Below are 54,750 nucleotides of genomic sequence, written 5' to 3' on the forward strand. Positions count from 1 at the left end.
GGGGGAGGAGCTAGGGAGCAGTGACGGCGAACTGCAGGTCGTCCTCGGGCGGGTCGGGTCCGAGCAGGCTCGGCGAATCGTGGACGCCCAACTGCCGTGGGTGCTCGTGTACCCGACCGGACGCCGGCAGTACCCGCAGGGGCCGGTGCTCGCATCGGTCCTCGGGTACGTCGGAATTGCGGACCAGGAAGACATGCAGTTCTGGCCGAACCTCGCGCTCGGATCCCGGGTGGGCAAGGCCGGATTGGAGAAGCAGTACGACGCGTTGCTCCGCGGCACCGACGGCAGGCAGTGCGTGTACGTCGATCCGTCCGGGCGTCCGGTCGGCACGGGGGAGCGGGTGGATCCGGTGCGGGGCCACGACCTGCGGCTGCACCTCGATCTCGGGCTGCAGCAGGCCGCGACCGACGCGCTCACCCAGGCGGTGCGGACCAGCGGCGGTGACCTCGGCGCGGCGATCGTGATGGACGCCCGCACCGGGGCTGTGCTGGCGCTGGCCAGCGTGCCGGGCTACGACAACAACGTCTACGGCCCCCCGCCCGACCTGGCAGCGCTTGCCGCACAGACCGAGGGAACAGGGCCGGGACGGATGCTCAACCACGCCGTGCAGACGGCCGTGCCGCCCGGCTCGACGTTCAAGATCGTGGTCGCCTCGGCGAACGCGGCGTCCCACGTCTTGTCGCCGGACACCGTACTCGAGGGCGGCGCGGCCTACACCTACGGAGGGCACACGTTCGCGAACTGGCAACCGATGGCCGGGAACAGTTTGCTCGGTGCGATCCAGTGGTCGGACAATGTCTATTTCTACCAGCTCGCCGACCTCCTCGGCCCCCAGCGGATCGCGACGACAGCCACTGAACTGGGAGCGGGCGCGCGATCGGGAATCGATCTGCCGAGCGAGTCCGAGGGCTTCCTCGGCACCCCGGAGAATGTCGGAAGTATCGGCGGAACATGGTATCCGGGGTCGACGCTGTTGATGGGGATCGGTCAGGGCACCGTCAACGCGACCCCGATGCAGGTGGCGCGCTGGACGTCGGGCATCGCCACCGGCGCGATGGTGACACCTCAGCTCGCGGCGTCATACGGGCCGGCGGACGCTGTGCCCATTCCCACCGCGGAGCCTCGTCGGCTGTCCTTCGCGGACGAACTCGGTCCCGTGCGGGCGGGGATGCGGGCATCCGCCGCGGCCGGTACCGCCGGCCAGCTCGCAAGCCTGCCGGTGTCGGCCGTCCCCAAGACCGGTACGGCGGAGGATCCGTCGGCACCCGGGAAGGGCCTCAATGCCTGGTTCTCCGCGGTGGTACCCGCCGAGGCGCCCGAGGTCGTGGTGACTGCGTTGGTGCGGGGCGGCGGATTCGGTTCGGCCACATCCGGTCCGGTGGTCAAGAGTCTCCTCGAGCGCTACCTCGCGCAAACCCGGGCGCCGGCCCCGAACCGCTGAGGAGCCGAATCCGTGAATGATCAGGAGCTGTAGGCAGCGACCACCTCAGGGTGGTCCATGCACGCGGTCGCGCCTTCTGCGACGCAGGTGAGCGGGCGCTCGGCAGTCTTCACCGGGAGTCCGAAGGCTTCTTCGAGCAGCTGCGGCAGACCACGCAGCATCGACCCACCGCCGATCGCCAGTATGCCTTCGGCCATCACATCGGTGATCGCCCGCGGAGGAAGGTCGTCCAGGCACGCGGCCAGTGTCTGCACGATGCCGGTTGTGGCGGGCCGCACGGCATACATGATCTCCTCGGTTTCGAGTGTGACCAGTCGCGCCCGGCCGGTCGCGGCGTCGCGGCCCTCCACCACCAGTGACTGTTCGTCGGCAGTCGCGGTCGCGCCCACCTTTGCTCGCTCGGCGGTGAGCTCGCCGACAATGATCTTGTGTTCCGCACGCAGGTACCGGTGTATTGCCCTGGTCAGATCGTCCCCGGCAATTCGACAACTGCGGTGAGAAAGGACACCGCCGAAACAGATGGCGGTGACTTCCGAAGTGCCACCACCGATGTCGACGACGAGATGGGTGCGGGGTTCGAGCGGGTTGATCCCGCAGCCGAGGGCACCCGCGACCGGTTCCGGTATCAAGCCCACTTTCCGGAGGCCGGCCTCATGTCCGACCTCGAGCAGTGCGCGACGCTCGAGTGGGCTGGCGCCTGCGGGAACCGCGATGACGCCCGTCGGCCGTAGACCGTACCGCCGGCTCGGGGTGGCCTGCCTGATGACGGCCGTGACGAATGCCCGGGCCGATTCGAGGTCCACGATCACCCCATCACGTATCGGACGAACCGGCGTGATCCCGGCCGGAGTGCGGTCGACGAGGTCACTCGCATCCAGGCCGATCGCGAGCGCTCGGTGTGGATCCTTGGTTCGAACCATCATCAGCGATGGCTCGTTCAGGACTATGCCGTCTTCGGGGGTACCGACGACAGTGTTGGCAGTTCCGAGATCGATACCAAATCCACGCACGTCGGCCTCCGAGAGGATCCAGCGAGATTGTTCAGATGGTGTACAGCAGCGGCATTGGGAAGATGTCGCGTACCACCTCAGGTTACCGCTGTCGAATTCCGTTCAGCGCGTAGTTCGTCGGAATAACTGTCACGCCGTTTCTCCGACGGTCCACGGCCGAGCACTCGTCGTTGACGGCCGGATCACACGGGATCGAGTTGCAACACAACCTCGACGCGTCCGCGCTCGTCGCGCTTCGCGATGGCGTGGCCGCTCCGCTTCTCCTCGAGTTGGATGCTCATCGGTGCGCCCTCGCCGAGAAAGTTGCGCCACCATGACTTCTCATCGGGCATCCCGACACCGACCGTCACGGTATCGCCCGAGAGTCGGTAGCCGACCGGCAGCGTAATCGTCTTGCCGGATTTGCGGCCCGTGTACGTGATCGGTGCGATGTAGTTGCGGATACGGCTGCCAACGACAGGTAGTCCGGCGGCTGCCATGACGAAGGAGTTGAAGGGACCCGCAAAGCGCATGATCGAACCAATGAGTGTCATTTCTGCCTCCCGCAGCCAAGGTACTGGAAGGTGTACACCTCTGTCGGGGTAATGCGGTTGCGGATCTGTGTGGATTCGTCCCCGCCGAGCGAGGCCGACTCCACACGTTTCTACCGCGGTGTCGAAATCCCTGATGTTCAAGCCTCTTCGGAGGATGCGCTCGGAGGAGCGGGGATCACGGCGGTCGTCAGGTCGACGCGGGTGCGGTCGTCGCCGGCGTCGGTTTGGTAGGGCGCGAGTAGCTCGGCGAGCTTCGTCTGGATCTCCGCGAGGTCGTCGGTGGTGACGTAGAGCGGCGTCGTACCGAAGCCCAAGTAGTTCCGCAGGTTTCGATCCTCACTTTCGAGGAACTTGTCGAAGCTCTCGCTGAGCGTGCTCAGGAAGGTGAGGAAGGCGCTCCGGAGTTCGGCGTCGCTCATCGCGTCGAGGTCGTCGTGCCCGACGTGGGCCATGCGCTCGCCGAGCGCGAGGGTGCGTTCGATGGTTCCACGCACTCGACGTTCGTCGACGACGGTGACGATCTCCGCGTCGATCAATGCCGCGACGTGCCGGTAGAGCGTGGCCTGAGTGACGTGGGGAAGGGCCTTTCGGAGTTCGGCGGTCGTCAATTGTCGACCGCCGAGTTGCTGCACTATTCGCAGTCGAACCGGATGCAGGACGACATCGGCAATCGGCGACGTGTTCGTCATCGGCACCCTTCCCTCATTATTATCACTCTGATAATGTTCTCAACACTGCATCGAGCTTACCGTCGACAGGAGACCTAACGCCATGGCCGAACCGACGTACGACGAAGCAACTCTCCATCTGTCCTTCTCCTGGTGGGAAACCCTCCTGGTTGGCCGATCCGCCCTGGCGGTGCCGCTGTCCTCGATCACGAGCGTTGAAGTGCTACCCGGGTGGTCCTACGAAATCCTCGGCATCAGATTCGGACTGACCGTCTCGGGCTACCTGAAGGTCGGCATCTTCCTGCACCCGCGCGGCACCAAGCGGCTGGTGGCGATGAGGCGTGGCCAACCGGTGCTGCGCGTCGGACTTCGCAGGGGCAAGACCGCTGAGAAGTTCGACGAACTCCTCATCAGCGCTCCGAACGCATACGGCGTCGCCGAGGCTCTCCGTCTGGCGGGTGTGCAATGAAACCGGCCGGACACTGGAAAAGCGGGCACTGGCGACCCATGCCCCCTCGTGCTGGGTGCGATTACGGGGGATAGTGATCAAGTGACCGATGACTGCGAGGGCACCACACCGGTACCCCTTCCGCTGCGCGCGGCACTGCGACGAATCGCTCGTTGCGCGGTACAAACAGCGGTACTTCTCGCCCATCGGCGGCTGCATCAACCACCACGGCACGTCGGGCGCAGGATGACGTTCGCCGACGGCAGCACGGGCGTGGTGTATCGGGAAACTGTTGTAGACCTCGAGTCCGCCGCCGACCCCGCCGTTCTCGTGGTCACGTTTACGCTGCGTGGTATCCACGGCAGGTTGGGGCATGCACTTTTTCGGGCAGAGAGTCTGCTCAACACCCCACTGTTCGCGGGATTCCCGGGATTCATCTCGAAGCTGTGGCTGGCGGCGGACGAACAGGGACGCTACCGGGGGTTCTATCAGTGGGACGGCGCCCAAGCCGCTGACGACTACGTTCGTGCACTGTGGTGGCCGCTCGCGCTGGTGAGCCACCGAAAGTCCATCCGATATCGGGTGCTGCCCGGTCGGCGCCGCGACGACGTCCTGCGTGCCGCCGAATCGGACGAGACCACCCGGGTACCCGAGGCGGCGTGGTGGCGGCCGGTGCGGACAGCGGCAGATGCGCACCGACAATCCGGGCGGTGAGCGCTGCGACGTACTCGTCGCCGGCGCCGGTCCGACAGGGCTCGCCGTCGCCCTCGCCGCGCACGATCACGGTGCTTCCGTCCGGGTCGTCGACTGCAGGTCGCGTTCACCTCGTCCCTCGAGAGCCTTTCTCGTACACCCTCGTACCCTCGAGGTCCTCCGGCCCTACGGGGTAACAGGCGCACTCCTCGATCTCGGTCACCTCGGCCCCCGAATGCACGTTCATCTGAACGGACAGAGCGTGTCCGCCAGGTTGGGCGATTTCCGGCTTGCCGACACTGCCTATCCCCATTTCCTTCTCGCCCGGCAGGCCGATGTGGAAGCCGTGCTGGGTCGCGCACTCGGTGACCGCGGTGTCGCGGTGGAGTGGGATACACGGGTGCAAGGCTACGAAATCGACTCCACGCGTAATTCGGTCGTGACGCACTGTGGAGCGAAGAAATTCGAGAGTCGCTACCTCGTCGGATGTGACGGTCGCTCCAGTACGGTGCGGACTGCGGCCGGGATCGACTGGCGCGGAGGAAGATATCGCTACGAAGTCCTCCTTGCCGACGTCGACGTGACCGACGATGTCCAGGTAGAGGACGCCCACGTTTTCGTCGGTCGACGGGGGCTCGTCTTCCTGCTTCCGCTCGGGGAGCGGGCGCGCTGGCGGCTCGTCGCCACAGCGCCACCGCTCCGTTCGCGCGCATTGGCCGGCGACATGCTCCCGCAGACGATGCTCGACGATGCAGGAGCCTCGTGTCGCGTCGTCGATGTTGCATGGTCCGAACGGGTCTCGGTCGAACATCGCCTCGCGGCCCGGTTCCGAAATGGACCGGTATTTCTCGCGGGCGATGCCGCCCACGCGTACTCACCGGCCGGTGGGCAAGGGATGAATGCGGGCCTTCAAGATGCCGCCAACCTCGGCTGGAAGCTCGCTTTCGCAACTCGCGGGAGCCTTTCCGATGACAGCCCTCTGCTGCGGTCGTACGAGCAGGAACGGCGGTCGGTTGCCCGGCGCGTGTTGGCCCTGACGCGTCTGCTGCACTGGGTGGAAGCAGGACGAGACCCGCTGTCGTTTTTCGCTCGGGGCGCTGTCTCGTCGATGGGAGCGTCTCTGCTTCCGCTGGCGCTGCGGCAACGGCGGCTCGAAGCGCGGGCGGTTCGACTGCTGTCTCAACTGCGCTGGAACTACCGACGCAGCATTTTGTCGATCGACGGTGGGGCGGATGCTCCCGGGGTTGCATCGGCAGGTGAGCGGTTGCCCGATGAGCACATCCGGGTCGAAGGGGGCCGTTGCCGTTTGCACGAACTGACGGCGGTACCGGCAGTGCACGTGTTGCTCTGCCGGGACGCGCATTGGCCGACGACACCGCCCGTCGATGACGAACTGGTCAAGGTCCACCGAATACTCGGTTGGTCGGGGACCGGCGTTGTGATTGTCCGCCCCGACGGCTATGTGGGGTTCCGGGGCGCGGACAGCCACCGGGCCGGGGCTTGGCTCCGGATGGTCGGTGTGGGCAGCGCGTCCAGCTCGGAGTGACGGTGCGCCGGTCTATTGCAAGATGCATCGACGATGACCGACTCGGACGCAACTGATCTCCGATCCGGCCGTGCAGCGCGCGAAATCGGTTTATCGTGCGATACGAGGGTCGAACTTGCCCGGGATCTAGGGAGCCGCAGATGGCCGAACGCAAACCGTGGGCACGACGGTGACGACATGACCGGTGCCTTTCCGACGGATCTGCTCGATGTTCACCTGCCGGCCTACGACGTTGTCCTCACCGAACATCTGACGGTGGAGGCCGATGTGGCCACCGTTTTCCGGGCCGCACAAAACCTCGACTTCCTCACCGTACGCACTCCGTTGCTGGCCACTGCCTTCTTCATACGTGGGCTGCCGGCGCGCCTGTCCGGAAAACCGTCTCCCGAACTGCCCGCACTCCGATTGTTCGCCGATCCGTCGTCGGCGGGTCTGCCGGGATGGCTGGTTCTCGGTCAGGTTGCCGACCGAGAGATCGCCTTCGGGGCTGTGGGCAAATTCTGGCAGGCCGATATCGAATGGCGCGATGTACCTCTCGAGCGTTTCGCCGGCTTCGACGAACCGGGCTGGGGAAAGATCGGATGTCACTTCCTTGTTCGAGCCAACGGAGAAGGTCGCAGCGTGGTCAGTTACGAATGCCGCACCGCTACCACCGATCCGGGATCGCGGAAGAAGATGATGCGCTACTGGTGGATCATTCGGCCGTTCGTCGGCCACATCATGCGCGCCACGTTGCGCACCATCGCCGCCGACGCGCACTGAAGCGCGATGGCCGTCTCTCGATGATTTCGAGGGTGACCGCGGCTTATGGCCTCTACGAGGTAGGTTCGCCGACGCTCCGCTGATATGTCAGATCCCACGCCCGCGCTCCGCGGGCGACTTGGTGCCATCCATCGCTTTCGATGCGCTGTTGCAACTCGGTTAGGCTTTCACCCAGACCCGGAGCCCATTTTTCTTGCGGCAGTTCCGGTCCCCACAGGCGGGGAACGGGGAACGTTGGACCGCAGTAACGCGGTTTGCCGTCGACGATGCCCACGAACCGCATGTAGGCATTGCCCGACTGTGAGGACAACGTCGCGAGAAGCGCGGCCCACCAGTGCCGGGCGCCGACCTCCTCCAACTCCACTCGCAAGGTTTCGATGTCTTCGGGCATGCGGCTGTCCTTCTCCCTCCGGTTCACTTCGAGTCCCATGTCAGCAGAAGTGCGCGTCGGTGATCTCGGCGCGGAAGAATTCACCGCCCGAGCCGTCGCCGGTGTCCCATTCCGCCCGGATTCGGGAAGCGATGGTGATGCCGCCGAACGTGCGCTCGGCGTCGACGGTCACCGTGAACGGATAGCGGGCGAATGCACCTCCTCCGGGATTGCCCCACCGTTGCATCCACAGCCGGCGTAGCGCTCCGTTCTCGGCGATGTCCAGGTGCACGGTGTCCTCGCGGCCGCCCACCGTCCAGGTGGCCGAGGCAACGTTCTCGTCGCCGGTCCACCGTGCGAGAGGGAAGGCGGTGGGTACGAAGGTGCTCTCCCCGGCCAGCCGTCCGGCCGCACTGTCGCTGACATCACGACCGTGAGCAGACATCACCGGCACGATTCCGCCGACACGCCAGCGCATTTCGCCGCTTCCGGCGGTGAATCGGTCGTAACCCGACACCGGCACGGGTCCGATCTTTGCTGTCGCGGCCCAGATGAATCCGGTTGCCGGGACCAGAAGTTGGACGGCAGTAAACGGCCGCCACGATCCGAGCCGGATCTGCCCGGACATGTCGAGTCGTACCGATCGCGCCAGCGGGGTGTTTATTGCAACAGCATGAGTGATCCAGCGGCGCGCCGCGTGGGGGAGATTTTCGGTGAGGGCCGGGACGAACCGTTGTCCGCTGCCCTGCACCTCGGCCAGCGCATGCCAGTGCTCAGCGATGTGGCGAGCGGAGCGGGGAACAGACAGTGAAGAGGGCATTCGACGTGTACTCCCGTCGTTCTCGTCGTTTCCTGCAGCACCCCCGGATCCGGCACCTACGGCACCGGGTGCATCACTGGACTCCCCACCGATCCGTACCGGGTGGAGCTTTCACCCGTCGGTGTTCGCCACTTCCCGAAGGTTACGCCCGCGACGGCAGAAGACGAGGACGGAATGACAAGACCGAGCGCAACGAGTCCTGTCCGGCATGCGTAGTTCTCAGATTCGCCGGCAGTGGCGCATCGTGCTGTGCCACGCTCGGACGATGCATCCGGAGCGAGAGCAGCTGCTGTTCACGGTGCGCAACCTGGCACGGGTCCACCGCGAACACGAGAAGTTCTATTCCGAATCTCCGTTCCACGACGTGATCCGGTGGCAACGCAGCTCGCGTGCCTTGAAGGCACTCGCCGAACGCTGGTCGGTGGCCACACCGTCCGGCGAAACGTCGTTCAGTCCTTTCGCCGGCGCTCCCGACCTGAACGACGATCGCGCTACCGAGACGCTCGGGATCCTGTTCATGGAGGGTGGCGGCGAGCCCGGGGAGATCGCGAATCTGAAACGTGATCTCGGTGTGCTCGCTGAGGCGAACCGGACAACCGGGCAGTGGCTGGCGGCGGCGATGTCGGCGGCATGGGACATGTTGGAGGGGTTGCTGGGCTACGGGGAACTCGCGGATCTGCTCGCCGAGCGGCACCGGATCGTGAGCAACGACTGGCAGTGCGCGTCGATGACGGAACTCGTCGCCCGCAATCTCGACCGCGCGGCTGCGATCCTCGGGCGGGTCGATTTCACCCCGGCTGCCTTGCGGGCGGATCTCATCGCGAACCGTCTCGCCCCGCGGTATCTGTTCTCGGCCGCGGAAATGCTCGATCACGCCGCGGATCTGATGGCCTCCAGCGCGGTTCTCACGCACGAGAACGAGCGGCGGTGGCGGATCTTCTACGAGCGTGTCGACCAGATCCTCGCGGCCACCGAAAAGTAGAGCGGGAACGAACCGTAGGACTCGCAAGTGGAGACGAAACCGATTCACCCGCAGTCGCAGTCGCGGTGATCGCTCAACGGTCCGAGTGGCGGACCTCCTCGTTGGGGTCGGTGCTTCCGACGCTGTCGGGGTGCATCCGTTCGGAGGGCGTAGAGGCGGTGTGGCGACGCCACAGCGGTTGCGCGGCAGCGAGTTCGGCTGCGGTGGCGGTGCGGAACGGCGCGGCAGCGACCTGCGGGGCGTGGCGTGCTTGGCCACGGGTGGCACGAAGACTCGCGACGATGGAGACGCCGATGATGGTGGTGACCACGGCCAGCGAGATGGCGGTGGGGATGTAGAGCACATCGATCTTCAGGGCCATCTTGATTCCGACCCAGACCAGCACCAGGGCCAAACCCACTTTGAGGTAGACGAACCGGTGGATCAGGTCGGCGAGAAGGAAGTACATCGCCCGCAGGCCCAGGATGGCGAATGCGTTGGCGGTGAACACCAGGAACGGAATGTCGGTGACGGCGAAGATCGCGGGGATCGAGTCGACGGCGAAGACGATGTCGGTGACTTCGACCAGGACCAGCACCGCGAGCAGCGTGGTGGCCAAGACTGTCCCCGAGACGCGGACGATGAACTTCTGGCCGTAGAACGCCTCGGTCATCGGCACGTAGCGGCGGAACAGCCGCAGGGTGCGTGAGCGCTGCGGATCGAGGTGCTCGTTGCGTTGCCGCAGCATCCGGTAACCGGTGACGATCAAGAATGCGGCGAACAGGTACAGCACGGCGCTGAAGCCGGCGATCAACATCGACCCGGCCGCGATGAATATTCCGCGGAAGACCAGGGCTCCGAGCACGCCGAGGAACAACACCCGATGCTGCAGCTCTCGGGGAACGGCGAAGTACGTGAACAGGATCGCCCAGACGAAAACGTTGTCCACGGCGAGAGATTTCTCGATCAGGTACCCGGCGAAGTACTGCTGGCCGAATTCGGCGCCGGCCATCACCCAGATCAGGACGCCGAACCCGATGCCGAACCCGACCCAGACGCCGGACCAGATCGCTGCCTCTCGCACGCCGATCACGTGAGCACGGCGATGGGCGAACAAATCGACCGCGAGCATGAGCACGATGAACCCGAGCACCGCAGCCCAGGCCCAGAATGGAACATTCATGAAACACACCTCCGGTTCATTCGAGCAACCGGAGGTCTTTCCCGCCCGCAGAATGCGGGCCCGCCCGCCGGGTCCGGATGGCCGGACCGTAATGACGACGAAACGGTCGGGGGATACTCCCCTCCAATGCAGTAATTGGAGCTCATCTTGTCCCTTGGGTCAAGGGTCGGGCCCACTTCGACGACCTGCCGCTCGCGAGCCGCGCGCACGAGTGCGTTGCAGCGATCGAGGCGAGATCCGGCTCGGCGGTCGGCGTGCCGATCTGAGCGAGGAGGTCGACTCGGTCGGTTCAGTGCCGGGCGTCGGTGAATGCACTGCGGATGCCCAGTCCTGCCAGAACACCGAGACCGGCTCCGAAAGCTGCGCCCAGAGCGATGCCAGGGGCACCCGCGATAGCGATGCCGAGGACCATCCCGATGCCCGCGCCGTAGGCGATGCCGATGCCGACAGCGTTGTCGAGAACATTGTGCTGCGTGGTCATATATCGGACGATACGACAGGATCGGCTGTGGCCGTGCGGTATTCGTAGCTGAGCACGTCGTTGCCGGGTCCGATAGGAACATCTTCATGGTCCCTGTCGCAGGCCGCGCCTACGCGGCCAGTCGTTATCCGACAGGACTTGCTTTGTTCCTTGACGCATACCCATATAGGAATATGATGGTTGTCATGGCACGTGCAGCGACGACATCGGACGTTTTCAACGCGATCGCCGAACCACAGCGCCGGGAGATCCTGGTGCTGCTGCGAGCGGGTGAGCGTCCGGTGACCGAGCTGGCCCGGGAGCTGGGAATGACCCAGCCGGGGGCGTCCAAACACCTCCGAGTGCTCCGGGAGGTCGGACTGGTGCGAGACCGCAAGGAAGGCAAGCAGCGCCTGTACGGCATCGACGCCCGCGGGCTACGACCGGTCCACGAGTGGACCGGTGGGTTCGAGCGGTTCTGGAACGAAAGCTTCGACCGGTTGGACGCGTACGTGCAGGATCTCGAGCAGACAAGACAGGAGGAGTAGCTATGAGTGCAACGGGACGAGGAGCGCCGGCGCAGGCTGCGACGGCCGACCGCGAGGTCGCGATCTCCCGGGTCATCGACGCCCACGGGAGCTGGTGTTCGAGGCGTTCACCGAGGTGCGGCACCTGTCGCGGTGGTGGGGTCCGGAGGGGTTCACCACAACCACGCGGGCGTTCGAGTTCCGCGTCGGCGGAGTTTGGGACTTCGTGATGCACGGACCCGACGGGACGGACTACCAGGAGTGGATCTCCTGGACCGAAATCGCCCCGCCGGAGCGGATCGCGCTGCTCCACGGCGAATTTCGCGGCGACCCGAACGCTTTCGAGACAGTCCTGACATTCGAGCCCGACGGTGTGGCGACCCGAATCGAAATGCGCACGGTGTTCCCCACCAGAAAGCTGCGTGACGAAGCGGTCGAGCAGTACCACGCCATCGAGGGCGGCCGGCAGACGCTGAACAACCTGGCTGCCTACGTCACCGAGATCGTCCGGAAGGGAGCGCAGGACTGATGGCCGGGAAGGTGTTCTTCAGTGTGTCGATGTCGCTGGACGGCTACATCGCCCCCGAGTCCGTGCCCGTCGAGGACTTCTTCGCACCCGACAAGCAGGACGACCCGGGCGTGCAGCGCTGGAAGGCGCAGTGGATGGAACTGCAGCAGTGGATCTTCCCGCAGCGGTTCTTTCAGGAGAACCTGAAGCTCGGTGAGGGTGGTGAGGAGGGGCGCGACAACGACATCGCGCGGGAGACATTCGAACGCACCGGCGCGAGCGTGATGGGCAAGCGCATGTTCGAGGCCGGCGAGCAGGCGTGGCCGGACGATGCGCCGTTCCACACACCGGTATTCGTCGTGACGCATGAGAAGCGTGACCCGTGGGAGCGGCCCGGCGGCACGACCTTCCACTTCGTCAACGACGGCATCGAGGCCGCGCTCGATCAGGCCTGCGAGGCCGCCGGCGACCGGGACGTCCGCATCGCGGGCGGCGGCGCGACGATCCTGCAGTACGTGAACGCCGGCCTGATAGACGAGTTTTCGATCGCGCTCTCGCCCGTGCTGTTCGGCTCCGGGCTCGGCCTGTTCGAGGGCGTGGACGCGGGCCGCGTGGCCTTGGAACCGGTCCGCGCCGAGTCTTCGCCGAGGGTGACGCACCTGACCTACGCCGTGCGCCCGCGATAGCCGTGCCACCGCTTCACCCGGCGACTCGATCGCCCTGAGTAACGCTACCGGGCGAGACAGCTCGGGCCTCCTTGCTTCAGTTCAGGCGGAGATCGATGATCTTCTGTCTCAGTGAGTTTCGCTCGAGCTCGGCGTGATGCCCGTCCGGACCTGAAACGATGACGCTCACCCAGGTCGAGTGGGCGGCAAGCGGGACGCACACCACCGTCGTGATGAGGTCGCGGGCCCTGGCTCGCCCGATGATCTGGAAGTCACCGTCCTCACCTGCGTCGAAGATGTCGTATGGAAACGCACGGTCCTGCCTCATCAGCGCGTCGATGAATTTGAGGGCATTTCGATGCGGGGCGTTCAGTGTGAAGGTTCCCCAGTGCGCATGCATGATTCACTCCTCGCTCGGACCGAGGTCGAGAAAGTTGCCCTCTGACTTCGGCCGGTAGAATTCCGGTGGTAATCACCGATTCGATACAAGTGTGGTGCGACGAGAGGGCCGGCGCGCGAGTAGTGAAGTACTCGTATTCGGATACCCGAACGGCTGATTCCGTGCTCGCACGAGTAGTTCGCGCAACCGATCAGCGCGCGTGCTGCATCCGGAACATCCGCTTCGCGATCTTCATGTCGCGTTCGGGGCTGTCGACCGCGAACAGGTTCAGCGGAGGTCGGAACCTCTGGATGGTGATCGCGTGCGGCCGGCTGACTTCCCGCAGGCCGTCGCTCTTGCTGCGGGCGAAGACCGACGCGCCGAGACCGTAGTGCGTGTTGTTGGTGCGCTCGACCGCTTCGTCGACGTCACGGACCTGATCGACCACGACGGTCGGACCGAATGTCTCCTCCTGGACCGCGGAGGAGGTATCCGGCACGTCGCTGAGGACCACGGGATCGATGTACCGCTCGTGCACAGAATCGACGCCGCCGACAACGGCGGTCGCACCCTTCTCCAGTGCATCGCGTCCTTGCCACCGCACTCGGCGACCATCGGGGTCAGGCTCTCGGCGCAGACCGCCATCACCTTGCGGGCGGTGGCACCGGAACCGGTGAAGGCGATCTTGTCGACGCCGGAGCGGGCGAGTGCCGTGCCGGTCTCGCCGAACCCGGTGATCACCTGCAGCACCGGTTGAGTCGGAGCTACCGAGTTCCACTTGTCCTCGAGCCACTTACCGACACCCTGGGTCAGCTCGGACGGCTTGAACACCACCGTATTTCCACTGCCAGAGCGTACGAAATCGATCCCATCGGGGTGAAGGCAGGAAAGTTCCACGGTCCGATGACACCGACCACGCCGAGCGGCAGATACTCGAGGATCGCTTTCTGGTTCATCGATGGCATGCCCGCAGGTACGCGGCGCGGACGGAGCACCTTGTGAGCGTTCCGGGCTGCCCAGTCGAGGTGCCCGACCAGCAGCATGATTTCGACAAATGCGTCGTCGTGTGGTTTTCCGGTCTTGGCCGAGATCGTCGAGGCCAGTGAATCTGCTTCGGCGACAATCGCTTTCTTGAACTCCAGCAGGAGACTGCGACGCTAACGAAAATCCAGATCCGACCACCATCGCGCGGCCGTGCGGGCACGGTCGACTGCGGCAGCGACCTCGTCCGCGTCGGTGATGGGGTATCGGCCGAGCACCGATCCGTCACGCGGGTCGAGGCTGGCGAATGTGCGGTCGGGATCGGTGGCCGGTGTGCCGGAAGACGCCGGTGTAGCAACGTCGTGAGTCATGATCGACGCGCCCTTCGTCGAGATCACGTCCGACCTGGCGGCGTGGTCAGGTGGATGGGTTCTCGCATCTGCGGCTCGAGGTCCGGCGCGGCGGAATGTTCACCGATCCTATGCGCGGGAGACACCCGAGACGCTTAACTTCTCGGACGGTCGTCCTGATGGGAAGGAAATCGATGAAGTTCAGGCGGTATGCGGGTGTGTTGGCTGTCGCGATGATGGCGGTGTCGGCGCCGGTCGCCTATGCAAACCCAGCCCCGTTTGCCCTGCCGGACTTGATCGGGCCGTACCTGTCCGACATCCCGGCGCGGGGCAATTACATCGGAGTGCTCGACGCGTTCACCGAGATCCGCGGTGCTCGGCCCGACCTGGTGCAACGCAACCTCGATCTGGCGGTGGAGATAAACAACGCTGCCTCGGCTGTCGAGCAGCAGCGGGCATTGTTCGACAGCGACCACGACCGCCTGGTGTCGCTGTCCGACGGTCTCGGTCGAGGCCTGGGGGATGTATTCCGGGTCGCGCTCGACGAGGGACGGCTACCGAAGGTCGAGGTGCTGCTCGGAAGCGACCTGGCGCGGGCCGGTGGCATCGTCAACTCCACGCTCGTGGAGAAGCAGCACTGGAGCAATCCGAGACCGTTCGAGGTCGCTCCCGAGCGCATCCACTACTCCTTCGGCGACGGCATCAGTGGTGCGGCCGACCCGTATGCCGAGGTCTTCGGCACCAGCTCGTATCCGTCCGGTCATACGGCGCAGGCGTACTGGAAGGGAATCCTGTTGGCCGACATGCTGCCCGAGTTGGCGCCGCAGATCCTTACCCGGGCATCGGAGGTGGGCCACAGCCGGATCGTGCTGGGGCTGCACTATCCACTCGATGTCATGGGCGCGCGCATCATGGGCCAGGCTGCAGCCGCGGACCGACTGAACGATCCGGCGTTCGCGGGGCTGATCGACGAAGCGGAAGTCGAGCTACGGTCGGAACTCGAGCGTGCCGTCGGCGCCCCGATCGATGAGTACGTCGCATCCGATGTTCCGTATCGGCGCCTCGACGTGGCTCGCGCCGAGTACCGGGAGCGGATGACCTACGGGTTCGACCCGATCGCCCCGACGATCGTGAACGATATTCCTGCCGACGCCACAGTCCTTTTACGAAGCGTCGCGCCCCACCTGACCGATGATGAGCGCCTGAACATACTGCGACGCACAGCAATTCCTGCAGGTTACCCCCTCGAACGGACCGGCGGTGACGGCGGGTGGCTTCGGATCGACCTTGCTGCCGCCTACGCGGTGTTGTAGACCTACGCGAAGCCGTTCGTGCATGCACTCCCGTCGCGACCGCGACAATCTGCAAGACCGGGAGGGAGCGCGGGCGTACCGTCGATGTCATGACCGAGGACAACCAGGTTGCGCCGTGGGATGCCATCTATCGAGGCGATGCGGAGGGCTTTTCGGGGGCCGTGCCGTGGAACATCGGTGAGCCACAGCCCGAGATCGCCAGGTTGATCGCGGAAGGCAAGTTCCGCAGCGACGTGTTGGACGCGGGCTGCGGACATGCCGAGACTTCCCTTCACTTGGCGGCGCAGGGTTACACGGTGGTCGGTCTCGACCTGTCGCCCACGGCCATCGCGGCGGCGCAGGCCGCCGCAGCCGATCGGGGCCTGACGACGGCCACTTTTCAGGTGGCGGACATCAGTTCTTTCACGGGTTTCGACGGTCGGTTCGCCACCATCGTCGACAGCACCCTTTTCCATTCACTTCCCGTGGACAGCCGGCGCGACTACCTGCGCTCCATCGCTCAGGCGGCCGCGCCCGGGGCGTCCTACTACATCCTGGTGTTCGCGAAGGGTGCCTTCCCCGAAGGGCAAGGACCGAACCCGGTGACCGACGACGAGCTACGCGAGGCTGTAGCCGAGTACTGGATCATCGACGACATCTGCCCCGCCTTCATCCACGCGCTGCTCGGTCCGGAGGATGCCGCGAACTGGCAGCGTGACGACAAGGGCCGGTCCATGTTGCCTGCGTGGCTCTTGTCGGCTCACCGTGACTGAGCCGGGCACGGAGTCATCCCGGGGACTTGCGGCGGCCACGTCCGAGAAATGTCCGAGGAGACTATTTCCACGCTGCGACAAGTGAATGAGGAAGTGCCGCAAATACATTGCCGGTGGGAGTCAGTCCTGCATCGACGAGTAGTGCGTTGAGCTGATCCAGATGTCGACGAGCGCCATGATCGTCGCGAGCTTGTAAGTGGTTTCACGACGACCTGTCTCGAGTTGTTGGACGACGCGGCCGGCTACGTCGAGCGGATCAAGCGGTGCTGGAGTCACGAGCCGCGTCGGTCGAGGTCGCGAAGCGAACGACCGTCCGCGCGCCGCCAATCACGCCATCCGTGCCGGTACGGACTCACATTCTCGACGAGAGGCGAGGACGGATCGTCGTACTTCTTTCCTCGTAGCCGACCCGACCATCTGCTACGACGACGGCGACATGCGTGGTGCCGGTACTTACGTCGTGATACGAAAGCTCTTCTCCGACTTGAAGAAATCCGTCCTTCACGAGTGAATGCAGTTGCTCCGGGTTCTCTACGGCAGACGGTGCGGGTTTGTCGGACAGCGACGCAGGCGCGGCCTCGGCCGGCGCCACCGGCATCGGAACCTCCGCGGGCTGTGCTTGGGAGTTGCCGAGCAACTGGCCGACGCCGCGGCCCATGAAACCCAGTCCGGAGCCGAGCCCCGCCCGACTGCACCGGCAGCCGTGCTACCGGCGGAGATTGCGAGGCTGCCGACTTCTGCGATGGCATCTGCAACGGATGGTCGTTCGGCATCGGTCCATTCGGCGATCTGCCGTCCACGTGCTTCGGCGAAGCGGTCCAGATCCTCCCGAAGCTGAACTATGTCGTGAGACAGATTGTGGGTAGCTCCCCAGCGGAACCCGTCGAGTCGGCCCATGCGCGCGTAGTCGGCCAGATGTTCGCTCGCGTGATGGAGCAGCATGCCGTCCTGTTCGGCATTGTCCGCGAGTAGTGTGCGGGCATCGTCGAGCACCATTTGAAGGTGGTCGGGTTCGGTCGACCGAACCCGTTCGATGCGGAGGCGCGGCCACAGGTAGAGGGATTGCTCGCTGATCACCAGCAGGTGGAGGCGCTCGCCCAGACGGTTGTCTTCGACGGCGCGCCGAAGGTAGTCAGCGCGCTCATGGACGGCACGCGTCGGATCGAAGCCCGCAAGCGTGCGTTTGATGTGCTCGCGTAGGCGCTCGACGGTGACGACCAAGTCCGGCGGCCGCTGCTGCAGCGCCGTGAGCCACGACCGTGGAAGAAACGTCGGCTGTCCGGTCCGGTGATGAGGTAGCGGCCGAGCACCGGTCCGTCACGCGGATCCATCCTGGTTCGGAACTGCGGTCAGGGCGTCACGATCGCGAAGTCGGGGTCGGGTGAATCGAGGTAACCCACCAACTCCGCAAGCGTGGAGGCGTCTCCCTCGATCCGCATCCGGCCCTCGGACACCAGCTGTCCGAGGTCGGCGCCTTCGAGCAGCACCGCAATCAGATCGGGGCGGGTCATGTGAAAGACGGCATCGGCGCGGGACGAGTCACCATCGACGTCGTAGTGCACGAGCACCCCATTGCGTAGTTCGGTGCGGTGCACCAGTGCCTCATCGGTGAAGTACCAGTCCAGTACAAGATGCGCGGACCACGCGCGCGGACCGTCGATGCGTAGCGCCAGCGCATCGAAGATCTGCTCCACCGTGAGCGCAGCGTTGATATCCGCGGCCGCGGCGACGGCCGGTGTCCCGACCGAACCGTGCCGCAACTCGTAGGCACCCGTGAGGTAGAAGTTCCGCCACGTACCGTTCTCGGCCCCGAAGCCAAGCTGCTCGAACGTGTCGGCCTGCAATGCACGTGCTTCGGCGTTGTCCGGATCTGCGAACAGGACGTAGTCGAGCACCTGGGCTACCCAACGGAAGTCGGCGTCGGCGAAGGACTCTCGAGCCTTGTCGATCACTGCGGTCGCGCCACCCATGAATTCGACATGCCGTCTTGCGGATTCGATCGGAGGATGCTGCCAGAGGCGGGCCGGATTACCATCGAACCATCCCATGTACCGCTGGTAGATCGCTTTGACGTTGTGGCTGACCGAACCGTAGTAGCCGCTGGTATGCCATGCCCGGGCGATTTTCGGAGGTAGCTCGAACCCTTCGGCGATCTCGATACCGGTATACCCCTGGTTCATCCGCCTCAGTGTCTGATCGTGCAGGTATGCATACTGATCACGTTGCAGCGACAGGAATTCGGTGAGTCGCTCGGTGCCCCAGGTCGGCCAATGATGCGAGGCGAACAGCACGTCGGAGCGCTCGGCGTACAGGTTGATGGATTCGGTGAGGTAGGAGGCCCACACGTGTGGGTCGCGAACCAGCGCACCGCGCAACGTCAGCAGATTGTGCAGGGTATGGCTGGTGTTCTCGGCCATGCACAGCGCGCGCAGGTCGGGGAAGTAGAAATTCATCTCCGAGGGCGCTTCGGTTCCGGGAGTGAGCTGAAACTCGATACGGATTCCGTCGATGGTCTCGGTGCGTCCGGTGGAGTCGATCGACACGGTGGGCGGGATGAGAGTCGGAGTGCCCGTCGACGTCGTCTGTCCGAGTCCCGCTCCGACTGCGCCCTGGGGTCCGCGGGGGAGTGCAGCTCCGTACATGTAGCCGGCTCGCCGCGCCATCGCGGTTCCCGCATAAACATTCTCGGCGATTGCATGTTCGACGAATCCCGCCGGTGCCACCACAACACAGCGGCCGGTCTCGACATCCTCGACCGTGGTGATGCCTTTGACCCCGCCGAAGTGGTCGAGGTGCGAATGGCTGTAGATGACTCCGGTGACCGGGCGGTCGCCTCGATGTTCGCGATACAGGGCGAGGGCTGCCGCCGCGGTTTCGGCGGAGATCAGCGGGTCGACGACCACGACGCCCTTGTCGCCTTCGACGAGTGTCATGTTGGAGAGGTCCAGACCGCGGACCTGATAGATCCGATCGGTCACCTCGAACAGTCCCTGTTGGGCGCACAGCTGCGACTGTCGCCAGAGGCTCGGATGGACGGTGGGAGGACATGGTTGATTCAGGAATGCGTAAGAGTCGTTGTCCCACACCGTCGACCCGGTCTCGGCGATGACCACACCGGGTTCGAGTGCGGCGACGAAACCCCGTCGTGCGTCGGCGAAGTCCTGGTCGTCGGTGAACGGGAGGTCGGATGTTGCGCTTTGGTTCGCGGCTGCCACGGGCGGAGTTGCCGCTGCATCGGTAGACACCGATTTGCCCTTCTGGACGTCGAGTGTAAGAGGCGACATGATCTGCCGCCGACTGCGCCGGATGGTGAGGCGCTCCCTCTCGCTGCGGCCGGCTCGAGCCACGGGGAAAGCGTAGCCCCTGAGCGGAGGCTCGACTACTTCTCATACAGCTGTGTTCGAGCTGCCGCACCGAGGACGTCCCTTCGATCGTGCCGGCAGTGACGGTGGTGGTGTCGGATCGACCCTGCTACTTCCGCGCCTCGACAAGTGAATGAGGCAGCGACACAAACACATTGCCGGTGGGCGTCAGACCGGCATTGTGGAGTAGCGCGTTGAGTTGGTCGAGGGTCCGTTGCCGGCCTCCGTCGGTTTGGGTGAGCATTTGCAGATCGACGACCGGCGCCAGGAAGTGCGGGGCATTGGGGTGCTGGACAATTTCGACCAGGACGAGGTGACTGCCGGTCGGCATGGCCGCTGCGACGTGCTCGAGGATGGCGACGGAGACCGGTTGCGGTGCCACGAACAGCCGTATCGAGACAGCGCACAGCCCTCAGGCAACCGGCACGGTCACAAGTGTCTTCATGGCCGCAACCCGGCCGACGGCCGACGGCATATACCGACGCTCAGTGCCGCCCGTGCATCTCGTCAGGCTTGTCGAGGACGGCAAGGATCGTTGCCGTAATTCGCTTGGACGCGTCCCGAGGGTCGAGACGTGCGGTCGATACTTCGACGGCCGCACCGTGCAGGATCTGATGGATCACGGTCACGAGCCACGACGTGGGCATGTCGGTCCTGAACACGCCTTCGCGTCGCCCGCGCTCGATGAGTGCCTCGACGCGCGCGGCGGGGCCTGCGTGAAGTTCCTGCATCCGCGCGGGCGGTAGCTCGTCCTCGGCCGCGGCGATGATCGAGCGCGCCTGGTTGGTGAGCATCCAGCTGCTGTCGATCAGGCGAACGAGTGCGTCACGGGGATTGCCGGTGAGGTCGACAGCAGCCAGGGCGTGCTCGTTCTTCGCGAGGACCTGCGCGACCACGGCCTCCAGCAGTTCGGCCCGTGAGGCGAAGTGTCCGTAGAGGGTGACGCGGCCGAGGCCGGCCTGCTTCGCGATGTCGGCCATCGAAGCGGTGGGCTTGTCGGCGAGGCAGATGATTGCGGCGTCGAGGATGCGCTCGACGTTGCGCACAGCATCGGCACGTTTGGTGGTGCGTGGTGTCGGTGCAGGCACGATTTCCTCTTCCCATACACGTATGTTCGAGTTACGGTAGCAGCGTCCCAACTTGAACAATGCTGTTCGACTTAGTGGCGACCGCAATCGAGGTTCGATCGACATGGCCACGTACACGTTCGATGTCTTCAGCAGCCTCGACGGCTACGGTGCCGCCGTGGACTGGCCGGGATACTGGGGCAAAGAGGGGCCCGAGTTGCTGGCTCAGCGTGCGCAGACGTTTGCGGAAGACCAAATTCTCGTACTCGGCGCGACGACGTACCAGGTATTCGCCCGAATCCTGCAGGAAGAGCAGGACCCCACCTTCGACCGCCTCCGCGAGATGCCGAAGGTCGTTCTCTCGACCACGCTCGAGCCGCCTCTGAGCTGGGAGAACTCGACCCTTGTCAGGGAGGACGCGCTCACTGCGATCCCACGATTGAAGGCCGAGTCCGATGTGCCGCTGCGGTCGCACGGCAGCCTGTCGATGAACCGGGCGCTCATGGCCGCCGGTCTCGTCGACCGGCTCGAAGTCATGCTGTTCCCGGTGATCACCGGCGTTACCGGCCGCGACCCGATCTTTGTCGGCGCCCTCGACTTCGATCTCGAACTGGTCGAGACGCGCACATTCGATGGTCGCGTCCAGCAGCTGATCTACGTGCCGACCCTTCACGAAGCATCCACGTAGGCAGCGTCCCCGAATTTCGACGGAGCGGAGAATTCGTGATGCTCGAGAAGGCACCACTTCCACCGGCAGAGCACCTGCCCGAACCGCCGGTTCAGGAGTCGTCCCCGCCGCGGCCGGTGAGTTGGCTCCTGAGGAGATGGCCGACGCTCGTCGCTGTCGCTCTCGTCGGACCCGACCTGATCGGGGGAGGGGAGAACGCAGGTGGCGGGTTTGCCACGTTCGGGCAGACGCTGCCGATGCTTGCACTCATCTATCTGCTGATGGCGAAGATCGGCAAGCGTTGGGCCACATGGCCGATCGTGCTGGCAGTGGCGGGAACGGTCGCAGTCACCCTGGCGCTGGACGTGGTGACGCCGTCGGCGGTGCTCATCGGAGCGTCGCTGTTGCTGTTGGTGTGGGTGACGATCACCGGCGAACTCCATGCGTCGAGCACTCTTCGGCTGCAAGCACTCGGTGTCGTCCTCTTCTGCGGTCTGGCGATCACCGGTCTCGTGATGGACCCGGAGATCGGTACCTACGTGATCGCCGCTGGATGGTTCCTGCACGGCATCTGGGACTTCGTGCACCTGTGGCGAGACCGGGTCGTGTCGCGGACCTTCGCGGAGTGGTGCGGTGTGTTCGATGTCCTGATTGCAGTGCAACTGCTGCTTCTGTAGGTCGCTGAACCACGATGAAGAGCGGTTGCGCGCTGAATCGAGCTTTACCGCCGACATGGCGTGGGTAAAGATCCGTTCATCGCGCAACATCCTCGGGGAAGGGTTGTCGAGGCCGCGGCAAGGATGGTGTGCCTGCACGGCACCGATCCGGCGTCCGTGTACCTGTCGGCCTGGTCGCGGATCGACGACTTCGCCGTATCCGATCTCGACCGCGCGCTCTACCTCGACCGGTCGCTGGTGAAGCACCTCGCGATGCGGCGAACCGTCTTCGTCTTCCCGCGACACGTACTGCCGTTCGCGCAGGCAGGCGCGAGCAATCGGGTCGCGGCTGCACAACGTCGAAGCGTGGCAAAGGACGTCGAACGCGCCGGCCTGCACTCCGACGGCGAACAGTGGCTGGCCGAGGCGAGCAGGCTGGTGCTCGATGCCTTGGCCGACGGTCGGGAAGCCACGTCGAGCGAGCTGCGTGCGGAGATTCCTTTCATCGACGGCGCCATCGAGTACGGCACCGGAAAGTCGTGGGGCGGCAAGGTCCCCTTCGCGCCTCGCGTGCTGACGGTGCTGTCGGCCTCCGGACGGGTGGTGCGTGCGTCCAACTTGGGTCCGTGGCGCATTTCGCGGCCGCGGTGGGCTACAACGCACTCGTGGCTGGGGCACGACCTCGAACCGCACAGCGAAGAGGCCGGTCTGCGCACGCTCGTCGAAATGTATTTGCGGGCTTTCGGTCCCGCCACCGAGACCGACATCAAATGGTGGCTCGGTTCGACGTTGAAGGCGGTACGCGCGGCGCTCGTCGAATTGGGTGCGGTGGCAGTGGATCTCGACGACCGCACCGGCTACCTGCTGCCCGACGATGCGGACGAGTCGCCGCCCGTCGAACCGTGGGGTGCACTGCTGCCCGCGCTCGATCCCACCACGATGGGCTGGTTCGAACGCGACTGGTACCTCGGGCCGTACAGAAAGCAGTTGTTCGACTCGAACGGCAACGCCGGTCCCACCGCGTGGTGGGACGGGCGCATCGTCGGCACCTGGTGGCAGGACGACGACGGCGCCGTCTCCTTGCACGTTCTCGAGGACATCGGCGCGGACGGGCTGGCGTTTCTCGAACGGGAGGCCGCTCGGTTGAACGAATGGCTCGGGGGAGTGCGGGTCATGCCGAGGTTTCCTTCTCCGCTGGCGAAGGCACTGTCGCAGGCCCGGTGAGCCGGTGTTGAGCCTGACACTGTGTCAGGCGGTTCCATGGGGGTCGAAGGAGGCTTCGACCATGACCCAGCCCGACAACCACAGCGTCCGTTCCCGCCTGATCCGCGCTCTCGAACACGACGATCCGTCGACGCGACTGCGTGCCGCCCTCGCCGCGGGCACGGACCCCGATCCGGAACTGGCGGAGTTCCTCGCCGGTCGTTTCTCCGTCGAACCGGACTTCTTCGTGCGGGACATGCTGACCTGGGCGCTGACCCGACTCCCGACGTCGGTCACGGTCCCACTCGTGCTCGCGGAACTGAACCGTGACACCAGCCGTGCGCGGAGCCAGGCTCTGCACGTGCTGTCGAAGCTTCGGGACGCAGCGGCGTGGCCGTCGGTGCGCGAACTGATCCACGACTCCGACGCCGACGTCGTACGCGCTGCCTGGCGTGCTGCCGTCGTGCTGGTTCCGCCCGGCGACGAGGACGAACTCGCCGTCGCACTGGTCTCGGAGCTCGGTCGCGGAGACCGGGAGATGCAGCTCAGCCTCAGCCGGGCGTTGATCGCGCTCGAGGAGAGCGTTCTTCCCGCGCTGGCCGGTGTCGCGTCGACGGACGAAGTCGTCCGTGAGCACGCCCGCGCTACCGAGGCCCTCTATCGTGACCCGGACAGCGCCTTTTCGCTGTCGTGGGAAGCGGCGAAGCGTGTTGCCGCGACCGGCGGCGGGTGACGGGAGGAACAGGTAGTGCTGATCAGCGAAGTCGCTCGACGCTCCGGCGTCAGTGTGCGCATGCTGCGTCACTACGACGCACTCGGACTGGTGAGTCCGGATACTCGGACGTCGAGCAGCTACCGTGACTACTCCGAAGCCGACGTCCGCAGGCTCTTCCACGTGGAGAGCCTGCGGGCGTTCGGGCTGTCGCTCGCTGAGGTGAAGAAGGCGCTCGACGACCCCACCTTCTCGCCGCCCACCTTGATGGACCGGCTGGTGAGCAAGACGCGCGAGCGTATCGCCGCGGACAACGAGCTTCTGGCCAACCTGACGCGGCTGCAGTCGGCGGCGCCGGCAGATTGGGACGATGCGCTCCGCATCATCGCGTTGCTGCGGGCCATCGAGTCGGATTCTGGGTACCACCGGCAGCGAGCGGCGCTGTCGCGAGACGACAAGGTGGCGCTTCCCGCGGAGACTTTGGCCGAAAAGTTGCTGGCAGAAGACGAGCTGAACGTCGCGGGTGCGCTTCGGTGGGCGCTGGCGCAGTCCGGCGGGGGAATACCGACGCTTTCTCGCGGGCTGGAGTCGTCCGACCCTCTCGTCCGCCGGCGAGCAGTAGTCGCTCTAGCGGAACTCGACGACCCCGCGGCCACGTCGTTGCTTCTGCAGGTGCTCGATGATCCGGACGTCGATGTGCGTGATCGAGCGGCGCTGGCCGTTGCCGCGCGTGGCCGCTGTGAGCCGATCGCCGCCCTGGCACAGATGGTGGCCGAGGGACGACGCGACGTGGAGGCCTCCGAGCGGCTCGGCGAGCTCGCCGACGTCGGCATGCCGGCCGAGGAGATAGTGACCGCGCTCCGGCAGGCCGTCGACGACGTGAGCACCGATGCGACGCGCGGTCGCGAGGCCCGACTGCGAATGGCCCAGGCGCTCGCGGAGATCGACGGAGACAGTGCGCGTACCGCACTCGCCGCTCTCGCCGGCGATGACGACCGCACGGTCGCGGCGACCGCCGCGGTAGTGCTACATCAGCGATAGTTCGGATTGTTGAATTCCGGAATCTCGATGCTGATGGGACGCAGCTCGGACATGTAGAGCAGCACGAACTGGCGGAGAAGCTCGTCGAAGGTCCAATACGCGTCCGGCGCCATCGGTAAGGGCAGCAGCCCCTCGCGGACCGCGATGAACGGCCCCCACGCCACGTCGAGCAGCGTGCCCCACACCGGCTCGCGTGGGATGTGGAGCCAGTCGGCGACAGTGTCGCCGAGCATGAATCGTGTCAGGGCCCCGAGGATCGGCCGGCTCAGTAGCGTGAGATCGAGGCCGGCGCCGAGGTCGAGAAGGGTGTCGGCGAGTTTGATGCCTTCGGGGGTGGGAGCGAGTATCGGGTCCAGCACGTCGACGGCCTGCGAATCGGCCTGCTCCCAGGTCGCGGGAATGTATTGGTCCTCGATGCCGAGCAGGTGGCCGCTGAGCTGCCAGGAGTGGAGGAACCCCGCGGATTCGCCGGCCGGGATGGGCACTTTCCATTCCCTCAGCGTGCGCATGACGGTGGTGGGCAAGCTGTGCCACGTCACCATCATGTCGTGCTGGCTGATCGGAATGTCCTCGGGTGCGGCGTTCGCCCAGTGCGGTGACTGCGGCAGCAGATGACGGACGGCGGCATGCACGAGCCGGGTCTTGACGCTGGTCACGATCATCTCGCCGTCGGGCCGGAACGCATTGCGAGACCCGACGTCGTAGCCGAGCTTGGCGGTCTTGGAGATGCGGCGCTTCATGTTCGCGCCGCCCTTCGAATAGTAAACTGCGAGAGCCTCTTTAGGAATGACGGTGCTCATCATGCCGCTGGCGAATCCGTACAGCACGCCGAGGTAGAGGCCGCGCTTCTCGTTGAACTCCACGGCGGAATCGAGCTTGCCCCAGTCGGTCCACGGCGGTAGTTGCCGGGCGTGTTCCATGAAATCCCGCAGGTCGGCCGGGAGTCCGGCCGGTAGCGGTTGGCCGTTCTTGGTCCAGGTGCGCAAGAGGTCGTTGACTCGGGGAACCTCACCCCGATCGAGGAGTGAGGCCACCAGCGGATCGGCCTCCGCATCCCACACCTGCCGCGGGTCGGCGCCGCTTCCGGTGCCCAGCACGGAGCCCGCGGGCGACCACTTCCACGGTCGTGCCTGGGCCGGTGCGGCCACCGCGAGTGCGCCGAGCGCACCCAACGCTCCACCGGCCTTCAGAATGTTGCGCCTACTGAGCTCGGCCATACGTCGCCCCCTATGCGATGCCGGCAATCTAGGACACAGTGAAACAATCACTGTTTCTGCGTATCATTTAGTAGCACGGCGGGATCGTCGCCACAACCTGTTCGGCAAGATGGAACGCAATGATCGAGGTGTACCCTCGGGCACCCAGGAGGAACTCGTGGAATCCATATCAACGGCCGGCGCTTCCGCCCCTGCCCCGAAATCCCTGCTCGAGCGTGCTTTCATCGATGCCGTCGAACATGCCGGTGAAGTCGATGCGGTGCGCACCCGCCTCCTCGACGCCGCCTACGAGCAGTTCTGCCGGATGGGCATTCAACGCTCGTCGATGGAGGAGATCGCCCGGCGTGCCGATCTGTCGCGGATCACGGTCTACCGCAAGTTCGACACCAAGGACGCGCTCGTCGAGCAGGTCCTCCTGCGCGAGTTCCGGCGGTACTTCGACCGATTCCTCGTCGACATCCGGTCGGCGCAGACCGTTGCCGATCGCGTCGTACTGGGATTCGTGAGCGCACTGCGGGCCACGCGCAGCAACTCCTTGATCGGCGGCCTCATCGACACCGAACGCGGTTTGCTCGCCGGTTCTCTCGTCGACGACGGACGAATGCTCGCCACCGTGCGGCAGTTCGTCGCGCACCAACTTCGTCGCGAGCAGCGGGCCGGCAATATCGCGGACGGTCTGAACGTCGATCTCACCGCCGAAATGATGGTACGGATCTCGGCGTCGTTCCTGCTGGTTCCCACCGACATCGTCGACCTCGACGACGACGACGAACTAGCCGCGATCGCGCGACAGTTCATTGTGCCGATGGTGGAGTCGCCGCGCGAGCCTTGACATGCGGCGTCATTCGTTCTTGTCGTCCTCGATTTGCTCAGGCCACCCCGGGGTGAACGCAAGAACCGGGGGCGGAGAGGAGAGTGGGCGGCGCAGTTCCGCCAGGGGTCCGCACGTGGGACGGCATTGAGGCATTGGTCATCCAGGGATTCCGGTCCGAGAATCTCCCGGATTTCCCAGCCGGCGAATACGTCCCACGTGGGGTACGGCAATCGTCGGGTGGGATCCACGCGCGGATCGGTGGTGTCGACACCGCGTGTCCGACGGACTCGGAGACTGACGAACGCGGTTGTCTCCATATTTGCCCAGCCTTCGCCGACCGGCATCGCACGTTGGGTGAGGTCCTCGCAGATCGATATTCTGGAGTACTCGATTCCGAGCGCATTCGTGACGGTCTCGGCCTGCATAATGTGCCGGTGGGTGGTGCCGATCCGAGGATAGGCTCTCCGTGAGCCGGCGTAGATTCTGTCGAATCCGATATAGGCGGCAGCGAAGTCGTTGGTTCTTACGTAAGCGTCACGACTTTCGAGAAAAGCACGCGCCAATTGCACTTCCGGAGCATCGAGATCGATTCCCGAACTTGCGTACCAGTGGTTCGACATGATTTGTGCATCCTCGATCCAGGCCGTCGCCCGTGGCGCGGATGGTTCCGGAGCCGCCTCCGAGGTACACGCGACGAGGAGCGCGACGATTGCGGCAAGCGCGGCTTTGCGGCACATGGATGGACGATCGCATCGCGGTTTCATCAACGTTTCACCGCGTCCACTGGGGTAACGCGACCGTGGGAGCGACCTGACCGTATCCGAGCCGGAAGAAGTCTTCGAAATCGGCTACCTCGTATCCGTATCCGGACTGCAGGGTACTTCGAATGACCGCCGCGACGCGTGCACCTGATATGTCGGACTCCGGAGTCCGGAGGTCTCGATCAGGTCCGATAGCGCCGATGGAACTCAGGCGCTCGATCGAATCCGGCTCGGTGGGCATTCCCCGGTGTGCGACAAGCTGCTCCAGCAACTGATAACTGTTGTTCGCGAAGTAGTGGGCCTCATCGATCGCAAAGGGCGTCAACTCCCTTGATCTTGCTCATTCGGTTCTCCTCGAATCTGCGCTGCCGGACCTCCCGGCAGCCCAGATATCGTCACGAGGATCGCTGTGCAAACTCTGAGCAGCGGACGAGCATTCAGCCTGCCACCGTCCCAGAGAAACGGCCTGGCTCGGGACGCAACTATGCGCCCCGAGCGAGGCCGGGTGTGACGCCTTCCGGCTCAGCCCAAGGTGGGATCGTCTGCGCGGATGGATCCCCCCAGATCCGGGATGCAGCCGGTCTTCTCCCTGTCATCCCGGTTGACAGCTTTCCCGCCCACGATCTGAGCAAGGCGTGATTCGTCGAGCTCCGGGCCTTCCGTGGAGATGGTATCGACGTGGAACTTTCGCATGGCAGATCTCCTCGCAGTTGTGCGTGCGCCGGAGGGTCCGGCGCACGCCCAACTGTCACGGAGTGCGCCTAGCAACTTCTGAGCGAGCACCGCCGGAATCGCAGGCCGGATTGTTCCGACCGGGTCCGGGGCTGCACTGCCGTGCGCGGTGCTCTACTGGAGACAGAAGACGACAGCAGAGGAGGACCGATGAGCGAATCGACACCACCGTCCGTGTCACCCGAGTGGCTGCACGAACACCTGGATGACGAGGACCTGGTCATTGTCGACGCGACGACCCACCTGAGCATGCCGCCGGACGGGTCGGTACACATCGAACCGGGCCTGGCCACCTACGCCGAGGGCCACATCCCCGGTGCGGTATATGCGGACCTGTTCACCGACTTCTCCGAACACGAGGCGCCGCAGCCGTTCACCGCCGCGTCGTCGGAGCGATTCGCAACCGCCGCGGGCGCGGTGGGGATCGGGGACGGTCGTCGCGTAGTGGTGTACGACCAGTCGAACAGCATCTGGGCCGCGCGGTTGTGGTGGCAGCTGCGGCTCGAAGGATTCGACGACGCTGCAGTGCTCGACGGCGGTCTCCCGGCCTGGCGGGCCGCGGGGTATCCGGTGACGGACGAGCAGGTGATCCCGCGTGCCGCGACCTTCACGCCGCGTCGTCGTCCGGAGTTGGTGCGTTCCACGCACGAGGTGCTGGAAGCGCTCGACGACCGTCGGACGCTGATCATCAACGCGCTCGATCCGGCCACCTACCGCGGCGAGAGCCCGTCCTACCCGCGTCGCGGGCACATCCCGGGCAGTATCAACATCCCGTTCGAGGACCTGGTGGACCCGGATACCGGGCGTCTGCGACCGGCTACGGAACTGCGCGAGGTCTTCGAGAAGGCGGGCGCTCTGGATCCGGAGGTCGAACCCGTGACCTACTGCGGCGGCGGGATCGCCGCGTCGGGTCTGGCTCATGCTCTGGCGGTGGCGGGTCGTCCGGATTCCGCGGTGTACGACGGATCGCTCAACGCGTGGACCGCGGACGAGTCGCTGCCGCTCGTCGAAGGGCCCGATCCGCGCTGAGAGCGCCCGGATGCGTGCCCGCGCGCCGCTGGAGTGACGCCATGGTGCTGCGGAAGATCGACGCAACCGAACGCAGGGCGCGACTGGGGATGCGGCACAGCCTGGCGGCGGGCCATCACGCGCAGGACGCCGTCGAGGCCGCGACGCGGATGGTGTGCCTGCACGGCACCGACCCCGCGACCGTGTATCTGTCGGTGTGGGCGCGCATCGACGACTTCACCGTCGCCGATCTCGACAAGGCGCTCTACGTCGACCGGTCGCTGGTGAAGCATCTGGCGATGCGGCGGACGGTGTTCGTCTTTCCGCGACACGTCCTGCCGTTCGCGCAGGCCGGCGCGAGCAATCGCGTTGCGGCAGTTCAGCGTCGAAGTGTCGCCAAAGATGTCGCCATCGCCGGTCTGCACACCGACGGTGAGCAGTGGCTGAACGAGGCGAGTGCGCATGTGCTGCAAGCGCTCTCGGATGGTCGGGAAGCCACCTCGAGTGAGCTGCGTGCGGAGATCCCGCTGATCGACGGCGCCATCGAGTACGGGACGGGGAAGTCATGGGGCGGCAAGGTTTCTTTCGCGCCCCGGGTGCTGACGGTGCTGTCGGCGTCCGGACAAGTGGTACGGGCCTCCAACAACGGTCCGTGGCGCATCTCGCGGCCGAGGTGGGCTACGACGGAATCGTGGCTGGGCTCGGAGATCGAACCGTGCAGCGAGGACGAGGGCCTGCGCACGCTCGTCGAATTGTGGTTGCGTGCGTTCGGTCCCGGCACCGAGACCGACATCAAGTGGTGGCTCGGCTCGACCTTGAAGGCAGTGCGCGCGGCGCTCGCGGAACTCGGCGCCGTAGAGGTGGATCTGGATGGCCGTACCGGTTATGTACTGCCGGATGATGTCGACGAACCCGCACCCGTCGAACCGTGGGGTGCGCTCTTGCCGGCGCTCGACCCCACCACGATGGGTTGGTTTGAGCGCGACTGGTACCTCGGCCCGTACAAGGAGAAGTTGTTCGATACGAACGGCAATGCCGGCCCCACCGCGTGGTGGGACGGGAAGATCGTCGGCACCTGGTGGCAGAACGACGACGGTGCCGTCTCCCTCCACGTGCTCGAAGACATCGGAGCGGAGGGGGTGGCATTCCTCGAATCTGAACCGGTCCCGAGGACCGGCACTCGAAAACTTGGCGCGGTGAATGGTTCTTCACTGCCGCCGTACCGTGCGTGAAGAACTATTCACCGCGCCTGTGGGCGGTGCTGCGTCCGATGAGCTAACCGGCCAGACGCACGGCCGTGTACGCGTGCTTGATCGCGTCGAGCGCGCTCGTGCAAGGAATGTCGGCGTCGCGCAGTGCGTCGACGATGCGGGACTGACTGCTCGGGCCGGATCGCAGAACGCTTCCGGCGGCTACCGCCCAGACCACCTCACCCGGTTCGAACTTGCGGGTGGGAACCCAGCCGCGCTGAGGAGCCAGCTCGCGCAGCGTGCTCCAGTGCGCGATTTCCTCCGCGTCAGGATGTCCGATGAACAGCAACCGGTCGTGTGCCACGATGAACCCCTTTGTTTACGTGCCTCGGTAGGGACGTCGTGGCCAGTGTTAATTTCGTTACATTGCGTTTGAAGACTGGGGCAACGTCCGAGTCAGGACTCGAACAACCTCTGACCCCAGTACTCGCCGTCGCGGAGTCCCGGTGGGCACGCGAACACGGCCGACCCGACGTGCTGGATGTATTCGTTGAGCGCGTCGCTTCGCGCGAGCTCGAGCTGCATCGGCACGAACTGCTCGAGGGGGTTGCGGCAGAACGCGATGAAGAACAATCCGGCGTCGAGGTGGCCCAGACCGTCGGAGCCGTCGGTGAAGTTGTAACCGCGGCGCAGGATCCGGATACCGCCGAGGTGCTGCTCGGACGCGAGCCGCACATGCGCGGTCACCGGGATGAACGGACCGTCCGGGCCTTTCGATTCGAGGTCGAGTTCGTCGAACTCCGCCTTCTTCCCGAGCGGTGCGCCTTCGCGTTTGTCCCGCCCGATGACCGCTTCCTGCTCATTGAGCACGGCACGGTCCCACTGTTCGATGAGCATCCGGATGCGCCTGGCCACCAGGTAGGTACCGCCGGTGAGCCACGGCTGGTCGTCGGTGTCGGCGACCCACACCGATTCGGTGAGAGCGTCGGGGTCCTCGGCCTTGAGGTTGTTGGTGCCGTCCTTGAACCCGAACAGATTGCGGGGTGTCGCTTGAGTGGTGGACGTCGAGGACGTGCGTCCGAATCCGAGCTGCGACCAGCGCACCGACGCGGTGCCGAACGCGACCCGCGCGAGGTTGCGGATCGCGTGCACCGCGACCTGGGGATCGTCGGCGCACGCCTGGATCGCAATGTCGCCGCCGCAGCGGGCCGGATCGAGGTTGTCGGCGGGAAAGTGCGGCAGATCCTCGAGCGCCGCCGGCTTGGAATCGGCGAGCCCGAACCGGTCGTCGAACAGAGACGGTCCGAACCCGATGGTGAGAGTCAGCCTGGACGCGGCGAGGTCGAGGGCTTCGCCGGTATCGCTCGGTGGGTGGTACGCGCCGTCACCGGTTGCGCCGTTTTCGGTGGCCTCGAGACCGGCGGTCATGCGCTGGGACATGTCCGTCCACGTCTTCAGCAGCGCGATCAGTTCGTTGCGGTCGCGGGTGGTGACGTCGAACGCGACGAAGTGCATCCGATCCTGGGCGGGGGTGACGATGCCCGCCTGGTGTTCGCCCCGGAAGGCGACGACGTCGGCATCGCCGCTGCCGGACGGCGCGGTGGACCGGCCGACCACCGCACCCGCGCCCGCGAGGACGGCGCCGGCGCCGACCGCACCGAACAGGCGACGACGCGAGAGTCCGGCCGAAGCCGGGCCGGATGGGGTGATCGGTCCGTCGCTCATAGCTCCGCAGCTTCCGCGACAACTCCCTGCACCTTGCTGACCTCCGCGGACAGGGCGTCGATCAAGCGGGACAGTTCCTGGCGCTGCGCATCGGTGACGGTGTCGTAGGAGACGAATCCGTCCCCGACCCGGTACTGCGCGAGCGCCGCGTCGAGATCGGCGCACCGCGCGTCGATGGCCTGGCCGAGCTCGGGGTTCCGGTCGTCGAGGACCGGACGCAACGCGGCGATCGCGGCCTGCGAGCCGTCGAGATTGGCCTGGAAGTCGTACAGGTCGGTGTGCGAGAAGATGTCTTCCTCACCGGTGATCTTCGATGTGGAGATCTCGTCGAGCAGGCCCTGGGCGTCACCGGCGATGCGGGTGGGTTCGATGGTGTACTCCTCGGAATTCACCAGATCTGCCAGTTCCCGGACGTCGGCGACAAGCTGGTCGGCGATCGTATCGGTGTCGGGCCGGAACCCGTCCACCCACAGATCCTTCTCGATCCGGTGGAAACCGGTCCAGTGCTGTCCCGGTTCGAGGTCGGCTTCGCGCAGATCCAGTCTCGGGTCGAGGTCACCGAAGCTTTCCGCTTCCGGCTCGACGCGCTCGAAGTAGGTGCGTGAGAGCGGGAACAACCGCTTCGCCTCGTCGATGTCGCGGGCGTGGAGTGCGGCCACGAATTCGCCGGTGGCGGTGACGAGGGCCTCGGTCTGGCTTCGGATATAGCGGCGGTAGCCGTCGGCGGCCTCGGCGAGTTTTCCGTCGGCGTCGGTGGCGGCCTGAGAATCGCCGGTGACCGTGAAGGTCTGGCGGATGCCTTCTCCCGTCATCCCGGGGCGGCAGGACAGTTCGTAGGCGCCGGCTTCGGGAAGATCGACGATGAGCTGCCGGGTCAGGCCGGGGCCGATGTTCTCGACCTCGCCCATCGCGCGGTCGCCATCCGCGAACACGTAGAACTCGGTGACCTGCGTGCCGTTGTTGGTGACGGAGAACGTCGACTGCCCGGTCACGCCCTCGGTGGCGGAGACATCGCAGGAGGTGTCGGTGGCCGTGACCGTGATGGCGCCGTCCGCGTCGGTCGGCGAGTTCTCGGTGCAGGCCACCAGGGCGAGTGGCAGTACGGCTACTGCCGCCAGGACGCAGGTGCGACGCGTCGATGTCATGGTCGTATCCCCGAGTGTTAGGTGAGGCGTACCTCAGCTGATGATGCGAAGGGACGATACACCCGAGACCCGCTTCGCGGGGAGGGACCTTCGGTCCTTTCAGCTGCGCGTCCAGGTCGGATCCGTGCCCGCGCACGAGGGGGCTGCTACCCGAGCGACCTCTTCAATTCGTCGGCCACCGCGGTGACGGGCTGGCCGCCGCTGGGGGTGGGGATGTCGCTGTTGACCGCGACGACGAGCACCGTCTGTGATTCGGGCAGATAGCCGATGTATGTGCTGTAGCCAGGCAGTTCGCCGGTGTGGCCGAGCCAGCCGTTCTCGATGCCGAGCCCCAACCCGTACGCGCGTTCGGGAGTGGCGGGTGGCAGGTTGTATTGGAACGAGTCCAATCGAAGCCGCTGGGTTTCGGGCTCGAGTATCTCTTCGCCGGTACCCAGCGCGCGGGCCCAGATCTCGAGATCGTCGATCGTCGAAACGACTGCGCCGGCCGACCAGCCCCAAGACGGATTCCAGTCGGTGGCGTCCGCCGTCTCGCCTTCGGGTTGTCCCTGCTCGGTGATTCCCCGCAGATGCGGTGACGGGAACGCCGCGTCGGTGGGAAGAACGGTCTCGGCCATGCCGAGCCGCTCGAACAGGTCGGTCCGGAAATACTCGGCGAGCGGCCGACCGCTCACCTGTTCGATCACAAGACCGAGCGCGATCGTGTTCGAGTTGGAGTACTCGAACTTCTCGCGGGCACAAAGTTCGGCGGGTCGCCGCGCACGATGTCGAGGAGTTGCTCGGGTGTCCATGCCGCCATCGGATCGGCGAACACCTTCTGTTGGAACCCTTCGTCGAACGTGTAACTGGGTATGCCGCTGGTCATGGCCGCGAGCTGCCCCAGGGTTGCGACATCGCCGTTGGGCAGCTCCGGAACGTACCGGCCGATCGGGTCGTCGAGGGACACCCGACCGTCCTCGGACAACTGCAACAGTGCGGTGACGGTCATCGTCTTCGTGACACTCCCGACTCGCGTGTGATCGGCGGGCCCGGGTGGCTCGGAGTCGTCGCCACCCCGGCTGCCGGACGCCCCGGTCCACTCGCCGTCGGGACTCACGACCCGCGCGACGACACCGGGAAACCCCACCTCGGCACGGACTCGGTCGAGCACACCCTGCAAATCTGTCCCGAAAGCGGATGCTGGGGACGGCGACGTCGAAGGTGCGGGAGCCGCGGTGCCACTGTCGCCGCCGCAGGCAGTGGTGAATGCGAGGAATGCTGCGGTCAGCACGATCGGGAGTCGGCGCATGGTTGCCTCCGGGAGATGCGGGCCTTGCTCTCGAAGCTCCGGCTCAGTATCTGCGTGGTCGATGCCGAATTCGGGAGAACAGCATTATTCGACGATCGCCGTCGTTCTATCGTGAAGCGACGGATCGGAGTTCCGGATGGCTGCATGGTGGGTGCTGCACGTCGACCTCGATCAGTTCATCGCGGCCGTCGAGGTGCTGCGCAACCCCGAGCTGGCGGGAAAACCGGTGGTGGTCGGCGGTAAGGGCGACCCCACCGAGCGCGGTGTCGTCTCCACCGCGTCGTACGAGGCACGTCGATTCGGCGTCGGGTCGGGGATGCCGTTGCGGGTCGCTGTCCGCAAGATTCCGGACGCGGTGTTCCTGCCCGTCGACGCCGACGCCTACAACGAGGTGTCCCAGGTGGTGATGGAGACGCTGCGTGGACTCGGTCACGTGGTGGAGGTAATCGGCTGGGACGAAGCGTTTCTCGGAGTCGAGAGCGACGATCCCGAGACATTCGCGCGGACGGTGCAGGAATCGGTGCTCGGCGCGACCGGACTGCACTGTTCGGTGGGTATCGGCGACAATATTCTGCGCGCCAAGATCGCCACCGGATTCGGTAAACCTCGCGGCATGTTCCGGCTCACCCGCGACAACTGGTTCGCGGTAATGGGGGACCGGCCCCCCGATGCGCTGTGGGGTATCGGCTCGCGTACCGCGAAGAAGTTGGAGGCAGCGGGAATTCGCACGGTGCGGGAACTCGCGGCCGCATCCGAGGAGGAACTGGCAGCACGGTTCGGGCCGAAAACCGGGCCGTGGCTCGTCGGCCTCGGTCGGGGCGCCGCCACCAATGCGGTCACGGGCGAGCCGTGGGTGGCCCGCTCGCGCAGCCGCGAGACGACGTTTCAGAACAACCTCACGGATTGGACCGAGGTCGCCGATCATGTGCGGACCCTGGCGGCGCGCGCGACCGAGGACATCCGCGCCGAGCGGCGACCGGGGGTGCGGGTGGAGCTGAAGATCCGCTACGCCCCGTTCATCACGCACACCACGAGCCGCGCCCTGTCCGAACCGACGCTGGACCCGGCGGTCGTCACCGACGCGGCCGTCGCGCTGCTCGACCGTTTCGATCATGCGCGGCAGGTGCGTCTGGTGGGGGTCCGGGTGGAGATGACGGCACCGGCGCCGTGAACCGTGCGCTCTGTTCGCCGCTCAGCAAGCCGGGCGGCACCATGCGACCGGTCAGCACCAGGAGGAGGTGCTGCGCGGCGCCGGTGACGACGGACCCGGTGCCGTACGACCAGTCGCGGTCATCGGCCTGTAGTCGGACACCCGACAGGTCGGCGCCGAAGAAGTCGACCTGCGCCGGTTGCAGCGCCTCGAGCATCATCGAAATACGCTCGTCCGGCACGCGCCGGTCGAGTCCGAGCGCGACGGTGATGTCGAGCCCGTGGATCACCTCGTGCCACAACGTACCCGCCGGTCCGCCCCGCGGCGGCTGCCACGGGTGCTCGATGTTGGCGCGCAGGGAGGCGAGCAGTTCCGCATCGGTCAGGGTGCGTGTGTCGGCCCGCGCGCACGCGTCGGCGGCGCGGTTGATGTTGCCGCGCGCCTTCAGGAGCGCAAACAGGATTTTCGGAAGGCTGTAGCGGTAGGCCGTGGTGGTATGCGCGACGACCTCGCGGACCCGCCAGCCTGCACACAGCGACGGCGCCGCCCACTGCTCCTCGTTCAATCGTTCGAGCACGGCAACGAGATCTCGACGTTCGCCCGCGACGTACGGGTGCACGGTTTTCGACATGGTGGTCCCTTCGTTCGGTGATCTGCCGGTACCGACCCGCCGGAGGTGCGGAACTCATCGGACGCCCGCGAGCCCTGACGCGGCCGCTGGCACACTGGGTGCGGTGAACGCGGCAATCCAGGCGAGGACGAGAGGCCCACTCCGGCCACCGGAGTTGGCGGCGGCGGCAGTATTCGGCGCGTTGACCGCGGTGCTGGCGGTGGTGACCGGACTGATCCCGGTCGGTGTCGCGCAGGTGCTGGTAGCGCTGCCGATCGCGTTTCTTGCCGCCGCGAACCGGATGCGCGCGGTGGTGGCGGCGACGCTGGCGGCGAGCGTCGTCGCGGTGGTGGCGGGCGGACCGTTCGCCGCGGCTGCGGTCGTGGTGCTCGCCGGCGTCGGCACACTGGTGGGGTTCGCGGACCGCCGCTGGGGTAACGCGGCGGTGCTGGTCGTGTTCGGCGGGTCGCTGCCGGGCGGTGTGCTGTTGGCCGCCCTCCTCGTCGGGCTGCTGTGGATCTTCGAGGAGACGCGCATTCTGCTGCTCGATACCCTCGTCACGTCGATGCAGGGCATGGCGCGGGCGTTCGAAGCCGCGGGCGCGGGCGAGCAATTCCTCGACGCGGTCGCGCGGACCACCGAGTTTCTCAGGGACTTCTGGTGGTTGTGGATCGGTGCCGCCGTCGTGGTGGGAGTGGTGGGTACCGCGCTGCTGTGCTTCGGGGTCTTCCGGATGGTCGCGCAGAGCAGCAGGAGGAGCAGCGCGTCGGTGACCTGGCCCGTCGAGGACCGTGCCGCCACCCCGGCGCCGCTACCCGTGGCCCTGCGGCTGGTGTCATACCGGTATCCGGACAGCAGGAACGACGCGCTCGCCGACATCGACCTCACCGTTTCGCCGGGGGAGTTCGTCGCCGTCGTCGGACGCAACGGTTCCGGCAAGTCGACGCTGGCCCGCATCCTGGCCGGTATCGCGCCGACCGCGGGACTCGTGGATCGGCCCGGCCCCGTCGGGCTCGGCGCGCACGGTGGCACGGTCCTGGTGTTCCAGCATCCCGAAACGCAGGTGCTCGGCCGGACGGTCGCGGAAGACCTGCGCTGGGGAACGACCGGCGACATCGACGTGGAACACCTGCTCACGCGCGTCGGACTGGCGGGTCTGGCCGACCGGGCCACCGAAGACCTCTCGGGTGGGCAGCTGCAACGACTGGCGTTGGCCGCGGCGCTCGCGCGAGCACCGAAGCTGTTGATCGCCGACGAGATCACCGCGATGGTCGACACCGACAGTCGCATCGCCCTGATCGACCTGCTGGCCGACATCGCCCGCGACGGCACCGCCGTCGTCCTCGTGACCCACCTCGACGACGAGGCGGCGTCGGCGGATCGGGTGATCCATCTGGAGCAGGGCCGCATCGTGCCGTCCCCGGCGCCGCCACCGCGCCGCACAGCGGTGGCCGCCGCCCCGCCACCCGAACCGCTGCCCATCCTGGAGTTACGCGGGGTCACCCACACCTATGCCGCCGGTACCCCGTGGGCGCACACCGCCCTGCGCGACGTGTCGCTGAGCATCGGCCGCGGCGAGGGTGTCCTGGTAGTGGGCGCAAACGGGTCGGGGAAGTCCACGCTCGCAGGGATTCTCGCAGGATTGCACCGGCCCACCCACGGCAGCTGCACGCTGCACGACACCCCCACCGCCGACCTGCACGGCGCCGTCGGACTCGTCTTCCAGCAGGCGAGGCTGCAGCTGCAGCGCCCGACCGTCGCCGAAGAGATCTCCGACGTCGCCGGACTTCCCCACACCGACCGCGACTACGCCGCCGCGGTACTGCACCGGGTCGGGCTGAGCGTGGCCCTCGCCGAGCGGCCGGTCGACCGGCTCAGCGGCGGCGAGATGCGCCGCGTCGCCATTGCCGCGCAGCTCGCGCGCACCCCGCGCGTGCTGGTGCTCGACGAGCCACTCGCCGGGCTCGACGTCGCGGGTCGCCAGGAGCTGGTATCGATACTCGCCCACCTGCGGACGGTGGAGAACGTCACCGTCGTCGTCATCTCGCACGACCTGCACGGGATGGAAACGGTGTGCTCACGCACGGTGGTGCTCGACAACGGCGCCGTCGTCGACGACGGCTACCGGGCGGTGGCCGAATGAGCACCCGACAGCGCCGGCCGCTGATCCTGCTGCGTCCCGTCCCGCGCGACACCCCGCTGCACCGTGTCTGGGCGGGCACGAAAGTTCTTGCAGCGGTCGCCCTGTCGGTGACGGTGAGTTTCATGCCCAGCTGGACGGGTCTGGGAGTCACGATGTTGGTGCTGCTGGCCGGTGTGCTGATCGCGCGCATTCCGCGCGGCGTGGTACCGACGATCCCGTGGTGGGTGTTCGCCTTCGTCGTCGCGGGCGCCGCCGTCAACGCCCTCGGCGGCGGCATCACCAGCTACATCCGCGCGATGCTGCTGGGGGTGTCGCTGCTGATTCTTGCGTCGCTGGTCGGCTGGACCACACGACTGTCCGACCTCGTCGATGCCCTGCCCACACTGTTCGCACCGTTGCGACTACTGCGACTGCCCGTCGACGAATGGGTTGTCACCTGTGCGCTGGCGCTGCGTGTACTGCCCTCGATCCGCGGGGAGATGCGGCTGCTCTTCGCGGCACGTCGGCTGCGGGGCAGGCCCGGCATACGGTCGCCGAAGGGGTTCTGGCACGAGGTGATCGACTCGGTGGGCGCGGTGGCGTCGGTGTCGATGCGGCAGGTGCGGGACCTCGGGGACGCACTGTCGGTGCGCGGACCGCGGCCCGTCGTCCGGGCCCGGCCGCGTCTCGGCGTCGGTGATGCGGTGACGGTTCTGGTTGTCGGAGCGGCCTGCGCGGCGATGTTCGTGTGGGCTTGACGGCCGGCGCTACAGCCGGGGCGGCGTGCTGGCAACCACTTCGACGGTGTTCGTGCCGCTGCCCTGCGATTGTCCGCCGGGGCCGATCACGGTCACGGTGATCGTGTATTTCCCGGGCGCCGCGAGCGTCATCTCTCCGCTCGCCCTGCCGGAGCAGGTCCGTCCGGTGTCGTTGTATGCGAAACCGCCGGATCCGACGACGCTGGAAATGACCCGGCAGTCGTCTCCGTTGATCTCACCCTGGCCGCCGGTCGAGCGCCACCGGTAGATCACCTTCGCGGTGCCGTCGGGCGCCGCCTCGTACCTGTCGGGTCCGAGCGCGTTACCCGGCCCGACGAGTTCGGTGGCGACGGAAACCGAATCGACCCTCGACGTGTGGTCGGACGCCGCCGGGCGGGCAGCGTCGGTTGTGGCCTTCGCCGTGGACGACGGAGTGGCGTTCTGGCTCTTCTCCTGGTCCTGGCCGCCGACGAATGCGATAGTGACGACCACGGCGAACAGCGCGAGCGCCAAGCCGCCGAGCAGCCAGAGGCCCCTGCTGTCTTTGAACATTCGGCGAGCATGACACGAGCGGGTCCGGTTTGCATTAGACCGTTCGGATGAATTTCCTCCCCGTGCGCGCGGCTTCGAGGCTCAGGAAGCCCGTCGCGCCAGCCGCGACCGGATCCGTCGTTGCAGTCCGTAGATCACCACCGCCGTGACCCCCGCGATGACGACGTATTGCAGCACCTGGGCATACGGTTCGACGACCTGCCAGTTCTCCCCGAGTTGGTAACCGGCGATGACGAACAGGCTGTTCCAGATCAGGCTGCCCGCGGTGGTGAAGGCGAGAAACTGCCAGATCGGCATGGCGGTGACGCCCGCCGGCACGGAGATGAGACTGCGGAAGACCGGGACCATCCGCCCGAAGAACACCGCCTTGCGTCCGTGACGCTGGAACCAGTCGGTGCTGCGGTCGAGGTCGCGTTCCTCCACGAGCGGGATCCTGCCGATGAAGAGCCGGATTCGCTGTTCGCCGACCCAGCGACCCAGTGAATACAGTCCGAGCGCTCCCACGACCGAGCCGAGGGTGGTCCAGAACAGCGCCCCGAAGAGGGTGAAGCTGCCGAGACTCGCGGCGAACCCGGCGAGCGGGAGGATCACCTCGCTGGGCAGCGGCGGGAAGAAGTTCTCGAGAGCGATGGCGAGACCGGCTCCGACCCCACCCAGACGGTCCATCAAGTCGAGGGCCCAGCCGGCGAGTCCGTCGGTGGGCGCTGATGCGGCGTCGGAAACACTCATTCGCTCCAGGTTATAGGCGCCTGAGAGGGTATCGCCCCGAATAGGGCGAGAGTACGGTCACACACGGTGCGCCGCCGGAAATGCCGGGTGGGGCCACGACCTCTCCCACCGGTGAGCAACCGGCGGATTCGGATGCGTCGCGTCGAAGCGACGACGAGGCCGTCGGTCCCGCCCATCAGCCGGGGGTGAGGCGCGCCGAAGACAAACCCTGATGCGCGTAGGACCGCGGCCGTGCGGCCGCGGTCCTACGCGCATCAGGGAGACGACGCTCGATCAGTAGTGGTTCTCGAGATTGTCGAGATCTACACCCTTCGTCTCACGGCTGGTCGCGACCGCGATCACGGTGATCGTCATGGTGATCACGAGGTACGCGATGACGGCGGAGGCGCTGAACCGGTCGACGAGCCACACCGCGATGAACGGGGCAGGCGCGCCGGCGATGATCGACGAGCCCTGGAACACCAGCGACGAACCCGCGAAGCGGTGCCTGGTGGGGAACAGTTCGGTGATCCACGCGGCCTCCGGTCCGGCGAGCATGCCGTGCAGCAATGCGCCGATGCACACGCCGACGTAGAGCGCGAGCATGCTCTGGGTGTGCACCAGGGCGAAGAAGACCGGTGCCCAGATCACCAGGGAGATCGCCGGAACCAGCATGGCAACCTTGCGGCCCACCCGGTCGGACCACCAGCCGCCGCCGAGCATGCCGAAGAACTGGCACACCGACGCGAACGCGACAGCGGTGACGATCGCGCCGCGGGAAACGTCGAAGGAGGTCGTGGCGTACGCGATGACGAAGATCGTGTAGACGTAGAACGCGATGTTCTCGCCGAGTCGCATGCCGAGCCCGTGCAGCAGGGGACGAGGCTTGCGCAGCGCTTCGACGATGCTGGACTTTTCCTCCGGTGCAGTCTCCGCAGCTTCGGCCTTGGACTGCGCAGCCTGGAACACCGGCGATTCTTCGACGCCGCGGCGAATGAGGAAGCCGATGACGAGGAGCGGCACGGCCAGCAGGAACGCGACGCGCCAGCCCCACTCGTCGAAGGCGGCACCGGGGAAGACCAGGGCGAGCACGCCCACCGTGACGGTGGCAAGCACCGTTCCGGCCGGGGCGCCGGCCTGCGGCCAGGCGGCCCAGAAACCGCGCCGCTTCGGTTCGCCGTATTCGCTGACCAGGATGACCGCGGCACCGAACTCACCGCCGAGCGCGAAGCCCTGGATCATGCGCAGCACCACCAGCGCGACAGTGGCCCAGATACCGATCTGGCCGTAGGTGGGCAGCAGGCCGATCGCCGCCGTCGCACCACCGAGTAACAGGAACGTGGCGACCAGTACGGGCTTGCGTCCGAATTTGTCGCCGAGATGTCCGAAGACGATTCCGCCCAGCGGGCGTGCCACGAATCCGAGGCCCTGAGTGGCGAGCGCCATCAACAGCGACGCGACGGGGTTACCGCTGGGGAAGAAGAGGGGACCCAGGACGGTGGCGGCGAGAATGCCGTAGATCGCGAAGTCGTACCACTCCAGCACGGCACCGGCCATGCTGCCGGCGAGTACTCGTTTGAACGGGGTCCCGGTGGTCGACGACCCCTTGCCTGGGGGTACGAGCGACGTCTGCGTCTTCTCGACGGTGGTCATACGGTTACCTTTCGGGAGAGATTACGGCCGCGGCCGGTCAGAGCTGGAGGGTCAGCTTGTCCCCGCAGGCGCGGGAACAGCAGGTCATCATGGTTTTGCCCACGGCGCGTTCGGATTTGGTGAGAACCAGATCGCGGTGGTCGACTTCACCGTCGAGGACGGGCACCTCGCAGGCGCCGCAGATTCCTTCTTCACAGTCGCTCTGCGCGTCGATGTTGGCGGCCCGCAGCGCCTGGAGCACCGTTTGGTCCGCGGCGACCGGCACCGTGATACCGGAGTCCTTCAGTTCGACTGCGAAAGCGTGTTCCTCGGACGGATCCAGTTGTTCGAGCGTGGACGAGAAATGCTCGACATGGAGCGTGTCGTCCGGCCAGTGCGCGGTGGCGTCCGCCAGCGCGGTGAGGAGCCGCTCGGGACCACACGAGTAGATCTGACTGCCCTCGACGGGGGTGGTGAACATCGTCGTGAGGTCCATGCGGGTGTCCTCGTCGCTCGGGTAGAGCCGGACGTGTCCGCCGTGGTCGCGTGCGAGTCGATCGAGGAAGGCCATCGAGTCCCGGGACCGTCCGGCGTAGTGGATCTCGTAGTCGCGGCCCGCGGCCTTGACCCGGTCGGCCATGGCGATCACCGGAGTGATGCCGATCCCTCCGGCGACGAACACGTAGCGGTCTGCGTCGAGGTCGAGCTTGAAATGGTTGCGCGGACCACGCATTCGGACGCTGTCACCGACCGAAACGCTGGTGTGGATCCAGCGCGATCCGCCGCGGCTCTCGGGGTCGTGGAGGACCGCGATCTGCAGGGTCGTTCGGTCGTCGGGGTGGCCACACAGCGAATACTGCCGCGAGACATCCCCGCAGTCGATGTCGACGTGTGAGCCGGCGGACCACTTCGGCAGCGGCCGATCCGACGCGTCGCGCAGGGTGACCAGGACGATGTCGTCCGCGATCCGGTCCAGCGCATCCACCTGCATGGTGCGTGCGATGGTGTTCTTGGACGGTTCGCCGATCTTGACGGCCTGGCGTTCGGAAAGCACTGCGGGATATACCCGCTCGGGGTTGAGGGTGGGATCCCAGTGGACCCACACGTGCTCCGGTCCCCGGAACGAGGTGTTCGGCAGGTACGTGAATTCCTGGTCCGGCACCAGTCGCATGTGCGGCAGGCGACGGGTGAGTTCTTCCAGGAATATCTGAATCTCCATGCGCGCGAGGTTCTTACCCATGCACTGGTGGCTGCCGTAACCGAAGGTGAGGTGGTCGCTGGCGTTGTCACGGCGGATGTCGAAGTCGTCGGCCTGATCGAAGTGGCGCTCGTCGTGGTTGGCCGACGAATTGACGATCAGCAGCTTTGCGCCTTTCGGGATGTCGACGCCACCGATGGTGGTGTCGTCCGTGACGAGGCGACGCCACGCGGCAACCGAGCCCGAATGCCGGAGGCATTCCTCCACCGCGTTGGGAATCAGGCTCGGGTCGGCGCAGATCTCCTCCCACACGTCGCGGTGCTCGAGGAGCAACCGCAAGGCGTTGGCAGAGGCGTTGGCGGTCGTTTCGTGGGCGGCGACGATCCCGGCCATCATCATCGAGTGCAGGTAGGAATCGGTGACGACGTCCGGCTGTTCCTTCTGCACGCGGATTCCGAAGGGCATCCAGCCGTGGCCGCTGGGATCCTTGCGCAACTTGTCGAGGACGGTCCCGGCGAACTGCCAGAACTTGCCGACGGCCTCGGCTACCGCGACCTGCTGGTCGGGGGCGGGGCGTCCCCACGTGTTGACGGTGTGGGCGATGGAGTACTCACGCAGCGTGTCCATGTCCTCTTCGGGCACGCCGAGGAAGTGCAGGGCAACGGTGAGCGGCACCTCCCACAGCATTTCGTCGACCAGATCGGCGCGGCCGGAATCGATGAAGCGGTCGACGTACTCGCGTGTCAGGCGGCGCACCATCTCCTCGTGGTGGACGAGTTCGGCGGGGGTGAACGGCTCCATCAGAGCCCGGCGCCGTGGCATGTGCGCCGGCTCGTCCTCGTTGACGAGGGTGCGAGCCATTCCGTAGTCGTACTGCGCAAGAACAGAATTGGCTTCGTCCGAGGTCGGGGTGATCTTCTCCAGCGCGATGGACGGCGAGAACAGGAGGTTGTCGCGGAAGACTGCTTTGACGTCTTCGTATCGGGTGACCACCCAATAGCCCAGCTCGGGGCTGTAGAAGACCGGTTCTTCATCTCGGGACCAGCGCAGTGAGGCGGCCGGGTCCACCTGGTACGGACCGGTGAAGGGATCGAACGCTGCCGCCGCCGGCGAGATGGGGCATCCCGTCGGCGAGGTGAAGGCGGAATGGTCGACGGGGCATCGGCCTTCTACCGCCGTACGAGCGACGTCGGTCAGTGTTCCGCTCGATGTATTGGTCATTACTTCTCCAGGCTCTGATCTGCGAAGTTACTTATAACGAACACATTTGTTCGTTGAACGCACAGAAGGAGCGTAAGGGGCGTCACACTGTCGGGTCAAATGGAGCGCAGATCACCGCCGCCAAAACGAAAAAGGGACGCCCGAAGGCGTCCCCTGGTAATTACCTGCGTCAGGTGCTGAGCAGGGCCCTGATGTGGGCAGCGGCCTTCACTACCTCCGCAGCTGCGGAATCGGTGTCGAGGCCTTCGATCGCCACAACTCCCACGCTCGATTCCAGTCCGATGCCGTCGTGGTCCGACGGAGTTCGAACGCTCGCGGCCACACCCACCGCCCCGTGCTCGATTTCGCCGCTCGTTACGCTGAACCCGTCGCGTCTCGCTTGCCGGATTGCGTCGGTATCGTGCTCGGACTCCGGCCGACCGGCCAATATTGCGATGCCCGCCGCCCCGAGGGAGACCGGGTGCCGCGTCCCGATCCGGTACCCGACACGGAGCATTCCGGTCTCCGGTTCGGCAACCGCAATCACCACGCACTCGTCGTCCTCGAGCGTGGACAGGAACGCGGTGGCCGACGTCTGTCGCGCCAACTCCCGCAGCAGCGGCTGCGCCACCTCGCGAAGGCGGGTGCGGAACCGTGAACCGAGGACCGCAGTCCCTGCCGCCAACCGGATCCGCCCGTCGCTCATTCGCGCCACGAGAGAATGCGCTTCCAGGGTCGCCACGATCCGGTAGCCGATCGCCCGTGCCACATCCAGTTCGGCGGCGAGATCCGCGATGGAGATACCTCCTGGCCGCTGTGAAACGATCTCCAAGGCGCGGATGCCTCGGTCCAGGGTTTGCAGGGTGGTCAATGTTCTCCTCGAGCGTCGGGCCGGTAGCAACCCCAGCCTAATTGCTGTTGCTCGACCGTCCCATTCCCCGAACTGCCGGCGCACGACCACACCACCGAAGTCTTGCCCGATGGGAAATCCGTCGCGGCAACCGGTTTCATGCGTGGTGCTCGCGCCGAGGAATTCGTCTACTCCCGCACATGGGTGCAGCGCAGTCGGTAGCCGGAATCAGTCCGGTGGCGCGAAGAACTCGAGTGCGATGTTGTCCGGGTCTCGGAACGAGATTCCCGAACCGTAGCGGGCGGTCTTGATTCCTCCGTGCGCGATACCGAGACTGTCGAGCCGGTCGCGCCATTTCGGTAGGTCGTTCGGAGTGCACCCGAATGCGATGTGATCGAGGCCGACCTGTCGCTCGTCGAACGTGCTCGTCGATGTCGCTCCGGGATGGACGTGCAGGCCGAACAGCATGCCGCCGTCGAGTGCGAAGACGGTGTGGTGGAACGTGCCCGATTCCTCGTCCTCGTCGAGAACCGGGGATGTGCCGAACAGGCGGGTGTACCAGGCGGTACTGGCCGCCAGGTCGGACACCGTGACGGCAACATGAGCGAGCGCGGGAAACGACACGACCGGGCCTCCCTCCGGATCGACGGTGCTGCTGCCCAACCTAGTCCGCACGACGGGCGTGCGGCTCCTTTTCGGTGGTTCCGGTGAGAACGCCGAAGGTGCGAGGGCCCGGCAAGGTTCTCCACCCGATGTGCGGCGTGTGCAGCAGACCGAGATGCGCCGATCGGTCGACTCAGCGAGCCACGCCGTAGAACCGTTCCACTCGCACGCGCAGGACCAGTCGCTGCTCGGCAACCATGGCCGCGCGGAACTCGTCCCAGTCGGGATGCTCCCCTTGCACGGCTCGATACAGCCCCACAAGCTCTTCGGCCGCATCGTCGTGGGGACGTTCGGCGACATCCGACAGTTCTGCGCGACCCTCGGCGACGGCGTAGGACCAGCCGTCGTCGGAGTCCTTGAACAGGCTCACCCGCGGATCCCGGCGCATGTTCCTCGTCTTGGCTCGGGTGCCGGTGATGGACACGCTGAAGGTGCGGATGCGCTGGTCGTAGTGGTAGATGATGTTCGAAATCTGAGGCCGGCCGTCCCGTTTCAGCGTGACGAGGGCGGCGACTCCGGTGGTTGCGAACAGCGCTTCGAGTTTCGCCTGGTCGGCTGCCATGCGCTCAGGGTAGTGAGCGGCGGTGCAGAATCGGCCGGGTCGAAGAACTTTCACATTCGCGAAGGGACACGTGATGCTGGACTACGAACGCTACTGCGGTGAGATCGGTACACAGACCGAACTGCTGGCGCAGCTCCTGCCGGGACGCGACATGACGACGCCGGTCCCGACGTGCCCCGGCTGGAATGTCGGTCAGGCAGTGCGGCACCTCGGGTACGGCCACCGCTGGGCCACAGAGATCGTGCGGGCCCGGGCGGCGCGGCCCTCCGCGGACACCGCGATGCGTGAGCTCTCTGCCTACACGGATGAGGACCCCGCCGACCTCGTGCGGTGGCTGACCGAGGGTGCCGAGCAACTCGATCACGTCCTGCGCGAGGCCGGACCGGCGGCGGAGGTGTGGACGCCCATCCCTGGTGGACGCCGGACACCCGAATTCTTCGCGCGACGGTTCACACACGAGACGGTGATGCACCGGGCCGATGCGGCTCTCGCCCTGGGGGAGGAGTTCGTCGTCGCGCACGATGTCGCCGTCGACGCGATCGATGAGTGGCTGGATCTCGCGGTGGTGACGTGGCCGCTGCAGCACGTCGAGGAACACCGCGCGCTGCAAGGTCCGGGCCGCACGCTGCATTTCCACGCCACCGACACCCACGCCGAATGGGTGGTGGATCTGACCGGTGACGGACTGAGCTGGCGACGCGAGCACGAGAAATGTGCGGTAGCGGTGCGGGGTTCGCTGACGGAGCTGCTGCTGATCATCTACCGTCGCCGGGCCTTGGAGAATGCTGCGGTCGAAATCTTCGGTGACACGGAGTTACTGACCTCATGGCTCGACGTCGTCGGCTTCGGGTAACGCTGCGAGCTGGGCAAACCAGGCCGGGTCCCCGACCAGCGGTGGATTACGGGTTGAAACGCGCGGCGAACGCACCCGGCGTCATCCCGACGACCCTGGTGAAGTCGCGCACGAAGTGTGGTTGATCGGCGTAGCCCAGTACCGCCGCGACCTCGGCCAGCGGCATCGACCTATCGCGCAGCCGACCGGCTGCCTCCTGCAGTCGTCGGCGCTGGATCAGCCATTTCGGGGTGAGCCCGGTCCGCCGGTGTACGAGCCGTTGCAGTGCGCGTTCGGACAGGTCGAACTCGTCGCGCACCTGCTCGACGCGCAGCACGTCCGGGTGGTCTTCGACGAAAGCCACCACCCGGTTGATCAGGTGACCCTCCTCGTCGACCGGAACGAACGAGTTGAGCAGGTCGTCGAACACGCTCATCGCCGCGCGGTGCGCATCGACGGATCGTGGATCACGGTTCATCGCGTCGCGAACCGAGCGGGTCAGTCGTATGCCGTCGTCGCCGAGCACTTCGGAGAGGTCGACGTACCGGTCGGTGAACGCGGCGACGGGCTTCCCGGTGAGTAGATACCCCGCCGCCGGAGTGAACATCACCCCGACTGCCCAGCCGTCGCCGGTGAGCCTGGTGGTGGACAGTCCGGGAACGACACCGTAGAACCGCGCGTAGTCCTGTGCGACCACCACCAGGCACACGGGATACTGCAACACCCGCTGGGGAGCTCCCTGCCCGGCCGGCACCGACCACACGGGAATCCAGAACCGCCGCATCAGATCCTCGAGCCCGTCCGGAGCCGGATAGCGGAAGATCGTGTTGGTTGTATCCGCCGGATCCTTCAAATGCGCGCGCTCGATCGGCTCCCGTTCGTGCCCCGACACGTCGGCCGGGTCGGTGTCGGGTTTCATCAAGACCTCGCCCCCGGATCGGAATACTGTCGCCTTCATGAATACAACAGCGACCCGACATGAAGAAGCCGAGCAGCCGTTGACCGCGGTCATCACCGGGCTCGACCCGGAAGCATGGGACAAGGAATCACCCTGTGAGGGCTGGACCGCCCGCGACGTGGTCGCCCACATCATCGACACGCAACGGGAATTTTTCTCCGGACGCGGATTCGATCCGGGTGAGCGGCCGTCCCTCGGCGACCCGGCCTCTGCGTGGCGTGAGCACACCGCGCGCGTCGCCCGGCTGATGGCCGACGACTCGGTGCCGGCCACCGCTTTCGAGGGCTACTTCGGACCCACCACCGTCGGCGCTACCTTCGAGCAGTTCTACATCTGGGACCTGCTTGTGCATCGGTGGGACATAGCGCAGGCGGCCGGGGTCGACGTGACCTTCACCGACACGGAATTGGACCGGATGGAGGCGGGTGCCGACAGTTTCGGCGACGCCATCTACATGGACGGCGTCTGCAAGCCCGGAGTTCCGGCTCCCGAGGGTGCCGACCGGCAGGCACGCATCCTCGCTCGGCTGGGTCGTCGCACCGAGCGCTGACGCAGCTCGTCCATCGCGGTGCCGCCGTGTGTTCCGGTCATTCGCGGACCGGCACGTACACGACGGTGCGCAGTTCCTCGGCGGGAGTGTCCGGTGGGCAGGGGTACTCCTCCCACGCCGTAGTCAGGTCGAGTTCGTGGCCCTCGTGCGCTGCCCACGTGGCGAGCGCCTCGTAGGTGTGCTCGAGCGTGTCGTAGGGGCCGTGATGAGTGTCGGTGGCGGCGCCGCCGCCCGGTAGGTCGACGGGGACGACGTCCCCCTCCCCGTCGAGAGGCGCGTCCACTTCGAATCCGGCGGCGCAGTCGAAGCCCCCTTCGGTGAAGTTCCGGAAGTAGGCGATCGCAGCCCCGCTCGGTGGCCGCCCGGACCGTTCGAGGTATTCCGCCACGGCGGTGTATGCCCGACCGAGGTGCTCCCCGATGTGGGCGATGTCGGTGTGGAACTCGACGGCGACCAGATGGCGCGGCGCAGCGTGAACAATGTGCGGCATTGCTCCTCCTCGGTACGTGTCAGGCCGACCACGGACGGCCCCGGAGAGTGCGAGATCCGTTCCGTCGGTCGTAGCGGACTCCCCGCGATAATCTGCGCGATTCCGGGGCTCGTCAATGCTCCGATTGTCAGGGAGCGCGTCCGGCGTCCGGCGCCCCGCCTTCCGCGGGCCGGGGTTCGGCTCCGGAGCCGTGGGTGACAGGGTTCGACACCGAGGGCGGTGCCGGTGCCGGCGCGGGTTCGGAGGCCACTGTCGTGTATCCCCATATCGTGAATGCCGCCGCAGCGATCGCAGTGATGAGCCAGGCACGTTTGGCGTCGGTCGACATAGAGGCGCGCGATGTGGCGACGGCCGTGCCGAGGGCGGGGTCGAGCGAGATGCGAGGTCGCGCCGCCCGGGTCCAGTGCTGGCCGTTCCACCAACGCTCGAGACGGTCGTAGCCGGGCTCCGGGTACCACCCGGGCAGCTGTGGGGAAGTCATGGCCGAACCCCTGCCGAGGCCGGCTGCTGCGACGCGGGGGCAGCGAGCGCTCCGAGAACCATGAGATCTCCTTGTCCGGACGGTTGCCTGCCCCCGAAGCGGAGACGAGGCGGCGTAATGCGTCCTCGAGGCAACACACCGATGCCATACAGGACATCGGTGCCGCCACTGTTTCGTTACTTTCGGCAGTGGAGGCTGCCCGTTCGATCGGGACGTCGAACCGGGCACGGACGCATATCGTCGGGTCATGAGCACACGGGTTGTCGTTGCCGAGGACGTACGCGCAGCCGTCGCCGAGCGGCGACCCGTCGTGGCGCTCGAATCGACGATCTTCACGCACGGTCTCACTCGCCCACGCAACCTCGACGTGGCGTTCGAAGCCGAACAGCGACTGCGGGACGCCGGCGTTCTCCCGGCGACGATCGGGGTGGTCGGAGGTGTTCCGACGGTCGGATTGTCGCATCGTCAAATCGAGGCGCTGGGCCGCGAGGGCTCGGGCGCGGTGAAGGTCAGTGGCCGGGATCTGCCGGTGGCTGCCGCGAAAGGCCTGCACGGTGGCACGACCGTGGCCGCGACCGCGTTCCTCGCACACCGTGCGGGCATCGCGGTGTTCGCCAGCGGTGGGCTCGGGGGAGTGCACCGGGGTGCGTCGTCCACATTCGACGAGAGCGCGGATCTCGTTGCGCTGTCGTCGATTCCGATCACGGTCGTAACCGCGGGGGTGAAGTCGATTCTCGACATTCCCGCTACCCTCGAGCGACTCGAGACACTCGGTGTGACCGTGGTCGGGTACCGGACCACGCGGTTCCCCGGATTCTATGTGCGCGACAGCGGTTGCACGGTCGACGACGTCGGTTCACCCGAAGAGGTGGCTGCGGTGGCCCGTGCCCGCGACGACCTCGGTCTGCGGACGGCGGTGCTCGTCGCGAATCCGGTCGCCGCCGATGCGCAGGTCGATCCCGCACTGCACGCTCGGGTGCTGGCGGACGCCGAACACGCTGCGGCCGCCGCGGGCATCCGGGGTAAGGCGATGACTCCGTTTCTCCTCGAACACATGCACCGGGGCACACAAGGCCGCACACTCGATACGAACGTCGCGGTCTATCGCGGAAATGTGGGGGTGGCTGCGGCGATCGCGTCTGCGCTCGCTTCGTGAGAGGACCGGTATGGGTCAGATCCGATTCGGCTACTTCTTGACGCCTGCCGCGGCAGAGGCAGGCACTCTGCTGCGAACCGCCCGAACCCTGGACCGGTTGGGCTTCGATCTCGTCGGCATTCAGGACCATCCGTACCAGCGACGGTTTCTGGACTCGTGGACGCTGTTGACCGCTGTTGCGGTGAGCACGCAACATCTCACGGTGTTTCCGGATGTGGCGTGCCTGCCGTTGCGTCCGCCCGCGGTTCTCGCGAAGTCGGCGGCCAGTTTGGATGTGCTCACCGGCGGCCGGGTCGAAATGGGTGTCGGTGCCGGCGGGTTCTGGGACGCGATCGCCGCGTTCGGTGGCCCGCGCCGCGCGGCGGGCGAGGCGGTGCGCGCGCTGGCGGAGGCCATCGAGGTGATGCGGCTGATGTGGAGCGCTGAGCGGTCGGTGCGGTTCGACGGGGAGTTCTATTCGCTGGGAGGCGTCCATCCCGGCCCTCGGCCGGCGCATCCGATCGGGATCTGGCTCGGCGCGTACAAGCCGCGCATGCTGTGGTTGATCGGCGAACATGCCGACGGGTGGGTACCGTCGCTCGGGTTCGCGGGTCCGGAAGGACTTGCCGAGGCGACGGCGACGCTCGACGCGGCGGCGGAGAAGGCCGGACGCGACCCGGCGTCGATCCGCCGGGTCCTCAACGTCGGTGCCGACGTCCCGGTGGACGAGCTTCCCGACCTGCTGATCCGGATCGCGACGGAGTTGCGATTCGACAGTTTCGTCTTCGACGGTCCCGCGGACGAAGCTGCGCTCACGCATCTCGCGCGCGAGGTGTTTCCCCGCGTCCGCAACGCCGTGTGAACTGAACTTATTGCGACAGGAAGGCAGTCGCGCTCGGTGGGAGCGCGATCCCGCTGCGGCGGTAGATCTCGGCCGGGCGGCCGGTGCCCTCGCGTTGCAGCGCGCCGGTGGGCTCGAGCCCGATCGACATGTGGCGGCGGAAGGTGTCCTTCGGGTATCGGCGACGGTAGATCACCTCGTACAACCGGCGCAGCTCGAGAACGGTGAATTCGTCGCCGATCAATCTCGCCGGGTCCACGGCCTGCGCGTACCTTCGCCGCAGGTCGTCGACGGCCATCTGAACGATGATGGCGTGGTCGAACGCGAGATCTGCTGTGTCGGTGACGGATATGAATATCGCCCCGCCGGGGACCGAGCGCGCCGACACCGCCGCGCTGTGTGCCATGGACAGCACCCAGCCGCGATCGTCGCGCTCGGGGTCGTCGAGCATCGCCAACTGGTGGAAGTGCACCCCGACCAGGCCGGCCTTGTCGCGGAGGGCGCGGTCGGCGGCGTCGGCGAGGCGCTCGCCCGGATGAAGAAATGTTCCGGGGAGTGCGTGGCCTCCGCGCGCATGCTCGACCACCAGTACCTTCACGGCGTCGTCGACGACGGTCAGGACTGCCACGTCGACGGCCACGGACGGGCGCGGGTAGTCGGTGAGTGCCTCGGCGTCTCGTTCGGGGGGCATGTCGACAATTGAATCAAATATGCGCTAATGTAGTTAGCGCAACATTGAGCAAAGGGGAGCCATGAGGCTGACGGCAGTGCAGAACGACCGGGCGGCAGGAGTTCTGGTCGCCACGGCGGCGGGCGACGCGCTCGGCGCAGGGTACGAATTCACCTACCCGCGACCCGACGTGCCCATCGAGATGATCGGCGGTGGACTCGGTCCCTTCGCGCCGGGAGAGTGGACCGACGATACCTCCATGGCGCTCGCCATCGCGGAGATCTCCGCGACCGGAACCCCCATCGAGCACGGCGACGGCCTCGACGCGATCGCCGCACAGTTCGTGCGCTGGTACGACACCCGGCCGAAGGACATCGGCAACCAGACCCGCACCGTACTGCAGGGCTGCTCACCGACCGCCGAGGCGATGCAGCGCAAGGCCCGCGGTCTCACCGGACGCACGGGCGGCAACGGCTCGCTCATGCGCACAGCGCCGGTGGGCATCGCCCACCTCGACGACAGCGCCGCGTGCCTCGCGGCAGCGCGGGAGATCAGCGCCCTGACCCACGCCGACCCGCGGGCGATCGAAGCCTGTCAGCTGTGGTCGTACGCGATCCGGCACGCCGTCCTGCACGGCACGTTCGACGGCGTCCGCCTGGCTCTCGGTGAATTGCCCGCGGAGCCCGCGACCTACTGGCGTGGCCTGCTCGACGAGGCCGAAACCGCGGAGACCGCGGCGGTCTTCCACAACAATGGTTGGGTGGTGCACGCGCTGCAGACCGCGTGGTGGGCGATCGCCCACGCCGACGCCTCCGGACCCGAACACCTGCAGCAGGCCCTCGAACTGGCGGTACGCGCCGGCGGCGACACCGACACCACCGCGGCCATCGCCGGGGGACTCCTCGGTGCGCGGTGGGGTGCCTCGGCGGTGCCCGCCCGCTGGCAGCAGATGCTGCACGGCTGGCCGGGCTACCGCGCGAGCGACCTCGTCGATCTTGCGCTTGCGACGGCCTCGGGCGGACGCGACGAAAGTTATTCCGGGGCTTGATCCTCGGGTTCGATCTGCTTCGTTTCCTCCCGGTCGGAGGCGCTACCCGGTACGTTCTGCTCGTCCCGCTCGGTCTCGACACGCTGTTCCATGTCGTCCACCAGCTTGGACAGCTCCTCACCGGTGAGATCGTCTTTGGGTTCGGTCGATCCCTCGTGCTCGGTCGATCCGTCGTGTTCGGTCATCGCGGGTATCCTTTCGTCGCCAGGACGAGCGATACCCGGCGGGAGGCTGTTCGAAACGATCGGGGTGCGCGGCCATGGAGAACGTCGTGCACCCAACCCGGATGCGAGGGAGATTGCCATGACCGTCACCGACGAGTTTCTCAACAACAACACGGGCTATGCAGAAGGCTTCTCCGGGCCGCTGCCGTTGCCGCCGAGCAAGCACATCGCCGTCGTGGCCTGCATGGACGCCCGGCTCGATGTCTACCGGGCCCTCGGTATCGAGGAAGGCCAGGCGCACGTCATCCGTAACGCCGGTGGTGCAGTCACCGACGACGTGATCCGCTCCCTCGCCATCAGCCAGCGGCTGCTGGGCACCCACGAGATCGTGCTGATCCACCACACCGACTGCGGAATGCTGACCTTCACCGACGACGAGTTCAAGCGGGCGATCCAGGACGAGATCGGCATCCGTCCACACTGGGCGCCCGAGGCGTTCCCGGACCCGGCCGAAGACGTACGCCAATCGTTGCGGCGCGTCGAGGCCAGCCCGTTCGTCACCAAGACCACGTCGCTACGAGGATTCGTATTCGACGTCGCGACAGGAAAACTCGACGA

General features: G+C 66.2%; 60 protein-coding genes and 2 pseudogenes (1 of these 62 only partly in view). 28 read left to right on the top strand and 34 right to left on the bottom strand.

Features of this window, described 5'->3' with window-relative positions; translation table 11 throughout:
- A partial coding sequence (locus Q8814_RS02005; RefSeq protein ID WP_330150321.1) for a peptidoglycan D,D-transpeptidase FtsI family protein occupies window positions 1-1,441 on the top strand: 1,441 nt, incomplete at its 5' end.
- A 20-nt stretch (window positions 1,442-1,461) separates the two neighbouring features.
- Here Q8814_RS02005 and mreB read toward each other — a convergent pair.
- The 3 genes from mreB to Q8814_RS02020 form a co-directional block, all read right to left on the bottom strand.
- Window positions 1,462-2,451 (bottom strand): rod shape-determining protein, encoded by a 990-nt coding sequence (gene mreB / locus Q8814_RS02010; RefSeq protein WP_330150322.1) that lies wholly within the window; start codon window positions 2,449-2,451, stop codon window positions 1,462-1,464.
- Window positions 2,452-2,633: 182 nt separating this feature from the next.
- Window positions 2,634-2,984: a hypothetical protein gene (locus Q8814_RS02015; protein WP_330150323.1), complete on the bottom strand. Its 351-nt coding sequence runs from the start codon at window positions 2,982-2,984 to the stop codon at window positions 2,634-2,636.
- A gap of 137 nt (window positions 2,985-3,121) precedes the next feature.
- Window positions 3,122-3,673, bottom strand: a complete 552-nt coding sequence (locus Q8814_RS02020) for a helix-turn-helix domain-containing protein (RefSeq protein ID WP_330150324.1) — start codon at window positions 3,671-3,673, stop codon at window positions 3,122-3,124.
- Window positions 3,674-3,755: 82 nt separating this feature from the next.
- Here Q8814_RS02020 and Q8814_RS02025 point away from each other — a divergent pair, with 82 nt between their 5' ends.
- The 4 genes from Q8814_RS02025 (at window position 3,756) to Q8814_RS02040 (ending at window position 7,101) form a co-directional block, all read left to right on the top strand.
- Window positions 3,756-4,121 carry a hypothetical protein gene (locus tag Q8814_RS02025; RefSeq protein WP_330150325.1) on the top strand — a complete coding sequence of 122 codons (366 nt, stop codon included), beginning with the start codon at window positions 3,756-3,758 and terminating at the stop codon, window positions 4,119-4,121.
- Between the two features lie 81 nt (window positions 4,122-4,202).
- On the top strand, window positions 4,203-4,814 hold the full coding sequence (locus Q8814_RS02030) for a hypothetical protein (protein ID WP_330150326.1): 612 nt from the start codon (window positions 4,203-4,205) through the stop codon (window positions 4,812-4,814).
- Window positions 4,789-6,339, top strand: a complete 1,551-nt coding sequence (locus Q8814_RS02035; RefSeq protein WP_330150327.1) for an FAD-dependent monooxygenase — start codon at window positions 4,789-4,791, stop codon at window positions 6,337-6,339. The genes Q8814_RS02030 and Q8814_RS02035 overlap by 26 nt, the downstream gene beginning before the upstream one ends.
- Before the next feature lie 177 nt (window positions 6,340-6,516).
- Entirely contained in the window at window positions 6,517-7,101 is a 585-nt protein-coding gene (locus Q8814_RS02040; RefSeq protein WP_330150328.1) for a hypothetical protein, read from the top strand.
- 52 nt (window positions 7,102-7,153) lie between these two features.
- Here the strand turns inward: Q8814_RS02040 and Q8814_RS02045 are convergent, their stop codons facing one another.
- Window positions 7,154-7,492, bottom strand: coding sequence for a hypothetical protein (locus Q8814_RS02045; RefSeq protein WP_330150329.1), 339 nt, complete (start codon window positions 7,490-7,492; stop codon window positions 7,154-7,156).
- Window positions 7,493-7,532: 40 nt separating this feature from the next.
- The gene (locus Q8814_RS02050) at window positions 7,533-8,291 is read right to left on the bottom strand and encodes a DUF6544 family protein (RefSeq protein ID WP_330150330.1); all 759 of its coding nucleotides are present in this window, start codon (window positions 8,289-8,291) and stop codon (window positions 7,533-7,535) included.
- A gap of 265 nt (window positions 8,292-8,556) precedes the next feature.
- Between Q8814_RS02050 and Q8814_RS02055 the strand changes: the two genes are divergently transcribed.
- Window positions 8,557-9,273: a hypothetical protein gene (locus Q8814_RS02055; RefSeq protein WP_330150391.1), complete on the top strand. Its 717-nt coding sequence runs from the start codon at window positions 8,557-8,559 to the stop codon at window positions 9,271-9,273.
- Between the two features lie 73 nt (window positions 9,274-9,346).
- Here the strand turns inward: Q8814_RS02055 and Q8814_RS02060 are convergent, their stop codons facing one another.
- Both Q8814_RS02060 and Q8814_RS02065 read right to left on the bottom strand, forming a co-directional pair.
- A complete protein-coding gene (locus tag Q8814_RS02060; protein WP_330150331.1) occupies window positions 9,347-10,435 on the bottom strand; it encodes a TerC family protein in 1,089 nt (362 codons plus the stop codon).
- A 289-nt stretch (window positions 10,436-10,724) separates the two neighbouring features.
- A complete protein-coding gene (locus tag Q8814_RS02065) occupies window positions 10,725-10,916 on the bottom strand; it encodes a hypothetical protein (protein ID WP_330150332.1) in 192 nt (63 codons plus the stop codon).
- Between the two features lie 185 nt (window positions 10,917-11,101).
- On the opposite strand from Q8814_RS02065, the gene Q8814_RS02070 reads away from it, so the two are divergent.
- From Q8814_RS02070 to Q8814_RS02080, 3 genes are all read left to right on the top strand, one after another.
- The gene (locus Q8814_RS02070; RefSeq protein WP_330150333.1) at window positions 11,102-11,443 is read left to right on the top strand and encodes an ArsR/SmtB family transcription factor; all 342 of its coding nucleotides are present in this window, start codon (window positions 11,102-11,104) and stop codon (window positions 11,441-11,443) included.
- Window positions 11,444-11,537: 94 nt separating this feature from the next.
- Window positions 11,538-11,951 carry an SRPBCC domain-containing protein gene (locus Q8814_RS02075; RefSeq protein ID WP_330150334.1) on the top strand — a complete coding sequence of 138 codons (414 nt, stop codon included), beginning with the start codon at window positions 11,538-11,540 and terminating at the stop codon, window positions 11,949-11,951.
- The gene (locus tag Q8814_RS02080; RefSeq protein ID WP_330150335.1) at window positions 11,951-12,616 is read left to right on the top strand and encodes a dihydrofolate reductase family protein; all 666 of its coding nucleotides are present in this window, start codon (window positions 11,951-11,953) and stop codon (window positions 12,614-12,616) included. Before Q8814_RS02075 ends, Q8814_RS02080 begins: the two co-directional genes overlap by 1 nt.
- A gap of 76 nt (window positions 12,617-12,692) precedes the next feature.
- Here the strand turns inward: Q8814_RS02080 and Q8814_RS02085 are convergent, their stop codons facing one another.
- On the bottom strand, window positions 12,693-12,995 hold the full coding sequence (locus Q8814_RS02085; protein WP_330150336.1) for a hypothetical protein: 303 nt from the start codon (window positions 12,993-12,995) through the stop codon (window positions 12,693-12,695).
- Window positions 12,996-13,185: 190 nt separating this feature from the next.
- Window positions 13,186-14,326 (bottom strand): annotated as a pseudogene (locus Q8814_RS02090) (aldehyde dehydrogenase family protein).
- Between the two features lie 173 nt (window positions 14,327-14,499).
- Here Q8814_RS02090 and Q8814_RS02095 point away from each other — a divergent pair.
- Both Q8814_RS02095 and Q8814_RS02100 read left to right on the top strand, forming a co-directional pair.
- The gene (locus Q8814_RS02095; protein WP_330150337.1) at window positions 14,500-15,618 is read left to right on the top strand and encodes an acid phosphatase; all 1,119 of its coding nucleotides are present in this window, start codon (window positions 14,500-14,502) and stop codon (window positions 15,616-15,618) included.
- A gap of 89 nt (window positions 15,619-15,707) precedes the next feature.
- Window positions 15,708-16,370, top strand: a complete 663-nt coding sequence (locus Q8814_RS02100) for a class I SAM-dependent methyltransferase (protein WP_330150338.1) — start codon at window positions 15,708-15,710, stop codon at window positions 16,368-16,370.
- A gap of 120 nt (window positions 16,371-16,490) precedes the next feature.
- On the opposite strand, the gene Q8814_RS02105 is transcribed toward Q8814_RS02100, so the two are convergent.
- The 5 genes from Q8814_RS02105 to Q8814_RS02125 all read right to left on the bottom strand — a co-directional run bounded on the left by Q8814_RS02105 (window position 16,491) and on the right by Q8814_RS02125 (window position 20,820).
- Window positions 16,491-16,646, bottom strand: a complete 156-nt coding sequence (locus Q8814_RS02105; RefSeq protein WP_330150339.1) for a hypothetical protein — start codon at window positions 16,644-16,646, stop codon at window positions 16,491-16,493.
- A gap of 255 nt (window positions 16,647-16,901) precedes the next feature.
- Complete coding sequence (locus Q8814_RS02110) at window positions 16,902-17,591, bottom strand: hypothetical protein (RefSeq protein WP_330150340.1); 690 nt, start codon at window positions 17,589-17,591, stop codon at window positions 16,902-16,904.
- A gap of 128 nt (window positions 17,592-17,719) precedes the next feature.
- Entirely contained in the window at window positions 17,720-19,654 is a 1,935-nt protein-coding gene (locus Q8814_RS02115) for an alkyl/aryl-sulfatase (RefSeq protein WP_330150341.1), read from the bottom strand.
- 187 nt (window positions 19,655-19,841) lie between these two features.
- Entirely contained in the window at window positions 19,842-20,114 is a 273-nt protein-coding gene (locus tag Q8814_RS02120) for a methyltransferase (RefSeq protein WP_330150342.1), read from the bottom strand.
- 103 nt (window positions 20,115-20,217) lie between these two features.
- On the bottom strand, window positions 20,218-20,820 hold the full coding sequence (locus Q8814_RS02125; RefSeq protein WP_330150343.1) for a TetR/AcrR family transcriptional regulator: 603 nt from the start codon (window positions 20,818-20,820) through the stop codon (window positions 20,218-20,220).
- Window positions 20,821-20,923: 103 nt separating this feature from the next.
- On the opposite strand from Q8814_RS02125, the gene Q8814_RS02130 reads away from it, so the two are divergent.
- The 5 genes from Q8814_RS02130 to Q8814_RS02150 all read left to right on the top strand — a co-directional run bounded on the left by Q8814_RS02130 (window position 20,924) and on the right by Q8814_RS02150 (window position 25,078).
- Complete coding sequence (locus tag Q8814_RS02130) at window positions 20,924-21,487, top strand: dihydrofolate reductase family protein (RefSeq protein WP_330150344.1); 564 nt, start codon at window positions 20,924-20,926, stop codon at window positions 21,485-21,487.
- A 35-nt stretch (window positions 21,488-21,522) separates the two neighbouring features.
- Window positions 21,523-22,143, top strand: a complete 621-nt coding sequence (locus Q8814_RS02135; RefSeq protein WP_330150345.1) for a hypothetical protein — start codon at window positions 21,523-21,525, stop codon at window positions 22,141-22,143.
- Between the two features lie 60 nt (window positions 22,144-22,203).
- The gene (locus Q8814_RS02140; protein WP_330150346.1) at window positions 22,204-23,346 is read left to right on the top strand and encodes a winged helix DNA-binding domain-containing protein; all 1,143 of its coding nucleotides are present in this window, start codon (window positions 22,204-22,206) and stop codon (window positions 23,344-23,346) included.
- 61 nt (window positions 23,347-23,407) lie between these two features.
- Window positions 23,408-24,058 carry a HEAT repeat domain-containing protein gene (locus Q8814_RS02145; RefSeq protein ID WP_330150347.1) on the top strand — a complete coding sequence of 217 codons (651 nt, stop codon included), beginning with the start codon at window positions 23,408-23,410 and terminating at the stop codon, window positions 24,056-24,058.
- A gap of 15 nt (window positions 24,059-24,073) precedes the next feature.
- Entirely contained in the window at window positions 24,074-25,078 is a 1,005-nt protein-coding gene (locus Q8814_RS02150) for a MerR family transcriptional regulator (protein ID WP_330150348.1), read from the top strand.
- Here the strand turns inward: Q8814_RS02150 and Q8814_RS02155 are convergent.
- A complete protein-coding gene (locus Q8814_RS02155) occupies window positions 25,069-26,295 on the bottom strand; it encodes an oxygenase MpaB family protein (protein WP_330150349.1) in 1,227 nt (408 codons plus the stop codon). The two genes, Q8814_RS02150 and Q8814_RS02155, sit on opposite strands and share 10 nt — an antisense overlap.
- A 166-nt stretch (window positions 26,296-26,461) precedes the next feature.
- Here Q8814_RS02155 and Q8814_RS02160 point away from each other — a divergent pair, with 166 nt between their 5' ends.
- The gene (locus Q8814_RS02160; protein WP_408015805.1) at window positions 26,462-27,127 is read left to right on the top strand and encodes a TetR/AcrR family transcriptional regulator; all 666 of its coding nucleotides are present in this window, start codon (window positions 26,462-26,464) and stop codon (window positions 27,125-27,127) included.
- A gap of 753 nt (window positions 27,128-27,880) precedes the next feature.
- Here Q8814_RS02160 and Q8814_RS02165 read toward each other — a convergent pair.
- Both Q8814_RS02165 and Q8814_RS02170 read right to left on the bottom strand, forming a co-directional pair.
- Entirely contained in the window at window positions 27,881-28,195 is a 315-nt protein-coding gene (locus tag Q8814_RS02165; protein WP_330150351.1) for a hypothetical protein, read from the bottom strand.
- 197 nt (window positions 28,196-28,392) lie between these two features.
- Window positions 28,393-28,563, bottom strand: coding sequence for a hypothetical protein (locus Q8814_RS02170; RefSeq protein ID WP_330150352.1), 171 nt, complete (start codon window positions 28,561-28,563; stop codon window positions 28,393-28,395).
- Window positions 28,564-28,752: 189 nt separating this feature from the next.
- Here Q8814_RS02170 and Q8814_RS02175 point away from each other — a divergent pair, with 189 nt between their 5' ends.
- Window positions 28,753-29,631 carry a sulfurtransferase gene (locus Q8814_RS02175; protein ID WP_330150353.1) on the top strand — a complete coding sequence of 293 codons (879 nt, stop codon included), beginning with the start codon at window positions 28,753-28,755 and terminating at the stop codon, window positions 29,629-29,631.
- 41 nt (window positions 29,632-29,672) lie between these two features.
- Window positions 29,673-30,842, top strand: a complete 1,170-nt coding sequence (locus tag Q8814_RS02180; RefSeq protein ID WP_330150354.1) for a winged helix DNA-binding domain-containing protein — start codon at window positions 29,673-29,675, stop codon at window positions 30,840-30,842.
- Between the two features lie 43 nt (window positions 30,843-30,885).
- On the opposite strand, the gene Q8814_RS02185 is transcribed toward Q8814_RS02180, so the two are convergent.
- The 4 genes and pseudogenes from Q8814_RS02185 to Q8814_RS26495 all read right to left on the bottom strand — a co-directional run bounded on the left by Q8814_RS02185 (window position 30,886) and on the right by Q8814_RS26495 (window position 34,958).
- Window positions 30,886-31,164 carry a hypothetical protein gene (locus tag Q8814_RS02185; RefSeq protein WP_330150355.1) on the bottom strand — a complete coding sequence of 93 codons (279 nt, stop codon included), beginning with the start codon at window positions 31,162-31,164 and terminating at the stop codon, window positions 30,886-30,888.
- Between the two features lie 92 nt (window positions 31,165-31,256).
- Window positions 31,257-32,525 (bottom strand): iron uptake transporter deferrochelatase/peroxidase subunit, encoded by a 1,269-nt coding sequence (efeB, locus tag Q8814_RS02190; protein ID WP_330150356.1) that lies wholly within the window; start codon window positions 32,523-32,525, stop codon window positions 31,257-31,259.
- Window positions 32,522-33,670: an iron uptake system protein EfeO gene (gene efeO / locus Q8814_RS02195; RefSeq protein WP_330150357.1), complete on the bottom strand. Its 1,149-nt coding sequence runs from the start codon at window positions 33,668-33,670 to the stop codon at window positions 32,522-32,524. The genes efeB and efeO overlap by 4 nt, the downstream gene beginning before the upstream one ends.
- A gap of 146 nt (window positions 33,671-33,816) precedes the next feature.
- Window positions 33,817-34,958: pseudogene (locus tag Q8814_RS26495) on the bottom strand (serine hydrolase domain-containing protein).
- Between the two features lie 136 nt (window positions 34,959-35,094).
- Here Q8814_RS26495 and Q8814_RS02210 point away from each other — a divergent pair.
- Window positions 35,095-36,129, top strand: a complete 1,035-nt coding sequence (locus Q8814_RS02210; protein WP_330150360.1) for a DNA polymerase IV — start codon at window positions 35,095-35,097, stop codon at window positions 36,127-36,129.
- Here Q8814_RS02210 and Q8814_RS02215 read toward each other — a convergent pair.
- Window positions 36,032-36,739 carry a maleylpyruvate isomerase family mycothiol-dependent enzyme gene (locus tag Q8814_RS02215; protein ID WP_330150361.1) on the bottom strand — a complete coding sequence of 236 codons (708 nt, stop codon included), beginning with the start codon at window positions 36,737-36,739 and terminating at the stop codon, window positions 36,032-36,034. The genes Q8814_RS02210 and Q8814_RS02215 overlap by 98 nt on opposite strands.
- A gap of 103 nt (window positions 36,740-36,842) precedes the next feature.
- On the opposite strand from Q8814_RS02215, the gene Q8814_RS02220 reads away from it, so the two are divergent.
- The gene (locus Q8814_RS02220; protein WP_330150362.1) at window positions 36,843-38,861 is read left to right on the top strand and encodes an ABC transporter ATP-binding protein; all 2,019 of its coding nucleotides are present in this window, start codon (window positions 36,843-36,845) and stop codon (window positions 38,859-38,861) included.
- Window positions 38,858-39,598: an energy-coupling factor transporter transmembrane component T family protein gene (locus Q8814_RS02225; RefSeq protein ID WP_330150363.1), complete on the top strand. Its 741-nt coding sequence runs from the start codon at window positions 38,858-38,860 to the stop codon at window positions 39,596-39,598. The genes Q8814_RS02220 and Q8814_RS02225 overlap by 4 nt, the downstream gene beginning before the upstream one ends.
- A 9-nt stretch (window positions 39,599-39,607) precedes the next feature.
- Here Q8814_RS02225 and Q8814_RS02230 read toward each other — a convergent pair whose 3' ends face one another.
- From Q8814_RS02230 to Q8814_RS02260, 7 genes are all read right to left on the bottom strand, one after another.
- Window positions 39,608-40,150, bottom strand: a complete 543-nt coding sequence (locus Q8814_RS02230) for a hypothetical protein (protein ID WP_330150364.1) — start codon at window positions 40,148-40,150, stop codon at window positions 39,608-39,610.
- Between the two features lie 81 nt (window positions 40,151-40,231).
- Window positions 40,232-40,879 carry a DedA family protein gene (locus Q8814_RS02235; RefSeq protein ID WP_330150365.1) on the bottom strand — a complete coding sequence of 216 codons (648 nt, stop codon included), beginning with the start codon at window positions 40,877-40,879 and terminating at the stop codon, window positions 40,232-40,234.
- 273 nt (window positions 40,880-41,152) lie between these two features.
- Window positions 41,153-42,511, bottom strand: a complete 1,359-nt coding sequence (locus Q8814_RS02240; protein ID WP_330150366.1) for an MFS transporter — start codon at window positions 42,509-42,511, stop codon at window positions 41,153-41,155.
- 37 nt (window positions 42,512-42,548) lie between these two features.
- Window positions 42,549-44,909 carry a cytochrome P450/oxidoreductase gene (locus tag Q8814_RS02245; protein ID WP_330150367.1) on the bottom strand — a complete coding sequence of 787 codons (2,361 nt, stop codon included), beginning with the start codon at window positions 44,907-44,909 and terminating at the stop codon, window positions 42,549-42,551.
- Between the two features lie 169 nt (window positions 44,910-45,078).
- Complete coding sequence (locus Q8814_RS02250; protein WP_330150368.1) at window positions 45,079-45,759, bottom strand: IclR family transcriptional regulator; 681 nt, start codon at window positions 45,757-45,759, stop codon at window positions 45,079-45,081.
- 207 nt (window positions 45,760-45,966) lie between these two features.
- Complete coding sequence (locus tag Q8814_RS02255) at window positions 45,967-46,362, bottom strand: VOC family protein (RefSeq protein WP_408015806.1); 396 nt, start codon at window positions 46,360-46,362, stop codon at window positions 45,967-45,969.
- A 172-nt stretch (window positions 46,363-46,534) separates the two neighbouring features.
- A complete protein-coding gene (locus tag Q8814_RS02260; protein ID WP_330150370.1) occupies window positions 46,535-46,963 on the bottom strand; it encodes a PPOX class F420-dependent oxidoreductase in 429 nt (142 codons plus the stop codon).
- Window positions 46,964-47,036: 73 nt separating this feature from the next.
- On the opposite strand from Q8814_RS02260, the gene Q8814_RS02265 reads away from it, so the two are divergent.
- Window positions 47,037-47,816 carry a maleylpyruvate isomerase family mycothiol-dependent enzyme gene (locus Q8814_RS02265; RefSeq protein ID WP_330150371.1) on the top strand — a complete coding sequence of 260 codons (780 nt, stop codon included), beginning with the start codon at window positions 47,037-47,039 and terminating at the stop codon, window positions 47,814-47,816.
- A gap of 46 nt (window positions 47,817-47,862) precedes the next feature.
- Here Q8814_RS02265 and Q8814_RS02270 read toward each other — a convergent pair whose 3' ends face one another.
- Window positions 47,863-48,714 carry a helix-turn-helix domain-containing protein gene (locus tag Q8814_RS02270; protein ID WP_330150372.1) on the bottom strand — a complete coding sequence of 284 codons (852 nt, stop codon included), beginning with the start codon at window positions 48,712-48,714 and terminating at the stop codon, window positions 47,863-47,865.
- A 37-nt stretch (window positions 48,715-48,751) separates the two neighbouring features.
- On the opposite strand from Q8814_RS02270, the gene Q8814_RS02275 reads away from it, so the two are divergent.
- Entirely contained in the window at window positions 48,752-49,303 is a 552-nt protein-coding gene (locus tag Q8814_RS02275) for a maleylpyruvate isomerase family mycothiol-dependent enzyme (RefSeq protein ID WP_330150373.1), read from the top strand.
- A 37-nt stretch (window positions 49,304-49,340) separates the two neighbouring features.
- On the opposite strand, the gene Q8814_RS02280 is transcribed toward Q8814_RS02275, so the two are convergent.
- Together Q8814_RS02280 and Q8814_RS02285 are read right to left on the bottom strand one after the other, a co-directional pair.
- Window positions 49,341-49,793 carry a GyrI-like domain-containing protein gene (locus Q8814_RS02280; protein ID WP_330150374.1) on the bottom strand — a complete coding sequence of 151 codons (453 nt, stop codon included), beginning with the start codon at window positions 49,791-49,793 and terminating at the stop codon, window positions 49,341-49,343.
- A 127-nt stretch (window positions 49,794-49,920) separates the two neighbouring features.
- On the bottom strand, window positions 49,921-50,274 hold the full coding sequence (locus Q8814_RS02285; protein WP_330150375.1) for a DUF2510 domain-containing protein: 354 nt from the start codon (window positions 50,272-50,274) through the stop codon (window positions 49,921-49,923).
- Between the two features lie 247 nt (window positions 50,275-50,521).
- Here Q8814_RS02285 and Q8814_RS02290 point away from each other — a divergent pair, with 247 nt between their 5' ends.
- Together Q8814_RS02290 and Q8814_RS02295 are read left to right on the top strand one after the other, a co-directional pair.
- The gene (locus Q8814_RS02290) at window positions 50,522-51,430 is read left to right on the top strand and encodes a pseudouridine-5'-phosphate glycosidase (protein WP_330150376.1); all 909 of its coding nucleotides are present in this window, start codon (window positions 50,522-50,524) and stop codon (window positions 51,428-51,430) included.
- A gap of 10 nt (window positions 51,431-51,440) precedes the next feature.
- Window positions 51,441-52,271: an LLM class flavin-dependent oxidoreductase gene (locus Q8814_RS02295; RefSeq protein WP_330150377.1), complete on the top strand. Its 831-nt coding sequence runs from the start codon at window positions 51,441-51,443 to the stop codon at window positions 52,269-52,271.
- Window positions 52,272-52,278: 7 nt separating this feature from the next.
- On the opposite strand, the gene Q8814_RS02300 is transcribed toward Q8814_RS02295, so the two are convergent.
- The gene (locus Q8814_RS02300; RefSeq protein ID WP_330150378.1) at window positions 52,279-52,941 is read right to left on the bottom strand and encodes an NUDIX hydrolase; all 663 of its coding nucleotides are present in this window, start codon (window positions 52,939-52,941) and stop codon (window positions 52,279-52,281) included.
- Window positions 52,942-53,002: 61 nt separating this feature from the next.
- On the opposite strand from Q8814_RS02300, the gene Q8814_RS02305 reads away from it, so the two are divergent.
- A complete protein-coding gene (locus tag Q8814_RS02305; protein ID WP_330150379.1) occupies window positions 53,003-53,968 on the top strand; it encodes an ADP-ribosylglycohydrolase family protein in 966 nt (321 codons plus the stop codon).
- On the opposite strand, the gene Q8814_RS02310 is transcribed toward Q8814_RS02305, so the two are convergent.
- The gene (locus Q8814_RS02310) at window positions 53,953-54,153 is read right to left on the bottom strand and encodes a hypothetical protein (RefSeq protein ID WP_330150380.1); all 201 of its coding nucleotides are present in this window, start codon (window positions 54,151-54,153) and stop codon (window positions 53,953-53,955) included. The genes Q8814_RS02305 and Q8814_RS02310 overlap by 16 nt on opposite strands.
- A 118-nt stretch (window positions 54,154-54,271) precedes the next feature.
- On the opposite strand from Q8814_RS02310, the gene Q8814_RS02315 reads away from it, so the two are divergent.
- Window positions 54,272-54,750, top strand: the 5' portion of a protein-coding gene (locus tag Q8814_RS02315; protein ID WP_330150381.1) for a beta-class carbonic anhydrase. Its footprint extends 16 nt past the window's final position; the window shows 479 of its 495 coding nt (coding positions 1-479); its start codon is at window positions 54,272-54,274; its stop codon lies beyond the right edge, outside the window.

The organism is Rhodococcus chondri (assembly GCF_036327435.1).
Lineage (GTDB): Bacteria > Actinomycetota > Actinomycetes > Mycobacteriales > Mycobacteriaceae > Rhodococcus > Rhodococcus chondri.

Bases quoted from the DNA above. Each gene is read 5' to 3' on its own strand.
- Q8814_RS02015 (WP_330150323.1), bottom strand. From the start codon at position 2,984: ATGACACTCATTGGTTCGATCATGCGCTTTGCGGGTCCCTTCAACTCC.
- Q8814_RS02020 (WP_330150324.1), bottom strand. From the start codon at position 3,673: ATGACGAACACGTCGCCGATTGCCGATGTCGTCCTGCATCCGGTTCGA.
- Q8814_RS02025 (WP_330150325.1), top strand. From the start codon at position 3,756: ATGGCCGAACCGACGTACGACGAAGCAACTCTCCATCTGTCCTTCTCC.
- Q8814_RS02035 (WP_330150327.1), top strand. From the start codon at position 4,789: ATGCGCACCGACAATCCGGGCGGTGAGCGCTGCGACGTACTCGTCGCC.
- Q8814_RS02040 (WP_330150328.1), top strand. From the start codon at position 6,517: ATGACCGGTGCCTTTCCGACGGATCTGCTCGATGTTCACCTGCCGGCC.
- Q8814_RS02045 (WP_330150329.1), bottom strand. From the start codon at position 7,492: ATGCCCGAAGACATCGAAACCTTGCGAGTGGAGTTGGAGGAGGTCGGC.
- Q8814_RS02050 (WP_330150330.1), bottom strand. From the start codon at position 8,291: ATGCCCTCTTCACTGTCTGTTCCCCGCTCCGCTCGCCACATCGCTGAG.
- Q8814_RS02055 (WP_330150391.1), top strand. From the start codon at position 8,557: ATGCATCCGGAGCGAGAGCAGCTGCTGTTCACGGTGCGCAACCTGGCA.
- Q8814_RS02060 (WP_330150331.1), bottom strand. From the start codon at position 10,435: ATGAATGTTCCATTCTGGGCCTGGGCTGCGGTGCTCGGGTTCATCGTG.
- Q8814_RS02065 (WP_330150332.1), bottom strand. From the start codon at position 10,916: ATGACCACGCAGCACAATGTTCTCGACAACGCTGTCGGCATCGGCATC.
- Q8814_RS02070 (WP_330150333.1), top strand. From the start codon at position 11,102: ATGGCACGTGCAGCGACGACATCGGACGTTTTCAACGCGATCGCCGAA.
- Q8814_RS02080 (WP_330150335.1), top strand. From the start codon at position 11,951: ATGGCCGGGAAGGTGTTCTTCAGTGTGTCGATGTCGCTGGACGGCTAC.
- Q8814_RS02085 (WP_330150336.1), bottom strand. From the start codon at position 12,995: ATGCATGCGCACTGGGGAACCTTCACACTGAACGCCCCGCATCGAAAT.
- Q8814_RS02095 (WP_330150337.1), top strand. From the start codon at position 14,500: ATGAAGTTCAGGCGGTATGCGGGTGTGTTGGCTGTCGCGATGATGGCG.
- Q8814_RS02100 (WP_330150338.1), top strand. From the start codon at position 15,708: ATGACCGAGGACAACCAGGTTGCGCCGTGGGATGCCATCTATCGAGGC.
- Q8814_RS02115 (WP_330150341.1), bottom strand. From the start codon at position 19,654: ATGTCGCCTCTTACACTCGACGTCCAGAAGGGCAAATCGGTGTCTACC.
- Q8814_RS02130 (WP_330150344.1), top strand. From the start codon at position 20,924: ATGGCCACGTACACGTTCGATGTCTTCAGCAGCCTCGACGGCTACGGT.
- Q8814_RS02145 (WP_330150347.1), top strand. From the start codon at position 23,408: ATGACCCAGCCCGACAACCACAGCGTCCGTTCCCGCCTGATCCGCGCT.
- Q8814_RS02155 (WP_330150349.1), bottom strand. From the start codon at position 26,295: ATGGCCGAGCTCAGTAGGCGCAACATTCTGAAGGCCGGTGGAGCGTTG.
- Q8814_RS02170 (WP_330150352.1), bottom strand. From the start codon at position 28,563: ATGCGAAAGTTCCACGTCGATACCATCTCCACGGAAGGCCCGGAGCTC.
- Q8814_RS02175 (WP_330150353.1), top strand. From the start codon at position 28,753: ATGAGCGAATCGACACCACCGTCCGTGTCACCCGAGTGGCTGCACGAA.
- Q8814_RS02180 (WP_330150354.1), top strand. From the start codon at position 29,673: ATGGTGCTGCGGAAGATCGACGCAACCGAACGCAGGGCGCGACTGGGG.
- efeB (WP_330150356.1), bottom strand. From the start codon at position 32,525: ATGAGCGACGGACCGATCACCCCATCCGGCCCGGCTTCGGCCGGACTC.
- efeO (WP_330150357.1), bottom strand. From the start codon at position 33,670: ATGACATCGACGCGTCGCACCTGCGTCCTGGCGGCAGTAGCCGTACTG.
- Q8814_RS02210 (WP_330150360.1), top strand. From the start codon at position 35,095: ATGGCTGCATGGTGGGTGCTGCACGTCGACCTCGATCAGTTCATCGCG.
- Q8814_RS02215 (WP_330150361.1), bottom strand. From the start codon at position 36,739: ATGTCGAAAACCGTGCACCCGTACGTCGCGGGCGAACGTCGAGATCTC.
- Q8814_RS02225 (WP_330150363.1), top strand. From the start codon at position 38,858: ATGAGCACCCGACAGCGCCGGCCGCTGATCCTGCTGCGTCCCGTCCCG.
- Q8814_RS02230 (WP_330150364.1), bottom strand. From the start codon at position 40,150: ATGTTCAAAGACAGCAGGGGCCTCTGGCTGCTCGGCGGCTTGGCGCTC.
- Q8814_RS02235 (WP_330150365.1), bottom strand. From the start codon at position 40,879: ATGAGTGTTTCCGACGCCGCATCAGCGCCCACCGACGGACTCGCCGGC.
- Q8814_RS02240 (WP_330150366.1), bottom strand. From the start codon at position 42,511: ATGACCACCGTCGAGAAGACGCAGACGTCGCTCGTACCCCCAGGCAAG.
- Q8814_RS02245 (WP_330150367.1), bottom strand. From the start codon at position 44,909: ATGACCAATACATCGAGCGGAACACTGACCGACGTCGCTCGTACGGCG.
- Q8814_RS02260 (WP_330150370.1), bottom strand. From the start codon at position 46,963: ATGGCAGCCGACCAGGCGAAACTCGAAGCGCTGTTCGCAACCACCGGA.
- Q8814_RS02265 (WP_330150371.1), top strand. From the start codon at position 47,037: ATGCTGGACTACGAACGCTACTGCGGTGAGATCGGTACACAGACCGAA.
- Q8814_RS02270 (WP_330150372.1), bottom strand. From the start codon at position 48,714: ATGAAACCCGACACCGACCCGGCCGACGTGTCGGGGCACGAACGGGAG.
- Q8814_RS02275 (WP_330150373.1), top strand. From the start codon at position 48,752: ATGAATACAACAGCGACCCGACATGAAGAAGCCGAGCAGCCGTTGACC.
- Q8814_RS02280 (WP_330150374.1), bottom strand. From the start codon at position 49,793: ATGCCGCACATTGTTCACGCTGCGCCGCGCCATCTGGTCGCCGTCGAG.
- Q8814_RS02285 (WP_330150375.1), bottom strand. From the start codon at position 50,274: ATGACTTCCCCACAGCTGCCCGGGTGGTACCCGGAGCCCGGCTACGAC.
- Q8814_RS02290 (WP_330150376.1), top strand. From the start codon at position 50,522: ATGAGCACACGGGTTGTCGTTGCCGAGGACGTACGCGCAGCCGTCGCC.
- Q8814_RS02295 (WP_330150377.1), top strand. From the start codon at position 51,441: ATGGGTCAGATCCGATTCGGCTACTTCTTGACGCCTGCCGCGGCAGAG.
- Q8814_RS02300 (WP_330150378.1), bottom strand. From the start codon at position 52,941: ATGCCCCCCGAACGAGACGCCGAGGCACTCACCGACTACCCGCGCCCG.
- Q8814_RS02305 (WP_330150379.1), top strand. From the start codon at position 53,003: ATGAGGCTGACGGCAGTGCAGAACGACCGGGCGGCAGGAGTTCTGGTC.
- Q8814_RS02310 (WP_330150380.1), bottom strand. From the start codon at position 54,153: ATGACCGAACACGACGGATCGACCGAGCACGAGGGATCGACCGAACCC.